At 55.2% G+C, this 57,671-nt stretch carries 47 protein-coding genes, 4 tRNA genes and 1 CRISPR repeat array (2 of these 52 cut by a window edge); of the genes, 24 read left to right on the top strand and 27 right to left on the bottom strand.

All coding sequences use genetic code 11. The features are described 5' to 3' along the window. The 5 genes from J7J49_RS21665 to trpC all read left to right on the top strand — a co-directional run. On the top strand, positions 1 to 1,347 hold the 3' portion of the coding sequence (locus J7J49_RS21665; RefSeq protein ID WP_215095610.1) for an NADH-ubiquinone oxidoreductase-F iron-sulfur binding region domain-containing protein. 393 nt of this gene lie to the left of the window's left edge; only the last 1,347 of its 1,740 coding nucleotides appear in the window; the start codon falls outside the window, past its left edge; it ends in the stop codon at positions 1,345 to 1,347. After that, positions 1,344 to 4,145: a formate dehydrogenase subunit alpha gene (gene fdhF, locus J7J49_RS21660; protein ID WP_215095608.1), complete on the top strand. Its 2,802-nt coding sequence runs from the start codon at positions 1,344 to 1,346 to the stop codon at positions 4,143 to 4,145. The genes J7J49_RS21665 and fdhF overlap by 4 nt, the downstream gene beginning before the upstream one ends. 89 nt (positions 4,146 to 4,234) lie before the next feature. After that, positions 4,235 to 4,855, top strand: a complete 621-nt coding sequence (locus tag J7J49_RS21655) for an anthranilate synthase component II (RefSeq protein WP_215095606.1) — start codon at positions 4,235 to 4,237, stop codon at positions 4,853 to 4,855. Positions 4,856 to 4,892: 37 nt separating this feature from the next. After that, the gene (trpD, locus tag J7J49_RS21650) at positions 4,893 to 5,912 is read left to right on the top strand and encodes an anthranilate phosphoribosyltransferase (protein WP_215095604.1); all 1,020 of its coding nucleotides are present in this window, start codon (positions 4,893 to 4,895) and stop codon (positions 5,910 to 5,912) included. Between the two features lie 41 nt (positions 5,913 to 5,953). Next, the gene (gene trpC / locus J7J49_RS21645; protein ID WP_215095602.1) at positions 5,954 to 6,757 is read left to right on the top strand and encodes an indole-3-glycerol phosphate synthase TrpC; all 804 of its coding nucleotides are present in this window, start codon (positions 5,954 to 5,956) and stop codon (positions 6,755 to 6,757) included. 11 nt (positions 6,758 to 6,768) lie between these two features. On the opposite strand, the gene J7J49_RS21640 is transcribed toward trpC, so the two are convergent. The 11 genes from J7J49_RS21640 to J7J49_RS21590 all read right to left on the bottom strand — a co-directional run bounded on the left by J7J49_RS21640 (position 6,769) and on the right by J7J49_RS21590 (position 22,874). Then, complete coding sequence (locus J7J49_RS21640; protein ID WP_215095600.1) at positions 6,769 to 9,909, bottom strand: efflux RND transporter permease subunit; 3,141 nt, start codon at positions 9,907 to 9,909, stop codon at positions 6,769 to 6,771. Between the two features lie 17 nt (positions 9,910 to 9,926). Continuing rightward, complete coding sequence (locus J7J49_RS21635) at positions 9,927 to 11,012, bottom strand: efflux RND transporter periplasmic adaptor subunit (RefSeq protein WP_251048448.1); 1,086 nt, start codon at positions 11,010 to 11,012, stop codon at positions 9,927 to 9,929. A 100-nt stretch (positions 11,013 to 11,112) separates the two neighbouring features. Then, positions 11,113 to 14,214 carry a D-2-hydroxyglutarate dehydrogenase YdiJ gene (gene ydiJ, locus J7J49_RS21630; RefSeq protein WP_215095599.1) on the bottom strand — a complete coding sequence of 1,034 codons (3,102 nt, stop codon included), beginning with the start codon at positions 14,212 to 14,214 and terminating at the stop codon, positions 11,113 to 11,115. Positions 14,215 to 14,315: 101 nt separating this feature from the next. After that, positions 14,316 to 14,906 carry a DUF4202 domain-containing protein gene (locus tag J7J49_RS21625; RefSeq protein ID WP_215095597.1) on the bottom strand — a complete coding sequence of 197 codons (591 nt, stop codon included), beginning with the start codon at positions 14,904 to 14,906 and terminating at the stop codon, positions 14,316 to 14,318. A 167-nt stretch (positions 14,907 to 15,073) separates the two neighbouring features. Then, positions 15,074 to 16,321, bottom strand: a complete 1,248-nt coding sequence (locus tag J7J49_RS21620) for a dicarboxylate/amino acid:cation symporter (protein ID WP_215095595.1) — start codon at positions 16,319 to 16,321, stop codon at positions 15,074 to 15,076. A gap of 303 nt (positions 16,322 to 16,624) precedes the next feature. Then, the gene (locus tag J7J49_RS21615; protein WP_215095593.1) at positions 16,625 to 16,903 is read right to left on the bottom strand and encodes a type II toxin-antitoxin system RelE/ParE family toxin; all 279 of its coding nucleotides are present in this window, start codon (positions 16,901 to 16,903) and stop codon (positions 16,625 to 16,627) included. Next, on the bottom strand, positions 16,900 to 17,184 hold the full coding sequence (locus tag J7J49_RS21610) for a type II toxin-antitoxin system RelB/DinJ family antitoxin (protein WP_215095590.1): 285 nt from the start codon (positions 17,182 to 17,184) through the stop codon (positions 16,900 to 16,902). Before J7J49_RS21610 ends, J7J49_RS21615 begins: the two co-directional genes overlap by 4 nt. A 128-nt stretch (positions 17,185 to 17,312) precedes the next feature. Then, positions 17,313 to 19,079: direct repeats of the CRISPR family, unit length 28 nt; unit sequence TTTCTAAGCCGCCTGCTCGGCGGTGAAC. Positions 19,080 to 19,218: 139 nt separating this feature from the next. After that, on the bottom strand, positions 19,219 to 19,776 hold the full coding sequence (locus tag J7J49_RS21605) for a type I-F CRISPR-associated endoribonuclease Cas6/Csy4 (protein WP_215095588.1): 558 nt from the start codon (positions 19,774 to 19,776) through the stop codon (positions 19,219 to 19,221). 4 nt (positions 19,777 to 19,780) lie between these two features. Further along, the gene (csy3, locus tag J7J49_RS21600) at positions 19,781 to 20,812 is read right to left on the bottom strand and encodes a type I-F CRISPR-associated protein Csy3 (RefSeq protein WP_215095586.1); all 1,032 of its coding nucleotides are present in this window, start codon (positions 20,810 to 20,812) and stop codon (positions 19,781 to 19,783) included. Positions 20,813 to 20,847: 35 nt separating this feature from the next. Then, a complete protein-coding gene (locus J7J49_RS21595) occupies positions 20,848 to 21,732 on the bottom strand; it encodes a type I-F CRISPR-associated protein Csy2 (RefSeq protein ID WP_215095584.1) in 885 nt (294 codons plus the stop codon). Then, entirely contained in the window at positions 21,729 to 22,874 is a 1,146-nt protein-coding gene (locus J7J49_RS21590; RefSeq protein ID WP_215095582.1) for a type I-F CRISPR-associated protein Csy1, read from the bottom strand. The genes J7J49_RS21595 and J7J49_RS21590 overlap by 4 nt, the downstream gene beginning before the upstream one ends. Positions 22,875 to 23,203: 329 nt before the next feature. Between J7J49_RS21590 and J7J49_RS21585 the strand changes: the two genes are divergently transcribed. Together J7J49_RS21585 and serS are read left to right on the top strand one after the other, a co-directional pair. Further along, on the top strand, positions 23,204 to 25,993 hold the full coding sequence (locus J7J49_RS21585; protein ID WP_215095581.1) for a P-loop NTPase family protein: 2,790 nt from the start codon (positions 23,204 to 23,206) through the stop codon (positions 25,991 to 25,993). 126 nt (positions 25,994 to 26,119) lie between these two features. Then, positions 26,120 to 27,397, top strand: coding sequence for a serine--tRNA ligase (gene serS, locus J7J49_RS21580; RefSeq protein WP_215095579.1), 1,278 nt, complete (start codon positions 26,120 to 26,122; stop codon positions 27,395 to 27,397). Here the strand turns inward: serS and J7J49_RS21575 are convergent. Further along, positions 27,342 to 28,190 (bottom strand): SIMPL domain-containing protein, encoded by an 849-nt coding sequence (locus tag J7J49_RS21575; RefSeq protein ID WP_215095577.1) that lies wholly within the window; start codon positions 28,188 to 28,190, stop codon positions 27,342 to 27,344. The two genes, serS and J7J49_RS21575, sit on opposite strands and share 56 nt — an antisense overlap. Positions 28,191 to 28,408: 218 nt before the next feature. Between J7J49_RS21575 and J7J49_RS21570 the strand changes: the two genes are divergently transcribed. Further along, complete coding sequence (locus J7J49_RS21570) at positions 28,409 to 29,506, top strand: AI-2E family transporter (protein ID WP_215095575.1); 1,098 nt, start codon at positions 28,409 to 28,411, stop codon at positions 29,504 to 29,506. A gap of 104 nt (positions 29,507 to 29,610) precedes the next feature. Here J7J49_RS21570 and trxA read toward each other — a convergent pair whose 3' ends face one another. After that, complete coding sequence (gene trxA / locus J7J49_RS21565) at positions 29,611 to 29,934, bottom strand: thioredoxin (protein ID WP_064233632.1); 324 nt, start codon at positions 29,932 to 29,934, stop codon at positions 29,611 to 29,613. Positions 29,935 to 30,434: 500 nt separating this feature from the next. Between trxA and cysB the strand changes: the two genes are divergently transcribed. After that, complete coding sequence (cysB, locus tag J7J49_RS21560; protein WP_215095573.1) at positions 30,435 to 31,409, top strand: HTH-type transcriptional regulator CysB; 975 nt, start codon at positions 30,435 to 30,437, stop codon at positions 31,407 to 31,409. 9 nt (positions 31,410 to 31,418) lie between these two features. On the opposite strand, the gene J7J49_RS21555 is transcribed toward cysB, so the two are convergent. Then, complete coding sequence (locus J7J49_RS21555) at positions 31,419 to 32,039, bottom strand: phosphoadenosine phosphosulfate reductase domain-containing protein (RefSeq protein WP_215095571.1); 621 nt, start codon at positions 32,037 to 32,039, stop codon at positions 31,419 to 31,421. Between the two features lie 145 nt (positions 32,040 to 32,184). After that, positions 32,185 to 33,540, bottom strand: coding sequence for an aminodeoxychorismate synthase component I (pabB, locus tag J7J49_RS21550; RefSeq protein WP_215095651.1), 1,356 nt, complete (start codon positions 33,538 to 33,540; stop codon positions 32,185 to 32,187). A gap of 307 nt (positions 33,541 to 33,847) precedes the next feature. On the opposite strand from pabB, the gene J7J49_RS21545 reads away from it, so the two are divergent. The 6 genes from J7J49_RS21545 to prpD all read left to right on the top strand — a co-directional run bounded on the left by J7J49_RS21545 (position 33,848) and on the right by prpD (position 42,228). Continuing rightward, positions 33,848 to 34,648, top strand: a complete 801-nt coding sequence (locus tag J7J49_RS21545) for a GntR family transcriptional regulator (protein WP_240488181.1) — start codon at positions 33,848 to 33,850, stop codon at positions 34,646 to 34,648. A gap of 35 nt (positions 34,649 to 34,683) precedes the next feature. Further along, complete coding sequence (prpB, locus tag J7J49_RS21540) at positions 34,684 to 35,574, top strand: methylisocitrate lyase (protein ID WP_215095569.1); 891 nt, start codon at positions 34,684 to 34,686, stop codon at positions 35,572 to 35,574. A gap of 75 nt (positions 35,575 to 35,649) precedes the next feature. After that, the gene (gene prpC, locus J7J49_RS21535) at positions 35,650 to 36,777 is read left to right on the top strand and encodes a bifunctional 2-methylcitrate synthase/citrate synthase (RefSeq protein ID WP_215095567.1); all 1,128 of its coding nucleotides are present in this window, start codon (positions 35,650 to 35,652) and stop codon (positions 36,775 to 36,777) included. A 66-nt stretch (positions 36,778 to 36,843) separates the two neighbouring features. Beyond that, a complete protein-coding gene (gene acnD / locus J7J49_RS21530; protein WP_215095565.1) occupies positions 36,844 to 39,456 on the top strand; it encodes a Fe/S-dependent 2-methylisocitrate dehydratase AcnD in 2,613 nt (870 codons plus the stop codon). 15 nt (positions 39,457 to 39,471) lie between these two features. Further along, on the top strand, positions 39,472 to 40,650 hold the full coding sequence (prpF, locus tag J7J49_RS21525) for a 2-methylaconitate cis-trans isomerase PrpF (protein ID WP_215095563.1): 1,179 nt from the start codon (positions 39,472 to 39,474) through the stop codon (positions 40,648 to 40,650). Between the two features lie 69 nt (positions 40,651 to 40,719). After that, positions 40,720 to 42,228 (top strand): 2-methylcitrate dehydratase, encoded by a 1,509-nt coding sequence (gene prpD / locus J7J49_RS21520; RefSeq protein ID WP_215095561.1) that lies wholly within the window; start codon positions 40,720 to 40,722, stop codon positions 42,226 to 42,228. 68 nt (positions 42,229 to 42,296) lie between these two features. Here the strand turns inward: prpD and J7J49_RS21515 are convergent, their stop codons facing one another. Beyond that, the gene (locus J7J49_RS21515) at positions 42,297 to 42,578 is read right to left on the bottom strand and encodes a ComEA family DNA-binding protein (protein WP_215095559.1); all 282 of its coding nucleotides are present in this window, start codon (positions 42,576 to 42,578) and stop codon (positions 42,297 to 42,299) included. 241 nt (positions 42,579 to 42,819) lie between these two features. On the opposite strand from J7J49_RS21515, the gene pyrF reads away from it, so the two are divergent. Beyond that, a complete protein-coding gene (gene pyrF / locus J7J49_RS21510; RefSeq protein WP_215095557.1) occupies positions 42,820 to 43,521 on the top strand; it encodes an orotidine-5'-phosphate decarboxylase in 702 nt (233 codons plus the stop codon). 17 nt (positions 43,522 to 43,538) lie between these two features. On the opposite strand, the gene lapB is transcribed toward pyrF, so the two are convergent. The 3 genes from lapB to J7J49_RS21495 form a co-directional block, all read right to left on the bottom strand. Next, positions 43,539 to 44,744: a lipopolysaccharide assembly protein LapB gene (gene lapB, locus J7J49_RS21505; RefSeq protein ID WP_215095555.1), complete on the bottom strand. Its 1,206-nt coding sequence runs from the start codon at positions 44,742 to 44,744 to the stop codon at positions 43,539 to 43,541. After that, a complete protein-coding gene (locus tag J7J49_RS21500; protein ID WP_064233644.1) occupies positions 44,745 to 45,050 on the bottom strand; it encodes a LapA family protein in 306 nt (101 codons plus the stop codon). A gap of 112 nt (positions 45,051 to 45,162) precedes the next feature. Next, positions 45,163 to 45,459: an integration host factor subunit beta gene (locus J7J49_RS21495; protein ID WP_007113226.1), complete on the bottom strand. Its 297-nt coding sequence runs from the start codon at positions 45,457 to 45,459 to the stop codon at positions 45,163 to 45,165. 204 nt (positions 45,460 to 45,663) lie between these two features. Here J7J49_RS21495 and J7J49_RS21490 point away from each other — a divergent pair, with 204 nt between their 5' ends. Then, on the top strand, positions 45,664 to 45,957 hold the full coding sequence (locus J7J49_RS21490) for an FAD assembly factor SdhE (RefSeq protein ID WP_064233645.1): 294 nt from the start codon (positions 45,664 to 45,666) through the stop codon (positions 45,955 to 45,957). Continuing rightward, positions 45,917 to 46,345: a hypothetical protein gene (locus tag J7J49_RS22630; protein WP_251048447.1), complete on the top strand. Its 429-nt coding sequence runs from the start codon at positions 45,917 to 45,919 to the stop codon at positions 46,343 to 46,345. The genes J7J49_RS21490 and J7J49_RS22630 overlap by 41 nt, the downstream gene beginning before the upstream one ends. A gap of 10 nt (positions 46,346 to 46,355) precedes the next feature. Here the strand turns inward: J7J49_RS22630 and nadB are convergent, their stop codons facing one another. The 7 genes from nadB to uvrY form a co-directional block, all read right to left on the bottom strand. Next, positions 46,356 to 47,951 carry an L-aspartate oxidase gene (nadB, locus tag J7J49_RS21480; protein WP_215095553.1) on the bottom strand — a complete coding sequence of 532 codons (1,596 nt, stop codon included), beginning with the start codon at positions 47,949 to 47,951 and terminating at the stop codon, positions 46,356 to 46,358. A 248-nt stretch (positions 47,952 to 48,199) separates the two neighbouring features. Then, positions 48,200 to 48,286: transfer RNA gene (locus J7J49_RS21475), tRNA-Leu, on the bottom strand. A gap of 68 nt (positions 48,287 to 48,354) precedes the next feature. Continuing rightward, positions 48,355 to 48,428, bottom strand: a tRNA-Cys gene (locus J7J49_RS21470). Between the two features lie 95 nt (positions 48,429 to 48,523). Then, positions 48,524 to 48,598 (bottom strand) — tRNA-Gly (locus tag J7J49_RS21465). An 80-nt stretch (positions 48,599 to 48,678) separates the two neighbouring features. Then, positions 48,679 to 49,227: a CDP-diacylglycerol--glycerol-3-phosphate 3-phosphatidyltransferase gene (gene pgsA, locus J7J49_RS21460; protein ID WP_064233647.1), complete on the bottom strand. Its 549-nt coding sequence runs from the start codon at positions 49,225 to 49,227 to the stop codon at positions 48,679 to 48,681. A gap of 96 nt (positions 49,228 to 49,323) precedes the next feature. Then, entirely contained in the window at positions 49,324 to 51,138 is a 1,815-nt protein-coding gene (gene uvrC / locus J7J49_RS21455) for an excinuclease ABC subunit UvrC (RefSeq protein WP_215095551.1), read from the bottom strand. 41 nt (positions 51,139 to 51,179) lie between these two features. Further along, on the bottom strand, positions 51,180 to 51,830 hold the full coding sequence (gene uvrY / locus J7J49_RS21450; protein WP_064233649.1) for a UvrY/SirA/GacA family response regulator transcription factor: 651 nt from the start codon (positions 51,828 to 51,830) through the stop codon (positions 51,180 to 51,182). Positions 51,831 to 52,003: 173 nt separating this feature from the next. On the opposite strand from uvrY, the gene J7J49_RS21445 reads away from it, so the two are divergent. Continuing rightward, a tRNA-Ala gene (locus tag J7J49_RS21445) sits at positions 52,004 to 52,079 on the top strand. An 87-nt stretch (positions 52,080 to 52,166) separates the two neighbouring features. On the opposite strand, the gene argF is transcribed toward J7J49_RS21445, so the two are convergent. Then, complete coding sequence (gene argF, locus J7J49_RS21440) at positions 52,167 to 53,087, bottom strand: ornithine carbamoyltransferase (RefSeq protein ID WP_064233650.1); 921 nt, start codon at positions 53,085 to 53,087, stop codon at positions 52,167 to 52,169. 269 nt (positions 53,088 to 53,356) lie between these two features. Here argF and grxD point away from each other — a divergent pair, with 269 nt between their 5' ends. The 5 genes from grxD to rnd all read left to right on the top strand — a co-directional run. Then, on the top strand, positions 53,357 to 53,707 hold the full coding sequence (gene grxD / locus J7J49_RS21435; RefSeq protein ID WP_064233651.1) for a Grx4 family monothiol glutaredoxin: 351 nt from the start codon (positions 53,357 to 53,359) through the stop codon (positions 53,705 to 53,707). Positions 53,708 to 53,867: 160 nt separating this feature from the next. Further along, positions 53,868 to 55,904 (top strand): DNA polymerase III subunit gamma/tau, encoded by a 2,037-nt coding sequence (gene dnaX, locus J7J49_RS21430; protein ID WP_215095549.1) that lies wholly within the window; start codon positions 53,868 to 53,870, stop codon positions 55,902 to 55,904. An 84-nt stretch (positions 55,905 to 55,988) separates the two neighbouring features. Then, positions 55,989 to 56,315 carry a YbaB/EbfC family nucleoid-associated protein gene (locus J7J49_RS21425; protein WP_064233653.1) on the top strand — a complete coding sequence of 109 codons (327 nt, stop codon included), beginning with the start codon at positions 55,989 to 55,991 and terminating at the stop codon, positions 56,313 to 56,315. 3 nt (positions 56,316 to 56,318) lie between these two features. After that, positions 56,319 to 56,924: a recombination mediator RecR gene (gene recR, locus J7J49_RS21420; RefSeq protein WP_064233654.1), complete on the top strand. Its 606-nt coding sequence runs from the start codon at positions 56,319 to 56,321 to the stop codon at positions 56,922 to 56,924. Between the two features lie 47 nt (positions 56,925 to 56,971). After that, positions 56,972 to 57,671 carry the 5' portion of a ribonuclease D gene (gene rnd, locus J7J49_RS21415; protein ID WP_215095547.1) on the top strand. 437 nt of this gene lie beyond the right edge of the window, so 700 of the gene's 1,137 nt are visible here — the first part of the coding sequence; the start codon lies at positions 56,972 to 56,974; its stop codon lies beyond the right edge, outside the window.

Here is a 57,671-nt window from a genome sequence, read left to right as displayed (position 1 = left end):
CCAGAGAGGGTGCGAGTGCTGCGCGCGCCCTGTATGGGGCGTTGCGATAGCGCGCCGGTGGTTGAAGTGGGCCACCACCATGTGAAGTTTGCTACCGCCGAAGGCGTTGCTGCGGTAGTGGATACGGGACATTTTCACCCCGAAGCGATTTTATGGCAGCGTCTGGAGGCATATCAGCAGGCGGGTGGCTATCAACTGCTGGCCGACTGTCATGCGGGCAACGTCAGCGTTGACGCACTAATGGCGACGTTGGAAGGAGCGGGCTTAAGAGGGCTCGGCGGCGCGGGGTTCCCCACCTTTAAAAAGTGGCACTTTGTTCGCCAAGAGCCTGGGCCGCGCTACTGCGTCATAAATGCTGATGAAGGAGAGCCCGGTACCTTTAAAGATCGTTACCACCTCGAAAAATCACCTCATCAGTTTTTAGAAGGTGCACTGATCAGCGCCTGGGCGGTAGAAGCCAAGGCGCTGTATATCTATCTGCGCGACGAGTACCCTGGGCTTCACCGTGTGCTGGGTGAAGCGATTGAAGAGCTTGAGTATGCAGGGTGGGTAGATGCTGGATTTATCGTGCTACGTCGAGGAGCAGGCGCCTACATTTGCGGTGAAGAGTCGGCGCTGATTGAGTCGCTGGAGGGCAAACCAGGCAAGCCTCGCCATCGTCCGCCCTACGTGGCGCAACAGGGGCTGTTTGGCTGCCCGACGTTGGTCAATAACGTTGAGACGGTATACTGGATCGCGCCGATTTGGCAGAAGGGCGCCGAATGGTTTGCCGGCCAAGGCCGCAATGGTCGCTCAGGGCTACGCAGCTTTTCGGTCTCTGGTCGGGTCAAACATCCAGGGGTTTACCTTGCCCCTGCGGGCATTACCCTGCGCGAATTAGTTGACGAGTATTGTGGCGGTATGGCGGAGGGGCATCAGTTGGCGGCCTATCTACCCGGCGGTGCCTCGGGGGGGATTTTGCCCGCCAGCAAAGCGGATATCCCGCTGGATTTTGATACGCTTCAGGCTCACGGTTGTTTTATCGGTTCTGCGGCGGTAATCGTGTTGTCTCAGCAGGATAATTTGCAAGCGGTGGCGACCAACTTGCTGGCGTTTTTTGCCGATGAATCCTGCGGCCAGTGCACACCTTGTCGAGTGGGCACTGAAAAAATGCTTACCCTGCTAGAGCGAAACGACTGGGACGTTGGCCAGTTAACCCGGCTGGCCCAGGTGATGCAGGACGCTTCTATCTGTGGTCTGGGCCAGGCGGCGCCTAATCCGGTGTTGGGGCTGCTAAAAGATTTTCGTACTGAGCTGAGTCAGCAACAGATTATTGTCAGTGATGCGGCAAAAGGAGATGCGCTGTGACCGCCCCGTTTACGCTTACCTTGGACGGTGCCGAAATAAGCGCCTACGCTGGCGAAACCCTGTGGCAGGTTGCCAAGCGTGCCGGGGAAACCATCCCCCACCTGTGCTTTAAAGACGCCCCTGGCTACCGCGCCGATGGCAACTGCCGCGTGTGTATGGTCGAGGTGGAGGGCGAGCGCGCCCTAACGGCCAGTTGCCTGCGTGAGGCCATGCCTAATATGGTGGTGCATAGTGCAAGCTCTGAGCGCGTTAAAGTGGCTAGGGAAGGGGTATTAGAGCTACTGATGGCGGATCAGCCCTCGCGTCAACAAAGCCCGGATCGCTCCAGCCATTTTTGGGCGATGGCCGACCAGCTAGGCGTTGAGGAGAATGCTGTGAAAGCCTGGCTACCGCCTCGGCGTGAAGAGGCGCTGAGTCCAGATCAAACGGTGGACACCAGCCATCCTGCCATGCAGGTTAATTTAGATGCCTGCATTGAGTGTACCCTCTGTGTGCGTGCCTGCCGTGAAGTACAAAGCAATGATGTGATTGGTGTTGCTCATCGCGGTGCAGCGTCCAAAATAATCTTCGACTTTGACGACCCCATGGGGGCAAGCACCTGCGTGGGCTGCGGCGAGTGTGTGCAGGCCTGTCCGACGGGGGCGTTAATGCCGGCGACGCTGATGAACGCTGTGGGGCAGGGCGACTCAAAGGCCGTTGATCGCCAAGTTGATTCAGTTTGCCCCTACTGTGGTGTGGGCTGTCAGCTTACCTACCATATTAAAGACGAGACTATCGCCTACGTAGAAGGGCGCGACGGCCCCTCTAATCACAACCGGTTGTGCGTGAAAGGTCGCTTTGGTTTTGATTACCCCAGTCATCCAGCGCGTTTAAAGACGCCGCTGATTCGTAAGCCCGGCGTTCCGAAAAGCTTGGATCCTAGTTTTGATCCTGCTCAGCCGCTCACGCATTTTCGTGCAGCGACTTGGGAAGAAGCGTTAAGCGCTGCGTCGGACGGCTTGGCTAAGTTAAAACACCAGTATAGCCCAAGCGCGCTAGCGGGGTTGGGCAGTGCCAAGTGCTCCAATGAAGAGGCCTGGCTATTTCAGAAACTGGTACGCACCGGCTTTGGCAACAACAACGTCGACCACTGTACGCGGCTTTGTCACGCCAGCTCCGTTGCCGCGCTGATGGAGTGTTTGGGTTCGGGGGCGGTGACCGCCTCGTTTATGCAGGCATTGGAAGCAGACGTGGTGATTCTCACTGGCTGCAACCCCGCCGTGAATCACCCTGTGGCGGCGACGTTTTTTAAGCAGGCCGCCAAGCGCGGCACCGAAATCATTATTCTCGACCCCCGCGGCCAGGCGCTGGACGCCTACGCCACCCTGAGCGTGCGTTTTAAACCAGGGGCGGACGTAGCGCTGTTCAACGCTATCCTTCACGTGATTATTGCTGAAGCGCTCTACGACGAGACGTATATTGCTGAGCATACCGAGGGATTCGAAGCGCTGAAGCAGAGCGTAGCGATGAGCACACCCGAATCGATGAGCGAGCTATGCGGCGTTGCGCCCAGCATGATTCGCGACATTGCCCGCCGCTACGCCAATGCAGAAAAGGCCATGATCTTCTGGGGCATGGGTATCTCCCAGCATACCCACGGCACCGACAACGCCCGCTGCTTAATCTCCTTGGCGCTGGCCTGTGGCCACACCGGGCGTCCTGGCACTGGCCTGCATCCACTGCGCGGCCAGAATAACGTACAGGGGGCGTCGGATGCGGGCCTGATACCCATGGTATTACCGGACTATCAGCCGGTAGGCGATGCTCAGCTGCGTGCCGCCTTTGAAGAACTATGGAGCACGTCGTTAGATGCCGAACCAGGCCTGACGGTGGTAGAAATCATGGATGCCATTCACGCGGGTCAGGTGCGCGGTATGTATATTTTGGGCGAAAATCCGGCGATGTCTGACCCCGATCTACACCACGCTCGGGCGGCGCTGGGCAAGTTGGAACATTTGGTGGTGCAGGATCTGTTTGTCACCGAAACCGCTCAGTTTGCCGACGTGATTTTGCCCGCATCCGCGTGGCCGGAAAAAGAGGGCACGGTGACCAACACCAATCGCCAGGTTCAATTGGGGCGCATTGCACTGCCGCTCCCCGGCGAGGCCAAACCCGACTGGTGGATTATTCAACAGATTGCCAACCGCTTTGATTTGGCATGGAATTATACCCACCCCCAAGAAGTGTTTGCTGAGATGCAGCAGGGTATGGCTTCCCTAAATCACATCAGTTGGGAGCGCTTGGCGCGAGAAGGCTCGGTCACTTATCCCTGCGCATCTGAAGATGCCCCCGGCCAAGACGTGGTATTTAGCGACGCTTTTCCCCGCGCCGGAGGGCGCGCCAAATTTGCCCCCACGCGTCCCTTGCCGCCCGACGAACCAGTGGATGACGATTATCCAACAGTACTCACCACCGGGCGACAGCTGGAGCATTGGCATACGGGTTCTATGACCCGGCGCAGCATGGTATTGGACGCCCTAGAGCCCGAGGCCGTGGCCAGTCTTTCAGCTGGGGAACTCAATCGTTTGGGCGTGGCGCCGGGAGATCCGCTGACCATCACCACTCGTCGCGGCACGATTACGCTGGCCGCACGGGTGGATCCGAAAATTCCCGATGGCATGGTGTTTGTGCCCTTCGCCTACGCGGAAGCCGCCGCCAATCTGCTCACCAACCCGGCGCTCGATCCATACGGCAAAATCCCCGAGTTCAAGTATGCCGCCTGTCGGCTAACGCGGGGTGGCGCGCGAGTCGGCACTTAACCCCTGCAAGGGAGTGCTCGGTTGCGGTATCATCACCGCATTAGTGGTTTTATCTGTGGTCGAAATGACGCAATGGAGTAAATGGGGTAATGGCGCAAGCTCAGTCGGTGCGAAAGCAGTCAGCGCGTAAAGTCCTCATGCTGGATAATTACGACAGCTTCACGTTTAACATCGTGCAGTACCTGGGTGAGCTGGGCGCGGAAGTGATCACTCACCTCAATGACGACATCACCATTGAGCAAATTGAAGCGCTGGCGCCAACGCACTTGGTGGTATCGCCAGGCCCCTGTACGCCCAACGAGGCGGGGATCTCCATGGCCGCCATCAAACACTTTGCTGGTAAGCTGCCTATTTTAGGCGTCTGCTTGGGCCATCAGGCGATTGGCCAAGTATATGGTGGCAAGGTCGTGCACGCTCCGCAGGTCATGCACGGAAAAACCTCTGCGGTGCTGCACGCTAATCAGGGTGTGTTTGAGGGACTGGATAATCCTGTTGAGGTTACCCGCTATCACTCTTTGGTCGTCGATAAAGCTAGCCTGCCCGATTGTTTAGAAGTCACTGCCTGGACAGGCGATGACGACATAACCCCAGGGTTAGTCATGGGGTTTCGTCACCGCGAGCTGGATATTGAAGGGGTGCAGTTTCACCCCGAGTCGATTCTTACCCGCCAAGGCCATGAACTGTTGGCCAACTTTTTAAAACGCGGCTGATGGCCGGTTTCACACGCTTTTAGGGGCCCCTCTGCTCATGCAAATGCGAGATGCGATTAATGCGGTGATGCGCCGCGAAGACCTCTCTTTCGATGCCATGCACACCTTGATGCGCCAGATCATGACTGGCGATGCTACGGATGCGCAAATTGGTGGCCTGCTGGTTGGTTTAGCCATGAAAGGCGAAAGTGCGGTAGAGATCAGCGCCGCCGCTCAGGTAATGCGAGAGCTGATGAAGCGCGTTGAGCTGGATGCAGAAAACATTGTGGACATCGTCGGCACCGGTGGCGATGGCGCCAACCTGTTTAATGTATCCACCGCCGCCAGTTTTGTCGCCGCTGCTGCTGGCGCCCATGTGGCCAAACACGGTAACCGCAGCGTTTCGTCGTCGTCGGGTAGTGCGGATCTGTTCGATGTGGCGGGTATCTACCTGGATCTCAAACCTGACCAGGTAGCGCGCTGTATTGAGCAGGTAGGCGTAGGCTTTATGTTCGCACCCAACCACCATCCGGCGATGCGCTATGCCATTGGCCCGCGCCGGGAAATGGGCGTACGCACGCTGTTTAATATTTTGGGCCCGCTGACCAACCCTGCTGGCGCACCCAACCAAGTACTGGGTGTTTACGCGCCGGAGTTAGTGCCATTAATGGCGGAAGTGCTGAAAGCCTTGGGCAGCCGCCACGTGATGGTCGTCCACTCTGAAGACGGCCTGGATGAGATCTCCCTGGCCAGCCCCACCTTGGTAGCTGAACTAAAAGAGGGTGAGATTAGCCAGTACACCATTACGCCTGAAGAGCTGGGCATTGAGCGCCAGAGCCTGGCAACGCTGAAAGCCAACAACGCCGAAGACAGCCTGCGCCTGGTCAAGGCAGCGCTTTCCGGTGAGGGCGCCGCTGCCGATATGGTCGCGCTAAACGCGGGGGCTGCGCTTTATTGTTCAGGCGTTGCAGATACCTTGAAAGAGGGCGTGATGGTGGCCCAGGACGCACAAGCCTCCAAACTGCCGCTCGAAAAACTCAAAGAGCTTTCGCACTTTACCAGCGTTTTTAAGCAGTAGGCTGTTAAAAAAGATAAGTATTTAAACAAGACGAGATCATCATGACTCAACAGGCAACGCCGACTATTTTAACGCGCATTCTGGCTCGCAAAGAGCAGGAAGTGGCCGAGCGCCGTCAGGCCGTTTCAGAGGCAGATCTGCTCGCCCTCGGGAAGCAGCAAAGCGCACCGCGTGGCTTTATCGATGCGCTCAACACGCGCATTGCGGAGGGGGATCCGGCCATCATCGCCGAGGTGAAAAAAGCCTCGCCCTCAAAGGGAGTGATTCGTGAAGAGTTTCATCCTTCGGATATTGCCAAAAGCTATGCCCAGGGCGGCGCGGCCTGTTTGTCGGTACTCACCGACGCGGACTTTTTTCAGGGACACGAAGACTATTTGATTGCTGCCCGTGATGTCTGCACGCTGCCGGTGATTCGCAAAGACTTTATTACCCACGGCTATCAGGTCTGTGAAGCGCGGGCGATCGGTGCGGACTGTATTTTGCTGATCGTGGCTGCACTGGACGACGCACAGCTACGCGACCTGAACCAGCAGGCTATTGCGTTGGGTATGGATGTACTGGTCGAAGTCCACGATGCGGACGAACTAGAGCGCGCCTTAGCGCTGGATCTAAAGCTAGTGGGTATCAACAACCGTAACCTGCACACCTTTGAAACCAGCCTGAACACCACCCTGGATCTGCTACCGCGAATTCCTGAAGGCATCACGGTGATTACCGAATCTGGCATTCACACTCGCGATGACGTTGAACTGATGCGCGATCATAACGTCAATGGTTTTCTGGTCGGCGAAGCCTTTATGCGTGAAAGTGACCCGGGCTTGGCACTTAAACGGTTGTTTTTCTAGCTCGCCAACTTTTAGTTCGCCCTTTTAGGTCTCCAGCTAAGCACCGCAACGGTGAGGGCTGGCAAAAAGGTAACGGTGACAATCGCCGTGCCGAGTAGTCCGAATAGCACAATGGCACCGACGCCGCGGTAAAGCTCGGTGCCTTCCCCCGGAAGAAATACCAGTGGTGATAGACCGCACAGGGTAGTGAGAGTGGTCATGGCGATAGGCCGTAGGCGGCTTTCCACTGCCTGCTGAACGGCTTCACGAACCCCCATGCTCGCCGTGCGTAGATTCTCCCTCGCCTGATGCACCACCAGTATCGGGTTGTTGACCACCGTGCCCATCAAAATCAAAAAGCCCAGCATAGTGATCATATCGAACGGCTGGCTGATGGCATTTAAGCCAATCTTGGGCAACTGAGCGCCTACGCTGTTCATTAGCCAGAGCCCGACAATCCCGCCCGCAGCGCCTAACGGAATCGTGGCCAGAATTAGTAGCGGGTAACCCCAATGGGCAAAAATGGCCACCAGCAATAGATACACAATCGCCAGCGCAATCAGCGCATTACCTGTTAGCGCTTGGCGGGTGGCGTCTAACTGATCCCCGGCACCACTCACGGTGACATTGATGTTGGCGGGCAGCTTGCCCTCATCGCTCAGGTAATCAATTACCTCGCGCTGCATCCGCTCGATGCCGGCTTCCAGCGCCACGCTGCGCGGTGGAATAACGTCCAGGGTGACACTGCGGCGACCATCTACTCGGCGTATCGTGGCGGTGCCGACCGTTTCGCGGATTTCAGCGAGGGTATTGAGAGGAATGTTAATGCCCGACGGGGTGTGAATTGGCAGAGTAGCCAGGGCATCCAGGTCAATATCGCCTGCTTCGGGGCCGTACCCGTAAAGATCGATTTTCTCGTCGTCGAGATAAAAATCATCCAGGTAGGCGCCGTTGGTAAGCACCGCCACGGTGGTGCCCAGCTCGCCGGTATCCATGCCAACTTCGGCGGCGCGCTCCCAGTTAGGGTAAATTTCAATCAGCGGCTGGCCAAGGTCTAACGCAGAGGGCCTCGACTGAATGCGCGGGTTGTCGAAAACCGTCTGGGCGCGCTGGTAAATCGCATTGGCGGTAGTATAAAGCTCGTCTAAATCATTGCCCGCGATATCCAGGGTAATACTGCGCGTACCACCATCGTTGCTGGAGATAATCGAGCCGCGGGCGGCGAAAGCGCGCATATCTGGGTACTGTTCATAGCGCTGGGTGAGGGCGTCCATCAAAGCGTCGATATGGGTGGGGTCGATGGTTTCCGCAATAATACGCAGGCTCTGGGCTTCGGCCTGAATGCCCATGGTGCGAATCGGTGGAACATCGGTATCGCCACGCTCAAATTTTTCAGGTTCGGCGCCTACATGGGGTTCAAGCTCACGCTGCAGGGTTTGGGCAATGGCATCCATGGTCGCCAGGTTATAGCTCGCCGGGGCGTTCATGCTGGCAAACGTCTTGGCCTCTTCACCTTCGGGCAGGTACTCCGCGGGAGGCGTTAGCCAGATAAAAATCGCAAAGCCCCCGGCAATCCCCAGCACGATAGCGAGAAAACGACGAGCAGGGGTACGCACCATGCTATCAACCACCCACAAACAGCCGCGTACCCAGCGTGGAGACGACGTCGAAGCGCTCTCCTTGCCGCGAAAATCGATATGCGCACCGAGGGTGGGAATCACGGTAATTGCCACTATCATGGAGACAATAATCGAGGTCGAGATGGCCACGGCGATATCGGAGTAGAGCTGACCGGCCTCCTGCTGGATAAAGAAGATAGGTACAAAGACCAAAATAGTCGTCAGAGTTGAGGCGAGCACTGCAGGCCATACTTGCTTAACGCCCTCTAGAGCCGCTTCAAAGCGGGTCAGCCCACGGCGGCGCTGAGTCTCAATGCTCTCAAGCACCACGATGGTGTTATCAATGGTCATGCCGATGGCAAAAGCAACGCCCGCCAGGGAGATAACGTTGAGCGTGCGGCCTGCCAGTAGAAGGCCTAGAAAGGCAGCGATGGTGCAAATGGGAATGCCGATTACACCAGCAAACGTGGCGCGCGCCGAGCGCAGGAAGGCGTACATCACCAGGGTGGCAAACAGCGCACCCAGGCCCAGGTTGACCCATACATTGGCAATTGACGACTCCACGTAGCGCACATCGTCGCTGGAGAGCGTCATGCGCATACCTTGCTCAGCCAGCAGGCCCTCGTTTAGCGCGTCGACTTCTTCCAGCATGGCGCGCTTGATATCGATGACATTGGCGCCTGGCTCCCGGCGCACCTGCACGCTAAGCACCGGGTCGCCCGCTGAGTTGTAAGCTCGCGAGGTGAGTTCGGCATAGGATTGGCGCACCTCGGCGACATCGCTCAGTCGGGTGACCGCGTCGCCTTCGCGGCTGAGGATCAGCGCTTCTAGGCTTTCGACATCTTCAAAACGGCCTACGGTACGCAGTAAGTAGCGGCGCTTGCCACTCTCTAAGTTGCCGCCAGAAACATCCTGGTTGCGCGCCTGCAGGGCCGCTTGAATATCGCTAATGCTCAACGCGCGAGCGGCGAGCGCCTCTGGGTCGATCAGTAGCTGCATCTGCCGTTCGGCGCCACCGGACACCGTGACCTCCGATACGCCCGCAACGCTCTCCATGCGTGGGCGCACGTTATCTTCCAGGTAGTCGCGCATGGCCGGCATATCGATCTGGCGCGGGTTGCCTTCGCGGGGGCCAACGTTAAAGTACATAAAGGCGTTGGCGGAAAAGGAGTTGGCGACAATGCGCGGCTGGTCGACGTTGTTGGGGTAGGAGGGCACCTGGCTAAGCGCATTGTTTACCCGAATCAAGGTTTCGGTGAGATCAACGCCGAAGGGGAACTCTAGCTCGATTTCGGCGCTGCCGCTGCTGGCGGTGGACTCCATGCGCTGTAGATTGGGCACATTGCGCAGGAACTCCTCCTGTTCGATCAGGATGTCCTTCTCGATATCCTGCGGCGTTGCGCCCGGCCACTGAGTCTCAATGCCCACTACGCGGGTTTCCAGATCGGGAATCATCTGCACCGGAATGCGCCAAATGGCAGCGATACCCAGAATCAACAGGATCAGCGTAATCACGCTGACCAAGATGCCGTGACGGATAATGGCGGCAAACATGGGTGAGGGCGGCTCCTTTAGTCGTCGCTCAGGGACACGCTTTGCCCCTCTTCAAGGCGTTCATTGCCGACGACAATGACGCGGTCACCCGCCGATAGGCCCTCGTTGATAGCGACTTCGCCCTGGTGGCTGCTACCGATCTCAACCCGCTGTTCAAACGCTCGCCAAGTGTCCTCTTCTTGACGGGCGTCTTGGCGGGCGAGCCAAACGCTGACACTGCCATCCGGACGTCGGATTAATGCATCCCGCGGCACGTTTGGGCCACGTTCGCCGTTGAGCTGCAAGCGGCCTTCTACGGCCATGCCCGGTAGCATTTCCAGTGGCTTTTCAGGCACAGCACGGAGCAGAAACTGCCGTGAACTGGCATCAAGCGGAATGCGTGCAACGGTTCGTGCCGAGAGCCATTCATCACTGCCTTCCAAACGCACCTCTAGCTGTGAGCCCTCAAAGCGCTGATAGGCGGAGAGCGGTACCGAGAAATCTAAGCGAAGAGACGCTAAATCGACCAGGGTGAGCAGGGTGTCGCCAGGGTTAACCCACTCCCCGACATTGCTCTCCCGCTGGGTGATCATGCCGTCAAAGGGCGCGCGGACTTGATGACGCTCAAGCTGTAACTGAGTAAGGGCGTAATCCGCTCGGCGGGCTTCAAGAGTGGCCTGCGCCGCTGCTAACTGGCTCTCACGCTGGCGGCGCTCGCTGGCGGCAAAGTTTTGCGCTGAAAGTTGATTGGCCTCGCTCACCAAACGTTGGGCTTCGTTGCGATCGACTTCTGCTTGAGCCAAATCGGCGCGGGCGCGCTGGCTTTCTAGCGTGATATCTCGGGTATCAAGTGAGAGCAACGGCTGGCCTTGAGTCACTCTGTCGCCCATTTCAACCGTTAATTCACTGACTTGGCCAGCTTCAGCGCTCGACAGCTGTGAGGTTTGCGGGGCGCTGACGCTGCCGGTGAGCGGCAATACGTCTACTCGGGGAGTATCCTCAACCACCTTGGTTTCAACGCGGCTTTGCTGAGCGGTAGCCGTGTCCACTAGGCTTAGCATTAGCGTTATTATTAGCACAACGCCAGCGCCTAGGCGGGCCAAAGTGATGGGTAGAGGTAACAAGAAAGCTCCTGATAACGTATCAATGCGTTGGGCGACAGTTTTAACACTGTCGCCCGTTAGTCATGTCAACGTTATACAAGGTTCAATGTGTGTACAAAATTTAGTGGCGCTTTAACGCTAACAACAGTGCTTGAAGCGGGTGCGGCAGCACCTGTTCCGAGTAACGTTTTACCTGACTACGGCAGGAGTAGCCGGTCGCCAACAGCTTGCCCGCGTTGTCATCGGCCTCGACTTGGGGCTGCCAGGATTGGGCGTAGATGGTTTTCGAGGTGGCAGCGTTGCGGGTTTCGTGACCGTAGGTGCCGGACATACCGCAGCAGCCAGTGGCCACCAGTTCAAGTTCTAACCCAAACGCCGCGAATACCTGCTGCCAGGCCTTGGGGCTGCCCGGCGCGTTGGTCTTCTCGGTGCAGTGGGAAAGCAGCTTAAAGCCCGGGTCGGTGAGCTTAAGCTGACTGGGCGTCAGGATATTGAGGCGCGTCGCCAGCCACTCCTGCAGCATGAACACTTCTGGTACGGCCTCATTGCCTAGCGCTTTAACGTACTCCTGGCGGTAGGTCAGCGTCATTGCTGGGTCGATGCCGACCATGGGAATATCAAAGCGGGCCAGGGTGCGCAGCCGCTCGGCCTGCTTGGTGGCGGTGCGTTCGAAAGCGCCTAAAAAGCCCTGCACCTGGAGTGGTTTGCCGTTCGCCGAAAAGGGCATCACAAACACGCGTAGATTGAGGCGTGACAGCAGTTCTACCACGTCCATCACCAGCTTGGCTTCAAAGTGAGTGGTGAAGGCATCTTGAACAATAATCACGCTATTGGCGCGCTGCTGTTCGGTTAATAGCGCCAGCGAGAGCGGCGTTGCCTCGGCAATGCCCCAGGCCTTCAGCTGTTTCTTAACGCTGGCACGAGAGAGGGCGGGGGAATCGCTCATGCCTAAGGTGCTGCGCATTAGTTTTTCCACCCAGCGCTGACCAATCACCGCGTTATATAGCGGCGCGGCCTTGGCCAGGGTGGGCAGCATAAACTCGGTGCCGCCGATCACGTAGTCGCGCAGCGGGCGCAGGTAGCGGCCGTGGTAGACCTCTAGAAACTGTGAGCGAAACTGGGGGACATTGACCTTGATGGGGCATTGCCCCGCGCAGGATTTACACGCCAAACAGCCTGCCATGGCGTCGTAAACCTCGTGGGAGTAGTCGTGATGCTGCTTGCGGCTTAGCGTGTTCGCCACCCGCAGTGGAAAGCTTTTAATAAAGCCCCAGCCGCCTTCGGCTTTCTTCTTGCGCGACTCTTCTACCACATCAATCCCCGCTTGGGACTGCAGGCGCAGCCATTCGCGAATCAGGCTGGCGCGGCCTTTGGGCGAGTGGCGGCGATCCCGGGTGGCCTTCCAAGAGGGACACATGGGGTCGTCAAGGTCGTAGTTATAGCAAGCGCCGTTGCCGTTGCAGTAGACCGCGGTGTCATAGGCCTGCCAGGCGCGCTCGTCGATGGTGCGGTCGAGCTGGCCGCGCATCGGCACGCCATCAACGGTCAGCAGATCGGGATCGCTGTCCTTGGCGATGAGTTCGCCGCTCACGGCAGGCGTTGCGATTTTGCCAGGGTTAAGCTGATTGAAGGGATCAAAGGCGGCTTTAACCCGCTGTAGGCTGGGGTAGAGTTCGCCAAAAAACTTGGGTGCGTACTCCGAGCGCACGCCCTTGCCATGCTCGCCCCACAGCAGGCCGCCATATTTTTGGGTAAGCGCGGCTACTTCGTCAGAAACTTCGCGAATCAGCGCTTCCTGGGCGGGGTCTTTCATATCCAGCGCCGGGCGCACGTGCAGCACCCCCGCATCCACATGGCCAAACATACCGTAAGAAAGCCCGCGGGCATCCAGGGCGGCGCGGAACTCGGCGATAAAGTCCGCCAAATGCTCCGGCGGCACAGCGGTATCTTCTACAAACGCAATCGGGCGCTTCTCGCCCTGGACGTTGCCGAGCAGGCCCACCGAGCGCTTGCGCATAGCATAGACTTTCTGAATCTGCCCGCGCCCTTCGGCCAGAGTATAGCCCAGTCGCTCTACGCTGGAGTCTTGGCTCAGTTGTTCGATAAATGACGTTACTCGTTCGGCGAGGGCGCTTTCATCGTCGTCGTTAAACTCGATCAGATTGATGCCGCGAATCGGTGCTTTTCCGATTGCCGGAAAGAATTCCGCCACGCTGTCCCAAACAAAGTCCTCCATCGCCAGTTGCAGCACGGTGTCGTCGATGGTTTCGATAGAGGTGGGTCGAGCGCTGGCGGTTTTCAGCGTCTTGGCATCGCGTAGCGCGTCCATAAAGCTGGTATAGCGCACATTGACCAGCGTCGAGTGCTTGGGGATCGGCAGCACATTCAGCACCGCTTCGTTCAAAAAGCCCAATGAGCCTTCCGAGCCGCACAGCAGGCTGTTGAGATTAAGCTGGCCGTCACCATCGCGCAGATGGGCCAGATCGTAGCCGGTTAAACAGCGGTTGAGCGGCGGAAATTTTGCTGCAATCAGCTCACGCTGCTGGTCGATAATCTCGGCGGCGGTGGTATGCACACGGCCAAGGATGCCATCCTGCTGGCGCTCGGCCAGTTCTTCATCTGCTGTTAACGCCCGGCTATGCAAGTGCTGTCCGCCGATCAGAATGGTATCGAGTTCCAGCACATGGTCGCGGGTTTTGCCGTATTCGCAGCTGCCCTGGCCGCTGGCATCGGTAGAAATCATGCCGCCAATGGTGGCGCGATTGGAGGTGGAGAGTTCTGGGGCGAAAAAAAGGCCATGGGGTTTGAGCGCAGCGTTGAGCTGGTCTTTGATTACCCCGGCCTGGACACGTACCCGACGGTTCTCAACGTCGATCTCAAGGATCTGGTGCATATGGCGGGAGATGTCCACCACAATGCCATCTGTCAGCGACTGACCGTTGGTGCCGGTGCCGCCGCCACGGGGCGTTAGCACAATCCCTCGGTGGGTGGTTTGCGCGGCCAAACGGGTGAGGCGTTCTAGATCTTCGGCATGCTTGGGGTAGACCGCCGCCTGCGGGAGGCGCTGATAGATTGAGTTGTCGGTGGACAGCACCGTGCGATTGGCATAATCCGGGGCGATTTCGCCCTCAAAGCCGCGGGTTTTGAGGGCTTGCAGAAATCGCAGGTAATCTTTGCCCAAACGTTCAAACGGGGCGGTACGGGTGTCCAAGGATGCAATCATAGTTGATCAGGCCGTCAGTGCCGGGGGGCAATAAAAGAAGACCGCTACTTTACCGCAGCGGCTGCCCAGGTGCATCACACGGTAGCGCTTTACTTCGCGCTTTATTCCGCACCCAGCGCTTCCTTTACCAGCGCTAATGAGGCGTCCGACATGGGGAGTTTCAAGGCGAGTTCGTGGGCGCGGGGCGACATTTTGCGCCAGGTCATCTGCACAATACGTACCATATGGTCGTGCTCAATCTTGCGCGAGAAGTCGGCAAAGTAGTTCTCTAGAAACACCAGACAGGCACAATCTTCCAGCGCCTGCACGTCGGGGTCGCGGCCCAAGCCTTTTTTGCCAATCATTGTTTTGGCTCGGTTGGCGTCTTCGTCACTGTAGCCAGCCTCCCGCATCAACTGGGCGGTGGTATCTCCAGCGCGCTTGCCCTGATCGCGCCGCCAGGTTAGATAACCCACACGCCCTTCTGGGTACTCCTCCCGCGGCACCAGCCAGCGCTGTAAGTGTTGGGCGCGAACGGCTAATCGAAGCACTTCATCTGGGGCGTCATGTACGCGGTCTAACCAGCCGCTCATGCGCTGGGCATAGGCCAGTTCCTGGGGCATGGATGTGCCATCGGCAAGCGTTGTGGAACGTGGATCCTCGCCATGCAGGGCATCGATGGCGGCAAGCGTTTGATCAAAAGCGGTAGGCATGGCAGCGTTGCTCGGCTAAAAGTGGTCGACAATAACGACTAGGTTGCCGAGAAACCGCGCGAATCACAACTGCTGTATTAGGAGAAGAGGTTATCAAGGAGGGTTGCAGCGCCTGCTGCTATTTACTGCTCACAGCAGGCGCCTATTCACACGCTTAAATTCTAGCGTTAGCGACGGTTGTAGATTTCTTCGTTAAGTTCGCCCTCGCTTTTACCCACCAGGGTCGTCACCATTAAATCGCCGGCGACGTTGACGCTGGTGCGTGCCATATCCAGGATACGATCAATCCCCGCGACCACCGCGATGGCTTCCAGCGGTAGACCGACTTGCGCCATGACAATCGAGAGCATAATCAAGCCTGCGCCCGGTACGCCCGCGGTGCCAATGGAAGCCAGCGTGCCGGTGGCGACAATCATGCCATAATCCATCATGCTTAAATCGGTGCCAGTCATTTGGGCAATAAACAGCACCACCACGCCCTGGTAAAGCGCGGTGCCATCCATGTTGATGGTGGCGCCTACAGGCAGCACAAACCCGGAAACCCCTTCAGAAACGCCCAGGTTCTTCTGCGCACAGCGGATAGAGACCGGCAGGGTGCCCGCAGAAGAGGCGGACGAGAACGCCACCACAATAGCGTCCAGGCTGCCTTGCAAATAACGCATGGGGTTAAGCCGCCCAAGTAGCGAGATAAAACCTGAGTAGATCACTAGCACGTGGAGAATACTGGCCAGGTACGCCACGCCAATCAGCTTGGCCAGTGGTAGCAGTATCTCTAAGCCGTACTGGCCGGAGACGTGGGCGATTAAGCCAAAGACGCCGAACGGGGCGAAGGCCATCACGATGCCAGTGAGCTTGTACATCGCCTCGGCAAAGCTATCGAAGACCTTCATCACCGGCTCGCCTTTATCGCCAATCAGCGTTAGCGAAATACCCAGGCCAATGGCAAACACAATGATCTGCATAATGTTGCCGTTGGCCAGGGCGTCCAGCGGGTTGCGCGGCACTAAGTTAACCAGGATAGAGACCAGTGATGGCGCTTCACTAGCGGCCACCTCAGAATCGAAGCTTAATTCAACGCCCACGCCCGGTTGCAACAGGGTGGAAAGTACCAGACCGATGGAAATAGCAAAGGCGGTAGTGATCAGGTAGAGCGTGATTGTGCGTGCGCCAATCCGGCCCATTTTTTGCGGGTCTCGCATGGAGGTAATGCCCACCACCAGGGTGGAAAACACCAGCGGCACAATCAGCATCATAATGGCGTTAATAAAAATATCGCCAAGTGGCTTAAACACGCTGGCGGTATCACCCAGCAGCGCGCCTGTCAAAATACCCAACGCCAAACCCGCGAGAATCTTCTTCCAAAGGGCGATTCGTCGCCACCAAGCAAACGTTCCTTGCTGTGCTGTTTCCTGCACTGCCTTTCTCCTGTCAAAAAGTGGGAAAATCTATTATTAAGCGATTCGCTAGTGGAATCGGCGGGCACTCTATCACTTTTGACTAATGGGCGGGGGTGGTTATGCAGAGCAGTCATAGCGCATGCGGCAGATCCGTACATTCTGCTTAGTTAGCGGTTGGCCATGGGTCTTAAAGCGTAGCTATTAAAATGGGGAGTTGAGGCGCAGCGTGGTGAAGGGCACGCTTCTCGCCATAGTGATCAATAGAGGATAGCGCCTACTTATACGCTAGAAATATACCTATCTGCAGTCTCGTTGAGTCGATCACTCACTTGGAAATTTCTGTTTCTGATGAAGCACTCGCATGATGCGAATAGTGGGGCCATCGACCCAGTAGGAAATAAGTATCGAGATATCAGGGATGATAAGCAGTCTACCTGGAATACCATCTCTTTGAACGCCCATCAGCGGTTGCTCAAGTAGGTTTTCCGCTTTAATTTCAATAAGGCTATCAGTTTTTTCAGCCACTAATGGGTTAAAGTCGTGAAGAAACTCGAAGATTACCTCCCGATCATTAAGCGATTTTTCTTCCCAAAAAATCATGGTTTAGCTCGGTGACGGATTTTAGCTTTGCGTTCAGTCATCTGTGCTTTCGCGCTTTCATGATCAATAAAGGAAGCTTTTCCCTCATTAAGTTTTTCAAACGCCTGGTTAACTTGCTGTGTCAACCATGCATCGTGAGATAACACCTTGCGCTGTTGCTCAGCCAACTGCTCAGTGAATTCCCGGCAGGCATCGCTCAATGTGCGCCCTTGGCTCTCAGCCATTTGTTGGCTTAAGCGTTTTGTTTCTTCATCAACACGAAACTGTATTCTGGTGTCCATAGTGATTTCCTATTCAAATCTACGCGTGTGTACAAATGTTAGCACAGGTTTGGCTGTATGAGCGCAGGGCGATGATTGACATGCACGGCAGTGAACTTGCCGCACAACGCATCGCCTGCACGATTATCTTTCTAAGCCGCCTGCTCGGCGGTGAACTGCCCCTATGGCCAACCCGGCGATCGGCTTTGTTTCTAAGCCGCCTGCTCGGCGGTGAACGAAGACATAACCAAGTTAATCGGCTACTTCAATTTCTAAGCCGCCTGCTCGGCGGTGAACCCGCCGGTAATCCTCCAGGCCCACTTCCGGGTTTTCTAAGCCGCCTGCTCGGCGGTGAACCTCGTCAGCAGCGAGGCGTTTAAACTGACATTTTTCTAAGCCGCCTGCTCGGCGGTGAACGAATAGCCTTGGCGGCTGATGCCTAGCATTTTTTTCTAAGCCGCCTGCTCGGCGGTGAACAGCGCCCGAAGCAACGCAGGATATATCGGCATTTTCTAAGCCGCCTGCTCGGCGGTGAACCAGGGCAGATGGGCCAGCTGGTCGACCGTGTCTTTCTAAGCCGCCTGCTCGGCGGTGAACAAAATATTCTCGCTGGCCATAAATATCCTGCTTTTCTAAGCCGCCTGCTCGGCGGTGAACTGAAACGCTTGGCTGGCACCGTCCTTCTGTATTTCTAAGCCGCCTGCTCGGCGGTGAACTGGCAGCCTGCTTTAGTGAAGCACGTTCCTGATTTCTAAGCCGCCTGCTCGGCGGTGAACTTGCATGCGCTGGCGTTCATCGAAGCGAAGGATTTCTAAGCCGCCTGCTCGGCGGTGAACGAAAGCGGCTAGCGGAGGTGGAGCATGGGTAATTTCTAAGCCGCCTGCTCGGCGGTGAACTCGCTCTTGTTCTAACGGTTGCTGAGGGATCATTTCTAAGCCGCCTGCTCGGCGGTGAACGCAGTAGCGGGCATAAACTGAATCAAGCCAGTTTTCTAAGCCGCCTGCTCGGCGGTGAACGTACTAACGCTAAACCGGCTGTACTGGGGGCATTTCTAAGCCGCCTGCTCGGCGGTGAACCTATCACTGCTCATGTCGGAGGCCTGAGTTCATTTCTAAGCCGCCTGCTCGGCGGTGAACCATCCGCTGGAACCCAGAAGCCGCGATGTAATTTTCTAAGCCGCCTGCTCGGCGGTGAACGCATCGCTCGGCAGGAACAGGACTGGCGGAAATTTCTAAGCCGCCTGCTCGGCGGTGAACTTACAAAGATGGGAATCGAAGCACAACTAGAGTTTCTAAGCCGCCTGCTCGGCGGTGAACGTTACATTGGCACGCAAATAGCGAGCGGCTGATTTCTAAGCCGCCTGCTCGGCGGTGAACGGTGCGGCATGAGTGAAGAGCGCGCCTTCCGTTTTCTAAGCCGCCTGCTCGGCGGTGAACCTTGAGAGTGGCGTGTAGGGCAGCGTTACATTTTTCTAAGCCGCCTGCTCGGCGGTGAACCCAGGCCACGGCCCCCACGGACAGCGCTATACTTTCTAAGCCGCCTGCTCGGCGGTGAACGAAGATCGAGGCGTGGTGGCGGATGATAAGCATTTCTAAGCCGCCTGCTCGGCGGTGAACTTGTGCGAGAGAACAATCAGACCTACCGGCTATTTCTAAGCCGCCTGCTCGGCGGTGAACCCCAGGTCGGCACCGGCGCGGGGAACGTAATCTTTCTAAGCCGCCTGCTCGGCGGTGAACCCAGCGCAGCGCGCACCTGCTCGGGAGTAGATTTTCTAAGCCGCCTGCTCGGCGGTGAACGTCATAGCCTGCCAGTGTCAGACCCAACACTTTTTCTAAGCCGCCTGCTCGGCGGTGAACTCTTCCGGGTCTTCTTCCTCGGCTGCCGGTACTTTCTAAGCCGCCTGCTCGGCGGTGAACTAGAGATTTAACCCTGTCTTTCTTAATAATATCAGATGTTTGCAGTTTTAAAGAGCAAAAGACCCTTTTTTCTGTACATGCTCTAAGTAATTGTTTTGTATAGATGAGTAGAGGTCTGTGAAAAAAAGGGTCAAATTGACTAGCTGATGTCTGGTAAGGGTATTGGGCTTGTCGTTGTTGAAAGTCCCCAGGAGTCTGGGTGTGCCTCATTATTTTCAGACATGCCGTCCGAATGGGGTTTTACTTCCCAGTAAAGCCGAAACCGACCTCCATTGCTGTTGCTCTGCATTTGAAAGAAGGAGAGCTCATTTGCGTTGGCCTCTTGAACGCGCTTGAGCCGAACCGACCGGCCTGGTATGCGCTCTGAACGGCGTGCCGGAATACGGAATCGCTGATAGATGCTCCACGACCCATCGTAATCTTCCGGCACTGCCCGGGGGTAATGAATAACAGCCTGCTCTGTCAGTGCTTTTGCATCACGGATAGCGTCAATCAGTGTGTCGAGTTCATCACGGGTAGAGGCAAAGACGCGCAATACGGAATGTGGCGGGCGTTTTTGGCTGGGCATCGCCAGGGCATAGCGCCCTGGATGCTGGCGAAAGGCCCCATGCATAACACGGGCGATTGCTGAGGCGGCCATGGGGCGTGGGAGGGGTGTTGAGCCCACCTCGATATCACAGAACCAGTTAGGCTGCATGGGCTTACTCCTTGGATCCTGAATACACGCCGCCACGCATCAGTGCAGAGACCATAAACATGCCATCGTCACTGTTGGGGTCGAGCTCATCTAATCGAAGGGCAATTTTGAACGCAGAGGCTGCGCCTTCACGAAAGAAGCGCTGGGCGCCGAGATTAGCGCCGTTGGGTTCAACGGCGATGGGTTGGCCGTGATCGGCAAAAGAGGGATACCACGTATCAAAAGTACGCAGTGCATTACTGACTTTCTGGTCACGTAAAGCGGCTTGGCCCATCACACGGATATCCAGATCATCGGCGTTGCTAGAGCGCTTACGGCTTTCGCCGCTGCGTACATAGTAGAGGGGGCGGGCAAAGCCTGCCGGCTTGCGCTCAACGTAGTTTTGGGAAGGAAATACTTCTAGGGCACCGCTAATACCGAAGTCAATCCGTGCTTCGACGGTTAATCGTGAGGAGGATTCACCCGTTATACTCTGTGCAATCAGCCTGCCGAGCATCGTCTCGTCGTCGGTATAGTCATTGAAATGGATGATGGGGACGTTGAGTGCCTGAAACGAGGCGCAGCTTTCACCATCTTTCATTACAGTCACTTCAATGCTTTCGGCCAGTTGGCGGTTGCGCCATAACCAACGGCCATTGGCGATATTGCGAGCAAAACGGCGGCCTATCTCCTGCAGGCCATCAGAGGTTTTGGCACGTTCGATAAAGTCCTGTAATGCTAAGCGGTAGGCAGCAACATCATCCTTTCCGCCTTTGCTGCTGGCACAGGCAAAGAGTACATCCTTGAGATCAAGGAAGCTGATACCAAAGCTCACCACCATGCCTTGCGCTTCGGGGTCAAGTTTGGCCGTTTCGGTTTGTTGGATATTGGAGACTTCGGTAAATTTTTCGGCAATGTTCTGAGTGCCCCGAATACCATGGCGAGTCACTTCGACAGGCGAGCGCTGGCTTCCCTTTAATTGATTTTCAAAGACGGCATCGGTAATCATCAGGCCGCGCGTGAGTGAGAGCACCCCAGGGAGTTTTTTAAAAGGCATCATTATTTCCTTCTGTTAATCACAGTTGAGACAGATTAATCGGTAGTGGTGGCGTGGCACTGCACGACAAACGTTTGTGAGTCGAGCCAGTGTTGCTGCCAGAAAGGCAGGTCGTCTCCCCATTCGCGTGCGGACACGTACTGAATAATGCCGATCAGTGGTTCTGCGTAAGCATGCAGGGAGTTCTCCAGCGTCCCGTCGAGTTGCTCTTTGAGTCGAACGCCTTCCCGCTCAACAAAGTCAGTGAGTGCCTGGTATCCCAGAACGGTGGGTACTACCCATGTATTGCTAATTTCGTGCAGGGGCTTGTTAGCGAGTGGAGGTGATTTTTGCCTAAGCTCCTTGGCTTGTTTTTCAGGAATGGCGCTGTGTTCTAGGGCGGTAAACATAGAACCGAGCGGGTCTTTTTCATCAATCAGCTCGGGGCGCTCAATCAACCAGAAACCGCTTTTACCTAGCTGTTGAAGCGCGTGATCTAGATCGTCGGTAAAAATAGGTTCCCGATAAGAAGTGATCTGACCACCAGCAAGTCGTCCTTTACGTAAGAAGGGCTCCAGGCTTTCTTGATCCGCAAGCCCCTCGAATTCAATAAGCAATGACAGCTCAAGGTTACAGCTAGCGGTGGGTTGAGCGGAAAGCGTTGGCCCTTGGCTGCCTTTGCCGACGTAGTCTTGTTCGTTGATCAGTAGGGCGCTGCGGCGCTGGTGCGGGAGGGCGTCGTAGGCAACATCTTCGAGTGCCTGATGTTCGCCATGGTGGTGGCGTATCGCGACGCCAAGCACTTCGCATTGCAGGTGACGAACAACGAGGTTGTGCACAAACTGAGTGATCGCCATGACCGGGCTGGCATTAACGATAAACCCGCAGGACAGTGCGTTAGCCGATTGTACTTTCAGGTGGGGGAGTAGCAGGAAGCTCATAGCAGTTGCTCCTCGACGCGCTTACTAATGCGATCTAGCCAGGTAGCATTAAAACTAAGGCGGCCTCGCTTAATTTCGTCCGAGTAGGTGTAGTCATCAATAGCTTGGGTGAGCTGGTTGGTCAGTTCCTGCCGCCAGTGACGATTTCTTGCATCAGGAGAGAGCAGACCTTGCTGAATAATCGGCAAGTGTGACCAGTCAATATCGCTGGGTTGGCCTGTCTCGCTACCTGCTTCGGGAGAGAGTATCTCCAAGGCTTCTTGGCTTGCCAACTCGGCACGTTGCAACAAGCTGTTGATGAGGCGTTTGACAAACTGGTCAATTAGTTCGCGGGTTTTTAAGTTGGATGGCAATTCACCGCCTTCGCGAAGCTTTATAGGCATGAGCGTGTCGCGCATCTCACGCATGATTATTGGGTTAAGCAGTGGCCAAACGCCACGATGGGCGGCTAGATATTGCTCCCGAACGCCTTTTCCAATACGTGGGGCGGAGAAAAAAAGTGGGTATTGGACAAAACCACGGTTGGGCAGTCGACCAATGTTTTGCGCATTATCGCCACCGAAGCCCAGATAGGCAGTACGCAATCGTCGGATGCCTGTCGGGTTGGGTTGTTGTTCCTGTCTCTCTTTGTGTTCACGCCAACGTTCGAGATTGGCGCGCGTTTGCTCACGTACAATGGCTGTCAGGCCGCTACTGGTGATGGGCGTAATCGTTACATAGTCGCCGTCATCGCAAGGTAGAAATAGTTGCCGTACTCGGGGTGAAACTTTTCCCATGCCGGTTTCAAACGCCACCTGGCTGGCTTCTTGGTGCATTTGTTTGACCGCCGTTACTTCTTCGGGATCAATAGCAGCAGGTAGGTCATTGGCTAAAATCTGTTCTACCTGCTTGGTGATAGTGGCCGCAGGCCCAGAGTTGGTGAGGTAATCCAAGGGTAGTGAGTGACCCGATGCGAGTACAGACGAGGCGCATACGTAGGGCTGCGAGCGAGCGTTGGCTTTGCTTAACCGGATGCCCACCGCTTTGGCATTGGAGTTGATGGTTTTGGTAGAAAAATGCACAAGGCGGAAGATAGCATCGCGGTACTGATCCTCGGTAAAGGGTTTCCACTCAGGTGCTTTGGAGGTTGTGGGCTTGGCCATAGGCTGGTCTCATTAGGAAATATGTTTTAAATTAGGATAAAACTAACAAGGAAGCAAAATATTAATCTCAATGCCGTCTTTACGGCTGCTGATATCTTCTTGGCGAGGGTGCTGGAAGCACCCGCGATGGAGCAAATCCGCCTGCTCGGCGGTGAAGGACGCTTTTTAGGATAAGACCAACAATTTCTAAACCAGCGTCGATTAAGCCTGCTGGTGAAGGGCGTCTTTGAAACAATACCAAAACGAACTATAGCAAAACGAATAAATTAGCGGGAGTTCCAGTGCCATTACCAAAGCGCAAAAGCACGCAAGCTAACAGTACGAGTAGGATGCAAGGCGATGTTTTTACTCTGGAATTGGCGCGCCTGATCGCCGGGGCAAGCGGTCAGGCGCATGATGTTGGCAAAGCGGGTAGTTACTTTGCTGAGAAACTGCAGCGGGCTGCAAACGGCTGCCGAGTTGAAGCGGATCCCGTGCGCCATGAATGGGTATCGATGAAGGTGCTGGAACGGATGCTTAAAGGTGCTTCTATGGAGGAGGCCCTGAGAGCCCTTACGGCCAGTAAGCTTGCCGAGAAGCCGCCTCTTCAACATGGCTTAGTCAGTGTCGCTGATGTTTTGCTCTATGTCTGCGTCACCCATCATCGGCTGCTTGGCCCTTCATTTAGCCGCACAACACGTTCTTTGGCTAGGCTGGATGCGACTCGCCACGTAACCGCTAACCTGGTCAACTTTACTTATCCTATTAGTCCCGATAAGACACTCAGCGATGAATTTGCGCAGGCGTTGACGCAGGCGCTTAAGGCGTTGTGTGCCAACGCTGACGCAGAGGAGCGTGCTGAGCCCTATTGGTATGGTCTTGCATGGCTGTCGCGCGTTGCACTGATTCTTGCCGATCAAGGCGTTTCGTCAATATTGATGGGTATTAGTGGCGATGAGGGGAAACGTCGTGCTATTCCTCCTGGCTCTTCCGGGCTTTATGCTAATACTTGGCCAAAAAATGCCGAAGCTCCAGCTCATGGTTTCAATCAACCTTTAGAACGTCATTTGACTGCCGTTGCGGAGAAGGCTGGCGAGATTGCCCGCAACATGCTGCAGATGTCATTGGCGGGGCTTAACCTTGAGCAGGTTCGTAGCATTCTTTTACCCGGGCGGGGGTTGTCTGCTGAGCGCTTTGCGTGGCAAGACGAAGCCGTTGAGGCAATACGACAGCGACGGCAAGCGACCAGTGCGCCGCTATTGCTTTTTAATGTCGCCAGCACGGGGGCGGGCAAGACGGTGATGAACGTGAAGGCAGCTTGTGCTGCCGCGCTAGGCAAGCCACGAATATCCTATGCGCTCAACCTGCGAACCTTGACCCTACAAACGGGGGATGCCTTGAAGAGAGACCTCGCGCTGGGGTGCGAGAGTGTTGCGACCGTGATCGGTGACCAAGTTACCGCGAGGTTGCATGAGTCGGAGCAAACCGCAGACGACTCTCAGCACTTTGCGGGCAACGAGGAAGATATTTTTGACGATATTGAGTTCAAAGTAGACGGCGGTTCGGAGCAGTTGCCTGACTGGCTGGCACCTATTACCGATAAGCGCCCCGAGTGGCGGCGTATCCTGGCGAGCCCTGTGCTGGTATCAACCGTCGATTTCCTGGTTCAGGCCGGAGAGCCGGGGCGACAGGGGCATCATGCGGCCGCCTTCCTACGTTTGATGCATAGTGACCTGATTCTTGATGAAGTCGATAGCTACGATACTGAGAGCTTGGTAGCTATTTTGCGGCTCATTCAGGTAGCGGCTCAACTGGGTCGCAACGTTATTTGTTCATCGGCAACACTGCCCTGGCCCATTGCACACGCCATTGCTGAGGCCTATCAAGCCGGGCATCGGGTGTGGGCAGAGTGCAACGATCCAAAGTCAGAACATGGCGTTGGGGTGCTTACCGATGCACTATCGACACACTGGCTTTCGCCTGGTGCGAACTTCCAAGATTTTTATCGGCGTACTCTAGATGAGCTGAGTGCCCAACCTGCCCCAACAACCAAGATTCCTGAACTCCAGCCAGTAAACCGACAACAAGGGTTTCCTGGTTTTATTGCTGCAATAGAAACGAGTGTTGAACGACTCCATTCCGCTCATCAGTGGGCGTTCAAGCAGAGCGATAAGAAGGTCTCTTTTGGCTTGGTTCGGGTGGCCAATATACAGACGGCTAACGAGGTGGCGGAAGCATTGCAACGTATGCCGGACACGTACGTGTGCTTGTATCATGCTCGGGACTTTGTGATGCAGCGGCATTTAAAAGAGAAAGCGTTGGATAACTTGCTGTGTCGGAAAGCAGGCAATCAGGCGATCGAACAAGACGCTGTTATCCAAGCTATCTGTAAACAAACGGAGGCTTGCTCATTACGTTTCGTGGTGGTCGCTACCCCAGTTGAGGAGGTAGGTCGAGACCATGATTTTGATTGGGCGATCATAGAGCCGTCGGGGTCACATTCGATTGTCCAGACCGCTGGGCGCGTCAATCGTCATCGTCGAACGTTAGTCAGCCAGCCCAATATAGCGGTACTGCAATACAACATGCGGGCGATTAGCCATCAAGAGGGAGTGGTATTTACTCGCCCAGGCCCGGAAGGCGCTAAAAGCTTTCGGAAACGGCCTGATATAAAAGACGCCTATCCCGATTTGGGCTTGCTTTTAAATTGGCAAAAGCTTGGGCAGCTCACTGCGGGGATGGCCTTTGATACAGAGCATCCGCTGGTGGAGGGTGAACAATATCTCCAGCAAGAGGTGCTTAGGGAACCTTTGAAGGTTCTTAGGCGTGATAAAGGCTATGAAAGTGTTTGGATGACCAGCCTTTTTTATGGCAAGTATCCTCTGCGTGGTGGCCAAGATGATCAGTTGGAAGACTGGCGCGTATTGCCTCGGGAGGGCGGTGGAATGCAATGGGAGCAGCTTGTAAGGGATGGCTTTACTATTCGCTATATGCCAAAAAATCCGCGGCGTTCCGATATGCGAGAATCCAGCTGGCTTTCCTGGCGCATTGAGCAGTTATGGGAGGCGTGTGAAGAAGCCGGTATTGTCGTTGAAGATGGAATGACTATCAAAATTCGAGCGGCGGTTAAGCAGCGTTAAAATGCAGTAGTACTATTAAGAAATACCGCCCATGGCTCCCCGCCGCGCTTTTGCCTACAATAGCTGCCTTTACGCACGCGCATTGGCGCGTTGCTTTTATTGTTTTCAGGCCAAGGGACAGGATTCATGCTCGATCCGAAACTGCTACGCGGTGATCTTGACACGGTTGCTCATCAACTGGCCCGCCGGGGCTTTGTGCTTGATAAAGCGGGACTGCAGGCGCTGGAGTCGCGTCGCCGTGAGCTGCAAACGCAAACCGAGCAGCTGCAAAATGAGCGCAATATGCGCTCCAAAGCGATTGGTAAGGCCAAGGCGAACGGTGAAGATATTCAGCCGCTGCTGGACGAAGTCAGCGATTTAGGCGACCGCCTGGATAAAGCCAAGAAAGAACTGGCCGAGGTTCAGGAAGAGTGGGACGACGCCATCAGCGGTATTCCCAACCTGCCCCACGAGAGCGTGCCGGAAGGCAAAAGTGAAGACGATAACGTTGAACTGCACCGCTGGGGCACGCCGCGGGCGTTTGATTTCACGGTGTTGGATCACGTTGATTTGGGCAAGAAGTCGGGTTATCTCGATTTTGAGCTGGCGGCTAAAATCACCGGCGCGCGCTTTGCGGTCATGCGCGGGCCGATTGCGCGCCTGCACCGGGCGTTGGCGCAGTTTATGCTGGATACCCAAACCGAGCAGCACGGCTACGAAGAGTGCTATGTACCGTATATGGTCAACCGTGAGTCGCTAATGGGCACCGGTCAGCTACCGAAGTTTGGTGAAGATCTGTTCAAGTTGGACGATGAGCGCGAATACCACCTGATTCCCACTTCCGAAGTGCCGCTGACCAACTTTGTGCGCGATGAAATCGTCGACCAGGCAGCGCTGCCGATGAAGCTTACCGCCCATACGCCGTGCTTCCGCTCTGAAGCGGGTTCACACGGGCGCGATACCCGCGGCATGATCCGTCAGCACCAGTTCGATAAAGTCGAAATGGTTCAGATCGTCGAACCGGAGAAGAGCTATTCAGCGTTGGAAGAGATGCGCGGTCATGCGGAGGCGATCCTGCAGGCGCTGGATCTGCCGTATCGAGTGGTAACGCTCTGCACTGGAGATATGGGTTTTGGGGCGACGAAAACTTACGATTTGGAAGTGTGGCTGCCCAGCCAGGAAACCTATCGTGAGATCTCTTCAGTCTCTAACTGCGAAGATTTTCAGGCCCGGCGCATGCAGGCACGCTATCGCCATCCGGATGCTAAAAAGCCGCAGTTGCTGCATACCTTGAACGGTTCAGGGCTGGCGGTCGGTCGTTGCCTGCTGGCGGTGCTTGAGAACCACCAGCAGGCGGATGGCTCGGTAACTATTCCTGAGCCGCTACGTCGCTACCTGGGTGGCGTGGAGCGTCTGGCCCTTTAAGCGCCCATTCAACGCTAACCCCGGCATCTATGCGAATGGTGCCGGGGCTGTAATCACTGGCGGCACCCGATTGATTGGCAGCAGAATCGCTTTCTGCCCGCATCGCCATCATGCGTGGTTGGAAAATAGGTGATTGGGTCTCTTCAATGCGCTGCACATGGCCCAGCTCGGCATCTAAACTGTCGGCCATTAAGTTGGCTTTGTGCTGTGCTTTCTCAAGTGCTTTAACCAGTGCCTCGTCGGTGGCGGCGTCACGGTCTTGCAGGTCAAATTGAACACCGTCCAGTGAGTTAACACCGGCGGCTATTAGCGCGTCTAATACTTCGCTTAGCTGATCAAGGTCGGTGAGTTCGACGGTGATTGGGCGCTCAAGGCGAGTGCGTTGAAGGGTTTCATGCTCTCCGTCGTCGTTGCGTGGTCCTTGAACATGTTCAGGATAGACATTCAGCGAGCCCGCATTAATCGCGCTGCGTTTAAGGCCGGTGGCTTCCATCTGTGCGATTAATTCGCTGGCGCGGGTCTCTAAACGCTCGCGGGCATCGCTAAGTGCGCTACTATCGCTCTCTTCCAAGGTGGAAAGGGCGGGAGTGTTCTCCCATAGTCGCGCATTTAAAGTGGCTTTGTCAGGCTCTACCTCCACCCATGACTGCGCTTGAACATGTAGGCTGGGCTGTGGTGGCGGTGAAGCGTGTGCTAAGGGCGCGCTAAGGAGTGCCAACAGGGCACTGCCAAGCAGACCGTAGCCTAAAAATTGAGAGCGCAGCCGCTGAGAGATAGGTGATATTGCTTTCATAGATGGCTTCCTTAATGAGCGGACAATCGTGCCGCTAGGTTAATACCCGATTTTAAAAAGCGGTTTCAAGAAGTTAGGGCAGACGAAGTTTGGAAGCCTAGAGGAAGAGAAAGTTCAGCACGGAAGAGTGGACGTAAAACAGTTGCTTATTATTTGCACGGTTTGTGCAATATGCCGAATACAGCCATTATATATGGACAACAAACTAGGGATAGGTTATGTCGAAATTGTCGGATGAAAATTACCGCAGCGTTCCGCTCCATGCCACCTTGGCCCTCGCCGCGCTGGTAGTGATTATTGCGGGCATGAAGGTAGGCGCGGACTTATTGGTGCCACTGTTACTGGCGATTTTTATCGCAGTAGTGTGCACCTCACCTGTGCAGTGGCTAAATCGGTGTGGCCTGAGCATGAGGGTATCGGCATTCCTGACCTTAATGGTGTTGCTAGGTTTTATATCGCTGATTGGCCTGTTGGTGGTCAATAGTTTCAGTACCTTTGTAACTGCCTTGCCCGATATTGAGTCGCGGCTTTACGAACAGTATTGGAATTTGCTTAATGCACTGTCTTCGCGGGGGCTGGCGATTAATCCTGATCAGATCAACTCGCTTTTCGAAGGGGAGGACGAAGGCTCCTGGATGCCCGCGCTATTGAGCCAGCTTGGCAACCTCTTCATGCAGAGCATTATTGTTGGGCTGCTGGTCATCTTCATGTTGTTTGAAACACTCAATGTGCGTGACAAGGTCTCTCGAGCATTGGAAAACCCTGCACCCAGCTTGAAACGCTTTAGCGAATTTAGTTTAACGTTGAAGCGTTATTTGGCCGTGAAAACAGCTATTAGCCTTGTTACGGGAATATTGGTTTGGCTCTCTTGCCTGATTATTGGCGTAGAGTTTGCGTTGCTGTGGGGGGTGTTAGCGTTTGCGCTAAATTTTATTCCCAATATTGGCTCAGCGCTGGCAGCGATACCGCCGGTACTGTTGTTACTGATTGCGCCGGATGGTGGCGCATTTCAGGCGATGCTGTTGGCTTCCGCCTATCTGGTGATCAACTTTTTGCTTGGAAATTTGATTGAGCCACGGGTAATGGGGCAGGCGCTTGGGCTATCTACCTTTGTGGCGTTTTTATCACTAGTGGTATGGGGGTGGATCTTTGGGGCGGCGGGGATGCTGCTTTCAGTGATGCTGACAATGACGCTGAAAATAGCCTTGGATAGTCACCCAGAAACGCGTTGGATCGCGCGGCTGTTAGGGCCGGGAAAGCGTCGCGTTAAAGATGGTCACGCAAGTGATGCTAGTCTGCCGCCGTGGAAGCGCTAAAGTGAAGGTGGCTGAAGTTCAGATAGCTGAAAGTTAAGGTAAAGAGTTGTGAAAAGACTACCGCCGACAGTGTCGGCGGTAGTTGTATTTGCTAGCTGCATTCATCAAGCATTTTGTTCGATGAACTGCGTCAGTTGTGATTTAGACTGCGCGCCAACCAGTGAAGCGACTTTGGTACCGGACTTAAACAGCATGACGGTAGGTACACCGCGCACGCCCTGTTCGGCAGCAATTTCAGGTGCGTCGTCGACATTGACGCTAACGACTTTCAGGCTATCTTGACGCTCGGAAGCCACTTCATCAACGACAGGGGCCATCACTTTGCACGGGCCACACCACGGCGCCCAGAATTTCATTAGCACAGGCTGGTCAGCGTTGAGGACTTCTTGCTCAAAATTGGCGTTGGTGACATCAACATTATTAGCCATTTGCTTCTCCGTTTGCGTTGCTCTTACTGTTTCGTTGCCTCAAATGGAGCAACGGTCATTACGCGATCAATTGGCGCTCGTTCACCACGCCTCATGTCTATCGCGATAAGCGTGGGCAGATGTTAGCGGGCGCGGAGGTTGCTGGCAAATTTCCTGCATAGTGAGTTAACTAAATAGCAGAAATTAATGAGTGCTGGTAGGGCATTTTTTTTATAATATAAAGATATTATTATGATGTTTTTTATTCTATATGGTGCTGTAGAGTGTCGAATCGACAGCGCAACCTCCCAGACGCGATGAATAGCAGCGCTTGGGGTGTTGATTGAATGGGCTGACAAGGTTTTTTGAAAGGGTTTGTTGATAGGGTGTGTTGATAAGGTTTGTTGATAAAGTTTATCGAATGAGCTTGTTGATAGAGCTAGTTGATAGAGCTTGTGGAAAGAGTTTGTCGATAGGTACGGCCTACATAGATCTGTTTAGAGAATAAATAAGGTGAGGATATGAAGCTACAGCAGCTACGCTATATCTGGGAAGTCAATCGACATAACCTAAACGTCTCAGCCACAGCGCAAAGTCTATTTACCTCACAGCCAGGGATTTCCAAGCAGATACGTTTGTTGGAAGATGAACTTGGCGTCGAGATTTTTGCCCGCAGCGGTAAGCACCTGACTCGGGTTACGCCGGCCGGGCAGTCGATTATCGACCTGGCCGGGCAGGTGTTGCGTCTGACAGAAAACATCAAGCAGGTGTCTCAGGAGCATAGCGATGAGCGCCGCGGTAGCCTGGCCATTGCCACAACTCATACCCAGGCTCGCTACGCGCTGCCACCCATTATCAGCGAATTTACTCTGAAATATCCGGATGTGGCCCTGCATATGCAGCAGGGTACGCCCAAGCAGATCGCGCAGATGGTCAGCGAAGGGCAAGCCGATTTCGCCATCGCGACCGAGTCGTTAGAACTGTTTACCGATTTAGTGCTGCTGCCGTGCTATCGCTGGAACCGCTGTGTACTGGTGCCTAAGGGGCATCCTTTGGCGACGCATAACGGCCCGCTAACCTTAGAAGCGCTCGCTGAACACCCGTTGGTGACCTATGTGTTTGGATTTACTGGCCGCTCGCAGTTAGACGACGCTTTTAAGGCCAAAGGCCTAACGCCCAATGTGGTGCTGACTGCCGCTGATGCTGACGTGATCAAAACCTACGTACGGTTGGGCATGGGAGTTGGCATTGTGGCGCATATGGCCGTGGATGAGGCGCTTGATAATGATTTGGTAGCGCTCGATGCTAGCCATTTATTTGCGAGTTCCACCACCAAGATTGGTATTCGTCGTGGCACTTTTATGCGCGGCTATATGTATGATTTCTTGGAGCGTTTTGCGCCTCACTTAACCCGTGACCGGGTAGAGGAAGCGCTAATGGCAGGCCCGCGTCACGAACAGACGCTGTTCGATGGCTTAGACCTGCCCGAATATTAAGTGGCGGGGTTAATGCTGTAAATGCAATCCGCACTCGCGCTTCTCTTCCACTTTGGTGGGGTCGAAGTAGTCGAAGTTGTTGGGCAGATTATGAGCCTGTAGGTACTGGTACATATCTTTAGCACTCCACTGCAGCAGCGGAGCCACTTTCAATAGGCCATCGCTGTTGCGGCTAACCGGCTGCATTTTGGCCCGCTCAGGGGTGTCTTCAGCGCGCAGCGCGGTAAACCATACGTCGGGCTGCATTTCACGCAGCGCGCGTTCAAAAGGCTCAATTTTGACTTCCTGAGTAAAGGCCGCGTGGCGTGGGTCGTCGATACCGGGCATAGGGCCTTCCAACGCTTCACGGTGGGCGCGGGTGCGCTGGGGAATAAAGCTCACCAGATTGAGATTGAGCTGTTTAATGACCTCGTCAGCAAACTGATAGGTCGCCTCAGTATTGTAGCCGCTGTCCATCCAGACAATGGGAATATCCGGGCGCACCTGGGTGACCATATGCAAAATCACTGCCTCAAAGGGTCGAAAGTTGGTGGTGCAAATAGGCCGCGCGCCCTGGGCCAGCGCCCACTCGACTAATCCTTGGGGGTTATTTGCGAAATCTCTGTTAATCGCTGCAAGCTCTGAGGACATGCTGCCTCCTAATCGGGAATTAAATATCGAGAATTAAATATCGAAAGTTAAATAATGCTGACTAGGCTACCAAACAGGAGGCAGCGAACCCCAATACCGTTTAGTTTGGCTTTTATATTCCTTTTTGATATAGAGCTCGCGCTGCTTATTCCAAAGCGCCAATTAGGTGACGGATTTTATCCAGCGTCTCGGTGTACTCTTCCTCCGCCTGGGAGTCTGCTACTAAGCCTCCGCCGCCCCATACATGCACTCTTCCTGCCTCGGCCACCATAGTACGAATAGCGATGGAGGTGTCCATGCTGCCGCGTACATCCACATAGCCTAAGCTGCCGCAGTAAACGCTGCGCTGGCAGGGCTCCAGCTCCTCAATGATCTGCATCGCGCGAATTTTGGGTGCGCCGGTAATTGAGCCGCCGGGAAAGGCCGCCTTAAGCAGTGCCAGTGGTGTGTAGTGGCTGGCCAGCGTTCCCTGCACCACGCTAACCAAGTGGTGCACGTTAGGGTAGCTCTCCAAGCGACATAGTTGCGGAACGCGAATGGAGCCTGGCTGACAGACACGGCCCAGGTCATTGCGCAGTAGGTCGACAATCATCACATTCTCAGCGCGATCTTTAGTGCTGCTCATTAACTGTTCAGCCAGCGCCTGATCTTCTTCAAGCGTCGTGCCTCGCGGGCGGGTACCTTTTATCGGCCGTGTTTCGACCTCGCCGTTGCGGCACTGAATAAACCGCTCGGGCGAAAGTGACAGTACGGCCTTATCGCCCCAGGCCATAAAACCTGAATAGGGCGTGGGGGTTGCTTTGCGTAACTGTAGGTATGCCTGCCACTCATCCCCTTGGTAATCGGCATAAAAGCGCTGAGCCAAATTGATTTGGTAGCAGTCACCCGCCCGAATATAGCGCTGCACGGCGTTAAAGCGCTCGACGTACTCGGCATGGCTAAGTTCTGCTTTGAAGGCATCAGTTACTGCGAATGGGCTGGGCGGCACTGGCGTCTGGGTAAGCCAGCTCTCCACTTGCTCACGACGCTGCGAGGTGGCGATTAACCACGCCTGCTGAGCCATGTGATCCAGTGTGATGCACCAGTCGTAAAGCCCTAAACGGGCTTGGGGTAGTGTGACTGGGCTCGTCTGACCGCTTGGGATGGATAAGGTTTTACGACCAAGATCGTAGCCCCAGTAACCTATTAGGCCGCCTAGGAAAGGGAGTTCGCTGATTTTATCAGGGATATCCAGTTGATCCAGTAGCCACTGCTGAAGGGCAAAGGCATCGTTGACCAAATGCGCCGGCGGGCTAAGCTGATCCGACGCGATACTCGCTTCGCCATAATGACCAACTTCCAGCGTAGCAAGCGGGTCGCTACTGATGATATCAAATCGACCGGTGGCGACAGGGCGACCACTATCGAGTAGCACCGCGCCGGGCCTGGCACGCAGGCAGGCGAATATCCCCAATGGGTCGGGTGAATAGGGCAGGGCAGTTATCGTCAACGCCTTGATCATTAAGCAAACGCCTGGCCAGTTAGGGCGGGCCATTTTAGAGTGGCGTAGACGATGACACCAGCACAGGGCTTCGACGCCTTTCTCACGTTCGACCTTATGCACTCCCATCTCGCAGAGCGCTAACGCTATTTGCCAGTAGCGCAATTCATATAACGAATGACCAATAATAGTTTGATTGTTGACAGGCCGTGTTTTGTTGTCACTGTCCGTACAACGAAAGGCGTATAAAATCGGCTAACATGGCTAGTTGACGGTTTAATTATCACGCGCTAGAGTCTGTTTACTTTTCAATTGTCGACAATTTCCCATGGATACACTCGCTACAAGCTCACTATCTCGCTCACTGAAAGCCGCTGAAGTGGCATCCGACAGCGATGAGTCTGAAGACGCAATTTCTGCAATCTCGGCTTCTGAAGCAACCGTGCCTGAGGTTCGCACGCTCGCCGAGCGGGTATTTCATCAGCTACAGGATGCCATTGTGCGCGGCGAGCTTGCGCCCGGCAGTAAAATCACCGAGCCAGGGCTATCTAAAACCTACGGTATCTCTCGTGGGCCGTTGCGCGAGGCGATGCGGCGTTTGGAAGCCCACCGCCTGATTGAGCGCGTTCCTCATGTGGGCGCACGGGTGGTTAAGCTTTCGATGAAAGAGCTTCTAGAGCTGTTTGACCTGCGTGAAGCCCTTGAAAGCATGGCGGCGCGTCTGGCCGCTGAGCATATGTCACCGGAAGAGGTTCAGGGCTTGCGAGATGTGCTGGCGCTGCACGAAGGCCAGGCGGATTTAAAGCGTGGTGAAGCTTACTACCAACGCGAAGGTGATCTCGATTTTCACTACTGCATCGTCCAGGGCAGCCATAACAAAATGCTCATGAACCTACTCTGCGACGATCTTTACTACCTTGTGCGCCTTTACCGCACTCAGTTTAGTGCCAGTGGTACGCGGCCCCAGCGCGCTTTTGTGGAGCACCACCGCATTGTGGATGCCATAGAAGCGGGCGATGCGGAGCTGGCCGAGCTGCTAATGCGCCGCCATGTCAGCGCCTCCCGCACCAATGTGGCAGATCGTTACGCCGCGGCCCTGGAACAGTCAGCCGCTAAATCGCAAAGCTAAAGCATAATTAAAATCAGCAACAGGAGAAACGCCCCATGTCCCAGATGACTCCCGGCGCCCGCTTTCGGGCCGCGCTTGAGGCTAACCGCCCGCTGCCAATCCTAGGCACCATTAATGCCTATACAGCGCTGATGGCCGACAAGGTTGGTCACCAAGCCATTTACCTGTCAGGTGGCGGTGTCGCCAACGCCTCGTTCGGCTTGCCGGATCTGGGCATGACGACCATGAATGACGTGGTGGAGGACGCCCACCGTATCTGTGGCGCTACCGAGTTACCGCTGCTGGTGGATATCGATACCGGCTGGGGCGGCGCCTTCAATATTGCCCGCACTGTGAAAGAGATGCAGCGCGCTGGTGTGGCGGCGATTCATATGGAAGACCAGGTGGCTCAAAAGCGCTGTGGTCACCGCCCGAATAAAGCGATTGTTTCCCAGCAAGAAATGGTCGACCGCATTAAAGCTGCCGCAGACGCCAAGATCGACCCCGACTTCTATCTGATTGCCCGCACCGATGCGTTTCAAAAAGAGGGTCTTGACGCCGCCATTGAGCGCGCCAACGCCTGTGTGGAAGCGGGTGCAGATGCCATCTTCGCTGAAGCGGTGCACACCCTGGATGATTACAAGGCTTTCTGCCAGCGGGTCAACGCACCGATTCTAGCCAATATCACCGAATTTGGCGCAACACCGCTGTTTACTCAAACGGAGCTTGGCGACGTTGGCTGCCGTATGGTGCTTTACCCGCTATCTGCGTTCCGCGCCATGAACGCTGCAGCCCTGCAGGTCTATCAAAGCATCCTCGACAACGGCCACCAAAAGGAGGTTGTGCCGTTAATGCAAACCCGCGACGAGCTCTACGACTTTCTCAATTACCACGACTTTGAGCAGAAGCTGGATGCACTGTTTGCTGAAAAAGGTGACGAGCAATAAGCCAAGCGCCAGCTTAACGAACAATCATATTTGAACAACACAATTTAAAATAAAAGTAGTAATAGGAGACACACCATGGCTGATAAACCCGTGACAGGTGCAGGACTACGTGGCCAGAGCGCCGGTTCCACCGCGCTGTGTACGGTAGGTAAAACAGGTTCAGGCCTGACCTACCGTGGCTTTGATATCAAAGAGCTCGCTGAAAAAGCCAAATTTGAAGAGGTCGCTTACCTGCTATTGAAGGGCAAGCTTCCCAACCAGGCTGAACTGGATCACTACATCGCCAAGCTGAAAAGCCTACGTGGGCTGCCCGAGGCGCTGAAAACAGTGCTTGAGCAGATTCCCAAAGACGCTCACCCGATGGATGTGATGCGCACCGGCACCTCAATGCTGGGTAATCTGGAAACTGAGGAGAACTTCGACCAGCAGCAGGACGTTGCCGACCGCCTTCTGGCGGTGCTGCCCTCGATTATCTGTTACTGGTACCGCTTCTCTCACGACGGCGTTCGCATTGACACCGAAACGGATGATGACTCGGTCGGCGGCCATTTCCTTAATATGCTACGCGGTGAGCCCGCCTCCGAGCTGCATGCGCGGGTCATGAACGTATCGCTGATTCTTTACGCCGAGCACGAGTTTAACGCCTCTACCTTTACCGCCAGGGTCTGTGCCTCAACGCTTTCCGATATGCACTCCTGTGTCACCGGGGCGATTGGTTCGCTGCGTGGGCCACTGCACGGCGGCGCTAACGAGGCAGCCATGGCGATGATCGAGGACTGGCAGTCGCCGGAAGAAGCGGAAAGTAAGATCATGGGCATGTTGGAGCGCAAAGATAAAATCATGGGCTTCGGGCATGCGATCTATCGCGAGTCCGATCCGCGCAACGCGATTATCAAAGAGTGGTCTAAAAAGTTGGCTGACGATGTCGGCGACAAAGTGCTCTACCCGGTTTCCGAGCGGGTTGAAGACGTCATGTGGCGCGAGAAAAAGCTGTTCTGTAACGCCGACTTCTTCCACGCTAGCGCTTATCACTTTATGGACATTCCCACCAAACTGTTCACGCCGATTTTTGTGATGTCGCGGCTCACCGGCTGGGCGGCTCACGTGTTTGAGCAGCGTGCCAATAACCGCATTATTCGCCCCAGCGCCGACTACACCGGCCCCGAGAAGAGCGAGTGGGTGCCGATAGAAGCGCGAGACTGATTCGCGTGCTGTCCGGTGGCTTGGCCGCCGGGCTTTTTTCAGTCCCTTCTTGTGAGTCTTCCTGCTATGAATACCCAATACCGTAAACCGCTGCCTGGCACTGAGCTTGAGTTTTTTGATGCTCGTGAGGCAGTGGAAGATATCCAGCCCGGTGCCTATGCAAAGTTGCCCTATACCTCCCGCGTGCTGGCGGAACAGCTGGTGCGCCGCTGCGACCCTGAACTGCTTACCGATGCGCTAAAACAACTGATCGAGCGTAAGAGTGACCTGGATTTCCCCTGGTATCCTGCGCGCGTCGTTTGCCACGACATCCTGGGTCAAACTGCGCTGGTGGATCTGGCCGGGCTGCGTGACGCCATTGCCGAAAAGGGTGGCGACCCTGCCAAGGTTAATCCCGTCGTGCCGACCCAACTGATTGTCGACCACTCGCTGGCGGTGGAGCACGCTGGATCGGAAGAGGGCGCCTTTGAGAAAAACCGCGCCATTGAAGATCGCCGCAACGATGATCGCTTCCACTTTATCAACTGGACGAAGACGGCATTTGAGAACGTCGATGTGATTCCCCCCGGCAATGGCATCATGCACCAGATCAATCTAGAGAAGATGTCGCCAGTGGTGCAAAACCGCGACGGCATTGCCTACCCGGATACCTGTGTGGGAACCGATAGCCACACGCCGATGGTCGATGCTCTCGGGGTGATTTCGGTGGGCGTAGGCGGGCTTGAAGCCGAAAGCGTGATGCTGGGTCGCGCTTCCATGATGCGCTTGCCGGATATTGTCGGTGTGGAGCTGACCGGCAAATTGCAGCCCGGTATTACCGGCACCGACATGGTGCTGGCAATTACCGAGTTTTTGCGTAAAGAGCGGGTAGTCGGTGCCTATCTTGAGTTTTACGGCGAAGGCGCCGATGCGCTGACGGTGGGTGACCGCGCCACGATCTCCAATATGACCCCGGAGTACGGCGCCACGGCGGCGATGTTCTACATCGACGGCCAAACTATCGACTATCTGAAGCTCACCGGTCGCGAAGATGAACAGGTAGCGCTGGTGGAAACTTATGCCAAGCAGACGGGCCTATGGGCTGACAGCTTGACCGAAGTGACCTACGAACGAGTGCTGGCCTTTGATCTTTCATCGGTAACGCGCACCCTGGCAGGGCCTTCTAATCCCCACGCCCACCTGCCCACCTCAGAGCTTGCCCAGCGTGGCATTGCCGTGGGTCTGGAGGCGGCGCAGGCGGAAGAGAAAGCGGGTAAAATGCCCGATGGTGCGGTGATCATCGCCGCTATCACCAGCTGCACCAATACTTCTAACCCCCGCAATATGGTGGCCGCCGGGCTGATCGCCCGTAACGCCAACCGCCTTGGCTTGCTGCGTAAGCCGTGGGTAAAGTCGTCGCTGGCGCCGGGCTCGAAAACCGTCAAGATGTACCTGGAAGAAGCCGGTTTGATGAGCGAACTGGAGAATCTCGGCTTCGGGGTAGTGGCCTACGCCTGCACCACCTGTAACGGGATGTCCGGGGCGCTGGATCCTAAAATCCAGCAGGAGATTATCGAGCGTGATCTCTACGCTACGGCGGTGCTTTCCGGCAACCGCAATTTTGACGGTCGTATCCATCCCCATGCCCAGCAGGCTTTTTTAGCGTCACCGCCGCTGGTGGTCGCTTACGCTATTGCTGGAACGATTCGCTTCGATATCGAAAAAGACGTCCTGGGTGTGGATCAGGCGGGGAGCCCCGTCACTTTGAAAGATATCTGGCCAGCGGATGAAGAGATCGATGCGATTGTCAAAGCGTCGGTGAAGCCGGAGCAGTTCCGCCAGACTTATATTCCCATGTTCGATCTGGACAAAAGCGCCCGCGCCCAGGTCAGCCCGCTTTATGACTGGCGGCCGCAAAGCACCTATATCCGCCGTCCGCCCTACTGGGAGGGCAATATGGCGAAAGTACGCACCCTTAAAGGCATGCGGCCGCTAGCGATTCTGCCGGACAATATCACTACCGATCACCTATCGCCCTCTAACGCGATTCAGTTGAACAGCGCGGCGGGTGAGTACCTGGATAAAATGGGCGTGCCGGAGGAGGACTTCAACTCCTACGCCACCCACCGGGGCGACCATCTCACTGCTCAGCGCGCGACCTTCGCCAATCCGAAGCTATTTAACGAGATGGTGCGCGACGCCGACGGCAACGTAAAACAGGGTTCGCTGGCGCGGGTAGAGCCGGAAGGCGAGGTCAAGCGCATGTGGGAAGCTATCGAAACCTACATGGCCCGCAAGCAGCCGCTGATTATTATTGCCGGAGCGGATTATGGTCAGGGTTCCTCACGTGATTGGGCGGCCAAAGGCGTGGCGCTGGCGGGCGTGGAGGCAATTGCCGCGGAAGGCTTTGAGCGTATTCACCGCACCAACCTGATTGGGATGGGAGTGATGCCGCTGGAGTTTGAGCCAGGTACCACGCGTATCACGCTAGGCTTAGACGGCACCGAAACCTTTGATGTGGAAGGCGCCGTTTCGCCCGGGGCAATGCTGACGCTGGTCATTTATCGCCAAAACGGTGAAGGCGAGCGCGTACCGGTGAAGTGCCGTTTGGATACCGCCGAGGAGGTGTCGATTTACACCGCTGGCGGCGTGCTGCAGCGCTTTGCCCAAGACTTTCTCGAATCCACCAGCGCTGCATAGTCGGAGATAACGCTTATGCATTATGCCCCTCAGATTAAAATCCCCGCCACCTATATGCGTGGCGGCACCAGTAAGGGCGTGTTTTTTAAACTTAGCGATCTACCCGAAGCCGCCCAGCAGCCCGGCGTTGCGCGGGATCAACTGTTGCTGCGGGTGATAGGCAGCCCCGACCCTTATGAGAAGCAGATTGATGGCATGGGTGCTGCCACCTCAAGCACTAGTAAGACGGTGATCCTGTCCAAAAGCGAGTCTGCCGAGCACGATGTGGATTACCTGTTTGGTCAGGTCTCCATCGACAAGCCCTTTGTGGATTGGAGCGGCAATTGCGGCAATCTTTCTGCGGCGGTCGGTCCCTTTGCGATTGCCAATCGGCTGGTTGATTCGGCGCGTATTCCTGAAAATGGTGTGGCCGAGATACGCATTTGGCAGGTGAATATTCAAAAAACCATCGTCTCACGGGTGCCCATCGTTAATGGCGAAGTGCAGGAAACCGGTGATTTTGAACTGGATGGAGTGACCTTTCCCGCCGCTGAGATTCCGGTGGCCTTTATGGATCCTGCGGACGGCGAAGGGGCCATTTTCCCCACCGGTAATCTCATTGACCAGCTTGACGTTCCCGGCGTGGGGATACTGGAAGCGACGCTGATTAATGCCGGTATTCCCACCGTATTTATTAACGCCGCAGATATTGGTTATACCGGAGCCGAGCTGCAGGATGTTATCAATGGCGACAACAAAGCGCTGGCGATGTTTGAAACCATTCGTGCTTATGGCGCAGTGCGGATGGGGCTAATCAGTGACATAAGTGAAGCCGCCAACCGTCAACACACACCCAAAGTAGCCTTTGTTGGGCCCCCGGTGGATTACGTTTCATCGAGCGGAAAAAACGTGCAGGCGGTCGATATCGATCTGTTGGTGCGAGCGCTCTCCATGGGCAAATTGCACCACGCCATGATGGGGACTGCGGCGGTTGCTATTGCTGCTGCCGCGGCCATTGAAGGCACGCTGGTAAACTTGGCGGCAGGTGGCGGCAAACTTAATGCCGTAACCTTTGGGCATCCTTCGGGTAGCCTACGCGTCGGTGCAGAAGCAAACCTGATAGAGGGGCGTTGGCAGATTGAACAGGCGGTTATGAGTCGCAGTGCGCGGGTATTGATGGAAGGGTTTGTAAGAGTTCCTGGTGACAGCTTTTAGGATGCGTTCCTTGGGCCATACTGACTTGAGCCATACTGAGTAGGTGATTCAACAGCAGGAGAGCGCGCTATGATTTCCAGACCGTCTGCAAAATCTTCAGCCACATCAGAAGCCAATGAGCGGCCTGATTACGACCCCGAGTTACAGGCTATTGCCGACTATGTGCTCAATTATCAGGTGGAATCTCAAGAGGCATTGGAAACCGCCCATTACTGTCTGATGGATACGCTGGGCTGTGGGCTACTGGCGCTGCGTTTTCCTGAATGCACCAAGCATCTGGGGCCGATCGTGGAAGGCACTGTGGTGCCCTTTGGGGCACGGGTGCCGGGTACGTCTCTACGCCTTGACCCGGTGAAGGCGGCGTGGGACATCGGCTGTATCATCCGCTGGTTGGATTATAACGATACTTGGCTTGCCGCCGAGTGGGGCCATCCCTCCGATAACCTAGGTGGGATACTTGCCGTGGCTGATCATCTTTCCCAGCAGCGGGCAGCGCAAGGCGAAGCGCCGCTGGTGATGCGTGATGTGCTTAACGCCATGGTAATGGCCCATGAGATTCAGGGCGTATTGGCGCTGGAGAACAGCTTCAACCGTGTTGGCCTTGATCACGTAGTGTTGGTAAAAGTCGCTTCTACCGCGGTGGCGGCCAAACTTTTTGGCGCCAACCGCGAGCAACTACTATCGGCGCTCTCCCACGCCTGGGTAGATGGTCAGAGTCTGCGCACCTATCGCCATGCGCCCAACGCCGGTTCCCGCAAAAGCTGGGCCGCGGGGGACGCCACCTCACGGGGCGTGCGCTTAGCGGATATCGCCCTGCGCGGTGAAATGGGTATTCCCAGTGCGCTCTCGGCGCCCCAGTGGGGCTTCTACGATGTGCTGTTCAGCCATGCCAACAAAGGCTTAAGCCTCAAGCCTGAGGCTGACCGTCGCCTGCGCTTTCAACGTGAGTTTGGCAGCTACGTGATGGAGAACATTTTGTTTAAGATCTCCTTCCCGGCGGAATTTCACGCCCAAACAGCCTGTGAAGCTGCCGTGACGCTGCACCCGCAGGTGAAAGACCGCTTAGCTGAGATTGATAAGATTGTACTCACCACCCACGATTCGGCTATTCGAATTATTTCCAAAACCGGCGCGCTCGCCAATCCAGCGGATCGCGACCACTGCCTGCAATATATGACCGCGGTGCCACTTATTTTTGGCTCGCTGACCGCGGATCACTATGAAGATAGCTTCCATGCGACTCATCCGCTGATAGATGAGCTGCGCAACAAGATGGTGGTGGAGGAAAATGTCGAGTATTCGGCGGCTTACCACGACCCTGATAAACGCTCCATCGCAAATGCAGTACAGGTGTTTTTCCGCGATGGCACGTCAACTGAGAACATCGCGGTAGAGTATCCGCTAGGCCATCGGCGTCGCCGAGAAGAGGGGATGCCGCTGTTAGTTGAAAAGTTTGAGCGCCATTTAGCGACTCGCTTTCCGGCAAGTCGTTGCCAAACCATTGCACAGCTATGCAGTCAGCGGACAGCGCTTGAGGCGTTGCCAGTACACAAATTTATGGATTTGTGGATGATTTAAAGCGAGCTATAACAATGCCCGGCGGCTTATGCACACCGGGCTATTACGGTGGTTAACGAAGACTCACTCTACTCAAACGTGACTTGATCACGCATGCGGTCGACGGTGGCAGGACCAATGCCGCTGACGCGCTCAAGATCTGCAGCACTTTCAAAAGCGCCATTGGTTTCGCGCTCTTCAATGATCGCGTCCGCTCGGCTTGGGCCAATGCCCGGTAGTTCGGCCAGCAGTTCGGCGTCGGCAGTATTGACGTTAATCGGTGCTATTTCTTGGGCCAGTACGCTACTGGAAAGTCCTAAGCTAACGCTAAGCAGTAGTGCGGCCAACATTGCTTTAAATGTCATGTTCATCCTCAATGATCCTTTTAATAACGTTGGAGTACGTGGGTTGCATAGGCGACGTTGATAAGCGTCGCTGCATCACTAACTTAGCTTTATTGAAAGCGCGTTTCTGTAAGAGATCTATGACGGCGTTTGTAAGTTTTTTGCTATCGGCATATGGCAAATGGCTTACATATAGCTTTTATACTGAGGACGCGAGGAGTTGAAGAGAGGCTGATATAATGGTCTAAACCGTATTTGGAGTAACGTTGTGGTCACTGATTCCCCGATTATTATTGCCCTTGATTACCCTTCGCTAGACGCTGCGCTGTGTATGGCTGATCAGTTGGATCCCGCCCGCTGCCGAGTGAAAGTAGGTAAAGAGCTATTCACCCGCAGCGGGCCGGCAGTGCTTGAGGCGCTCCACGGACGCGGGTTTGAAGTGTTTCTAGATCTTAAATTTCACGATATTCCCAATACCGTTGCCAGCGCAGTGCAGGCGGCGGCGGAGCAGGGCGTGTGGATGGTCAACGTGCATGCAAGCGGCGGGCGGCGGATGATGGAGGCAGCCGTGCAACGCCTGGATCAACACGCCTTAACGACCCATTTAATCGCTGTTACCGTATTGACCAGTATGCAGGCCGATGATTTGACAGAGCTGGGTATTAACACCCCGCTCGCCGAGCACGTGGAGCACTTAGCGCTGCTTGCAAAGCAGAGTGGTTTGCAAGGAGTGGTCTGCTCGGCTCAGGAGTCCGCGCGGATTAAAACGCTATGCGGTGAGTCGTTTTTGAAAGTAACCCCCGGTATTCGGCCAAGCTTTGCAGCCGCTAATGATCAGCAGCGGACGATGAGCCCCAGCGAAGCCATTGAGGCGGGAAGCAGTCATCTGGTCATAGGACGACCCGTTACTCAGGCCGTCGACCCTATGGCCGCGCTGGAGGCGATTGAGGCCGAGTTGGCGCACCGCTAAACGATTAGCGGGGCTGACTATTCACCCTCTACGCCAATGACTGGCTTGATCGTGCCCCAGTAGCGGCAACTGGGGCACTGCCACTGTAACGCGTCGCTGGCAAAGCCACAGCGTTGGCAGCGGTGACGCGTTCGGTTAAGCAGCAGCGCATCGGTATGATGCTTTAATAGCAACAGGCGCGTATCAGGGGAAGGTTTTCCGCTAAGCCGCTGGCTTTCAATATACAGATCGATCAAATAATCCAGCCCGCCTAAGCTCGGCACAGCGCGCAATCGCTCACCGATTAACTCAATCGCTTTGTCGACACCGTCACGCTGATGTACGAGCTGCCCTAGCGCAATAATAGTACTGGTGTATGGCGCTTGCTCAAGTAGCCGATAAAGGTGAGCCTCAAACCCCACCTCATCATTATTGCGCAAATAGGCGTGCTTAAGGGCGGGCAGCATGGTTGGAATATGCGCTATCTCTTGGCCCGGTATGTTGTCTAATCGTTCAATTGCGCGGGCATAATGACCGTTGTCCATCTCTAATTCGGCCAGCAGCAGCGTGGCGCGAACGCAGTTTGCATCTAGTTGTAGGGCTCTTTTGAGATGTTTTTTAGCCAGTGGTCGGCTGGCTTCGCTAATGTCTTCCAGCGCCAGCTCACATAGCCAGTGAGCCGCGGGGCGTCGCATCTTAGGGTACTGTTTAAGCAGCGGCTGGATCACGTCGAAGGCTTGCTGCCAAGCTTTTTCGCGCTCTAATAAATCGACGAGCAATTGTTTGGCAGCATAGCGGTGGTCGTCATCACCGCTGTTTTCCAGCAGCGTATTGAGTAGTCGCTGCGCGCGGTCATGCACTCCAAGCGCCATAAAATCCCGGGCAAGCTCGAGCTGTATCTGTTCGTTGGTATGTTGCGAAAGGGCGGGCCGCGCCAATAGGTTTTGGTGAATGCTAACCGCTTTATCGGCTTCGCCTCGGGCGCGAAACAGTTTGCCGAGGGCGATATGAGTGTGAACGGTGTCGCTGTTGACCGAAAGCACGTTGATAAAGGTATTGATCGCTTCGTCGGGCTGCTCGTTAAGCAGGTAGTTAAGCCCGACGAAGTAATCACGGGAGAGCGCCTGCGAGGAGGACGCGGACGGTTGGGAGCGATGTCGGCGGCGTCCGACTTGGCGATAACCTAACCCGTAACCGATGGCAATGGCGACCAACAGTACGCTTAGCAGCGCGACATCCAGCATTTATGCCAGTTCCTTGAACTCCTGGGTGCGTAGGCTATCAAGCTCTTTACGCTGCTGCTTATTCTGTCGCTGACTGCGGGCCAGGGTGGCTTTTAATCGCACGTAGACGCCCAGCATGGCGAGCATGCCCAGAACAACGCCAAACACCAGTGTTGCTAGCAGCCAAACCGATAGCGATACCGCTGGCAGCTCCAGCCAAATAAGGTTCAAGGCAATGGTTTGCTGATTGTTAACGGCGAACAGAATACCTACCAGCACTACTATCAGTAAAATAACGGCTAGAAACAGCCCTTTGATCCAACGCATTTGAGTTTCCTAGTCTGTGACGTTCACGGTAGCGCTATTGTGTACGACTCGAGCCGCGCCGTCATCCCGCAGAAGGTCTAGGCTTCTATAAATCCTACTTAATAGTCGCGTTTTAGTAGCCAAGTGCTCGGCTAGCATCTACCTGCTCGCGTAGTTCCTTGCCTGGCTTGAAGTGCGGTACATACTTGCCTTCCAGATCAACGGCGTCGCCTGTTTTTGGATTGCGTCCTACCCGCGGCTCCCGGTAGTGCAGTGAAAAACTGCCGAAACCACGGATCTCAACGCGACCACCGCTAGAAAGAGAATCCGTCATATCGTCCAGGATAATACGCACCGCCGTTTCAACATCTTTGGCGGACAACTCCGGCTGACGCATCGCAATTTGTTCGATTAATTCAGATTTAGTCATCGGTTGGCTCCCTGCGAACATTGAAGGCCGTGGCGCTTGCGACCTCGCTAATTTCAAATTCAGCATACTGCGCAAATCAGTATAAAACAATTCAGATAAAACAAGGTTCTACACTAATTAACAGCATAGGTGATGGTGGGCGCTGGCGCGACCCTACAGCTTAGGTATACTGATTTTTCATTTCTTAGATCGGAGCGGCTGACGTTGAACGACGACAATTCCCCAGCAGCCATTTTGCGCAAACGGCTTTACTGGCACTCCCGGCGCGGTATGTGGGAGCTTGATCTGCTGCTTATACCCTTTCTTGAACAGCGTTTTGACCATCTCAGCGAAGCGGATCAACTTGCCTATCAACAGCTCATTGAAGGTGAGGATCAGGATCTATTTGTTTGGCTGATGCACCGGGAGTGGCCTGAGGAGCCTAGCCAGCGGCGTATCGTACAGATGATTATTGAGCATGCTGAAACCACCGATAATTCTGCCTATCGTACCCTCTAAGTATTGGCTACTTGCCCAATGTGGGCTGTTGTTCGGCATAGTGGCGCTGAGCTATTGGGTCGGGGGTAAGCCAGCAGCAATAGCAATGGTTATGCTAGGCGGTGTCCTTGGATGGCGCGGCTATATTCGTCAACCCAAAGGGGTGCTTTCGCTGGCGTCTGCAGCGCCACAGGTTCAAGGCCGCTGGCTGTGTGAGTCGCAGTCAGCGGAGGGTTCACTGACGCAAGGCGAGGGCCTGGGGGATGCGGATCAAGTACGCTGTGACTATTTAGGGCCCTGGTTAATAGGCCTGTATGTGGGTAAGCAGCGGGTTTGGCTCTGGCCGGATAGCGCAACTAAAAAAAGCCTGCGTGAGGTACGGCAGTTATTCCACCGCCCTGGCCGCTAGCGTTTTTTTCTCACGCTTGTGTTAAATCGGTTATCGAAAGCGAAGAGGCAACGGCTTTGGGTTGTTGGTGGGGCCAGTCGGTGGAGTAATGCAGCCCGCGGGACTCATGGCGTTGCAGTGCGGCGAGTACCGTCAATATGGCCAGTTGTAGTGTCTGGTGTAAGCGTTTGCCTTCCGGGGAGGTTAGGGCCCCTTCTAGTTCTTCCAGGCGGTTTAGTAGTGCCTTTAGGTTCGCTAGGGCGGCGGTTAGCCCGGTTGCGCTACGTACAATCGAAACATGCTGGCTCATGGTGGCGCGCATCTGTTGGCGTATATCACTGAGCACTGTCTCGGGCACGGCGGTGGCTGCGGCCCGCCCCGGGGGCTGAAACTCGCTACAACGGGTCGTTTGGTCGTGTTGTTCCGGCGCTTGTGTGAGCAACGCTTGAGCACAGCTGCGGGCAAATACTAAACACTCTAACAGTGAGTTGCTGGCCATACGGTTGGCGCCGTGGAGGCCCGTGCACGCGGTTTCTCCGATGGCATAGAGGTTGGCAACATCGCTGGCGCCTTGCAGGTTGGTGGCGACACCGCCGCAGCTGTAGTGGGCGGCAGGCACCACGGGAATGGCCTGCTGGGTGATGTCGATGCCTCGGGTGGCACAGTGCGCCAGAATAGTAGGGAAGTGGTGGCGAATCGCTTGTTCACCTAAATGGCGAATGTCCAGCCACACATGTCCCAGTGAGCTGTGCTGTATTTCAGCATCAATGGCGCGGGCGACTACATCGCGAGGGGCTAACTCGGCGCGCTTATCCAGCACCATCATAAACCGCTCTCCCGCCTCGTTAAGCAAATGACCGCCTTCTCCGCGAACTGCCTCGCTAATCAAAAACGCCGGGCCTTCAGGGTCAAACAGGCAGGTAGGGTGAAATTGCTGGAACTCCAGATTCATTAACCGAGCGCCCAGCTCTGCGGCCATCATCATGCCTTCGCCACTGCTCGGAGCGGGGGTAGTCGTGTGACGGTAAAGGCCGCTTGCGCCGCCGGTTGCCAGCACGGTATGGCGTGCGGTGATTGAGTGCCATTGGTGGTTAGTATCGTTGCCGTAGGCGCCGCGGCAAGCGCCTTGGTCATCTTGTAACAGGCCAACCACGGTTAGGTCGTTGCGCTGGGTTATGTTGGGATGTCTTGCAACGCTGTCTAATAGGGTGTCCACCACGGCGCGGCCTGTGGCGTCGTCAGCGTGGATTATACGCCGGGCATTGTGACCACCTTCACGGGTCAGGTGATAAGGGTAGCGCGCGGTGGGGTCGGGCTCGGGTGTAAAAGGAACGCCCTTATCAATCAACCACTGAATGGCAGCGGGCCCGTGGGTAACAGTAAAGCGAACGGCCTCGATATCACACAGCCCATCGCCAGCAATAAGGGTATCGTTGATATGCGCGTCGAGATCGTCATCCGGCGAGAGCACGGCAGCAATGCCGCCTTGGGCCCAGCGGCTAGCGCCTTGGTCATCTTGAGCGGGGCGCACCAGCGTTACTGACCTGTGATCAGCCACTTCCAAGGCAAGGGTTAACCCAGCGACGCCGCCGCCAATGATAAGTACATCGGATGTTGGCGTACTCATAGTGCCCGCTCCCTCTTGATACTGACCGAATTATTGCAAACCCTGAATGTTGCTAGCGTTGCCGATAGCAACTGGTTAGGAGGCAGGCATCATAGCGTGGCAATTCGCGTTTAGCGATGTTTTCGGATAAGAAATACGGGATGTTTGAACGCAAGAATAAGCGCAGCTTAGAGCAGCGTATAAAAATGAGTAAAATGAAAATAAACGAATATGGGGGAAACTGGAAGGGAGTAATCTAGTTTGTAAAATGGTGCCCGGAGCCGGACTTGAACCGGCACGGGGTTGCCCCCGAGAGATTTTAAGTCTCTTGCGTCTACCGATTTCGCCATCCGGGCTAGACATTACAAACAATCATACTGCAATGCTGTTTCGTGCTACTTAAAACATCACTGCTACACAAATATGGAGGCTGGAGTCGGAATCGAACCGGCGTACACGGAGTTGCAGTCCGCTGCATAACCACTCTGCCATCCAGCCTCAAAAGTCGTTGGAGCGGGAAATGAGATTTGACCGGGCTGGCGCACCAGATCACGACACTCGCCTTGTCAATATCTTTTACCACACATCCAAAATGGAGCGGGAAAGGAGATTCGAACTCCCGACCCTCGCCTTGGCAAGGCGATGCTCTACCACTGAGCTATTCCCGCTTGACTCGAGGGCGAATTATACGGATCACCGCCAAGTTGTCAATCAATTAATGCGCGCTCCTTATTGTCTTATCAGCAGCTTACATAGAGCGGCTAAGGTGCGGCCAGGCGGCTTTCAGGTACTGGATCATCGACCACAACGTCAGGATAGCGGCGCTATACAGCACTACAACGCCCAGCAGTGCAAATTCATGGGTCGGCGGAAGTGCCAGCAAGATTAGCAGCGACACCATTTGCAGTGTCGTTTTCAACTTGCCTACCCAGGAAACCGCCACCATGCCACGTTTGCCCATTTCAGCCATCCATTCGCGCAGCGCCGAAATGACAATTTCACGGCCAATAATGACCAGCGCTGGAAGTGTTAGCACCAGGGTGTCATAAAGCTCGATTAATAACGCCAGGGCCACGACCACCATGAGTTTATCGGCTACTGGGTCTAAAAAGGCGCCAAAAGGCGTTGACTGGTTCCAGCGACGCGCCAAATAGCCGTCCAGCCAGTCAGTGATGGAGGCCAATCCAAACAGGCCCGCCGCCACGGGCATGCTCCAGCTGAAGGGTAGATAAAACAGCACCACCAGCAGTGGAATAAAGGCGATTCTCGCCAGTGTCAATATATTGGGTATGTTCATCGCAGGGTGCGATCCTTGCCGGAAAATCAGAGGATTCGAAGTGTCTGGGGCTCATTCTATCCCCCTTGGTCGATAGCATCCATGCCAAACGGGCGTTTATCCGTTGAGTGCCCGATAAATACTTTCTGCTAACGACGCATTAATGCCCGGTACCCGGGCTAACTCATCGCGGCTGGCCTTTTGCACCCCTTGAAGGCCGCCAAAAAAACGCAGTAACTCGCGCCGACGTTTAGGGCCAATGCCGGGGATGTCCTGCAAGGTGGAGGTGCGTCGCGCTTTATCGCGCTGAGCGCGGTGGCCAGCAATGGCAAAACGGTGTGATTCATCGCGAATATGCTGTATCAGGTGTAAAGCGGGGGAGGCCGGATCCAGGTCGAGCGGGTTGTCAGCGGTTTCCACAAACAGGCTTTCAAGCCCCGCCTTGCGCGTAATGCCTTTGGCGACGCCCAATAACATTATGTTGGTGATGTCGAGTTGTTTAAACACCTCGCGGGCCATATTGAGCTGCCCCTTGCCGCCGTCGACGATCAAAATGTCGGGGGCAATCGCTTCGCCACTTTTTACTCGCTTAAGACGCCGTGTCAGGGCTTGTTGCATAGCGGCGTAGTCGTCGCCGGCGGCTACCCCCTCAATGCGGAAGTGGCGGTAGTCGCTTTTACGGGGGCCTTGATGATCAAATACGACACAGGAGGCAACGGTTGCCTCTCCGTGACTATGGCTAATGTCGAAACACTCCAAGCGTTGCGGCGTTTCTGCTAAGCCCAACGCTTTCTGCAGGGCGGTAAAGCGCTGGGTAAGCTGGGTTTGATTAGCCAGTTGCGAGGCCAACTGTTGCTCGGCGTTGGTAATGGCGAGCTGTTGCCACTGGGCGCGGTGACCGCGTACTTGGCTGGTAACGCGAATGCGCTTGCCTGCCTGCTGGGTTAGTGCCTCGGCAATCAGGTCGCTATCGTCGAGTGGATGGCTAGTAATTACTTCGCTGGGCACGTTGTGCGGTTGACCAAAATAGTATTGGCTAACTACTTCGGTGAGCAGTGTCTCTAGCGGCAGATCCAGGTCGTTTTTGGGCGTGTGATGGCGCGCCCCCAGCAGCCGGCCGTCGCGGACGCTTAGCACTGAAACGCCAAGCGCTCCGGGGCGCTGGGCGAGGGCGAAAATATCGGCATCTCCGCCGCCGGTGTCGACAAACTGACGCTGCTGAAGCTGTCGCAACTGTTGAACCTGATCACGCAGGCGAGCGGCCTCTTCAAAGTTAAGCGCCTGGCTAGCGGTTTCCATTGCTTCCATTAATTCTTGTGTAACACGCTCACTTTTACCTTCAAGGCACATTACCGCGTGTTCGAGATCCCGGCGGTAGTCTTCGGCGGAAATATAGTCGACGCAGGGGGCGCTACAGCGCTGTATCTGATATTGCAAGCAGGGGCGCGAGCGGTGGGCAAACACGCTGTCTTCGCAGTTGCGAATATGAAATATCTTTTGCATCAGTGCCAGGCTTTCGCGCACAGCGCCGCTGCTGGGGTAGGGGCCTAAGTAGCGTCCATCGTCGCTGCGTTGCCGGGCGCGTTTGTACTCAAGGGCCGGGTAGGGATGGCGGTCAGTGACAAATACAAACGGATAGGACTTATCGTCGCGCAGCAAAATATTGTAGGGCGGACGCAGTTGTTTAATCAGCGTTTGTTCGAGCAGCAGCGCTTCGGTTTCGGTACGCGTGACGGTGACTTGAACGTCAGCGATACGCCCCACCATGGCCTGGGTTTTGGTGTTCAACTGACCACGAAAATAGCTGGTAAGGCGCGTTTTTAAGCGCTTGGCTTTGCCCACATAGAGGGTGTTGCTTTGCTCATCAAGCATCCGATAAACCCCCGGTGAGGAGCTTACCGAGCTTAAGAACTGTTTTGAATCAAAGGTCATAGCAGCGTGTCGATACCCGATAACAGCAGGGGAGGGTGGGGTTATATTTGAGTCGCGTCAAACCCCTCTACCAGCCCGTGGCGGAGCGCTAGATGAGTCAGCTCGACGTCGGTGGCTACCGGTAGTTTATCAAACAGTCGATAACGGTAGGTATTGACCGTTTTAGGGCTTAGATGCAGACGATCGGAGATATCTTGTACGCGCTGGCAGTTCACAATCATAAGGGCGATCTGTAGCTCACGGTGGGAGAGATGGCTAAACGGATTATCCTCATCGGTAAAATGTGACATGGCCAGCCGTTGGGCAATTTGTTGACTTACATAGCGTCGGCCGTGGAAGACTTGGCGGATGGCATCGGTCATTTCTGTTGCATCTGCGCCTTTGCTCAAAAAGCCTGAGGCGCCGGCTTCCAGCATGCGACGCAGTACGCTGTCTTCCATATGTGCAGTTAAGATCAAAACCTTGACGTCTTTCATATTTCGGTGAATACGCCGAGTGGCCTCAAGCCCGCCAATGCCTGGCATGCGAATGTCCATCAGCACGATGTCGGGTTTTAAATGACGGCACTGGGTCACGGCACTTTCACCGTCGTCGACCTCGCCCACAATTTTAATGTCACGCTCTTCGTTTAGCAGGTGAGCGATGCTAGTTCTAACTAGGTGATGATCATCGGCGATAAGTACAGTGATCAATGGACAGGCTCCTGCATGGAAACATCATGGGCTCAGGCGTTGGCCTTGTACTCTAATGCATAGAGTGCCACAGCTAACGACAAAGGAGAATTAGTTAGCCGCGGATGATGTGAATACTTGACCAGGACAAAGGTACAACGTAGTATTCGCCTCGCTGTTGAAGGATAGCATGTGGGGCCTTAGCTCAGCTGGGAGAGCGCAACACTGGCAGTGTTGAGGTCAGCGGTTCGATCCCGCTAGGCTCCACCAAGTTAATCCCTGCCAAAACAATCTTTACCGAAATTCTAGAAAAAAGCCTCGTTATTCAGACGAGGCTTTTTTTATTGAAAAAAACGATTAGTCAGCGACTTTTCCTAGTAGTAAAAATTCAATCAGTGCTTTTTGGGCATGCAGGCGATTCCCTGCTTCCTGCCAAACTACTGCGCGGGGGTCGTCAAGCAGGGTGTGACTGATTTCTTCGCCGCGATGTGCGGGTAGGCAGTGCAGGAAGAGTACGTCTTGATTAGCCTGATCGAGCATGGCTTCTGTCACTTGGAACCCGGCGAAGTCGGCCTCACGTTTTGCCTGCTCCTCTTCCTGGCCCATAGAAGCCCAAACGTCGGTAGTGATCAGGTCGACCTGCTTTACCGCTTCCTGGGGGTCGTGTAGTAGCGTTACTTGATCGCCAGCGGCTGCCATAATATCGGCACGAGGCTCGTAGCCTTTCGGGCAGCAAATGCGCAGATGAAAACCGAACTGTCGAGCGGCATTTATCCATGAATGGCACATGTTGTTGCCATCGCCAATCCACACCGCTGTGCGTCCTTTTACACTGCCGCGTAGTTCAGTCCAAGTCATTACGTCGGCAAGTAGTTGGCAGGGGTGATAGTCATCGCTCAAGGCGTTAATCACCGGTACGCTGCTGGCGCTGGCGTAAGTTTCTAGCCCCGCGTGAGAGAAGGTACGAATCATTACCGCATCGACCATTTCAGACAGTACGCGAGCGGTGTCTTCAATTGGCTCGCCCCGGCCTAGCTGAGTATCGCGGGGGGAGAGGAAGAGTGCGTGGCCGCCAAACTGTGCCATTCCCGTTTCAAACGAAACCCGCGTACGTGTCGATGATTTTTCAAAGATCATCGCCAGGGTGCGGTTAGGTAATGGTGTATAAACAGGACCTTGGGCTTTGAGATTGGTTTTGATCGTAATGGCGCGCTGGATCAAATAGTCCAGTTCATCCGGGGTCAAATCTAGCAAGGTCAGGAAATGGCGTGTCGCCATAAGAGCTTCTCTCCGCGCAAAAACACTATCCTAGCGATGCTGCAGGGGATGCGCAACGCGGACGGCATGCGTAGAATGCCCTTTACACGTTAAAACCGAGCGCTCTACTCAGGTACTGGTCTTAAGAACCATATTAAGTACTAGTCTCAAGTCCTCATTACAAGGGCTAGGTTCACGAGCTAGGTTCAAGGGCTAGGGCCGAGCCAAGTAAATGAGTGAGAGAGCATCGGTCATTGATAAGCAAGGAGAATAGTATGGAGGAGAATAGTATGAGCACGACTGCCGAAAACATTCAGCGTCAAATTAGCGAAAACCCGATTCTGATTTACATGAAAGGTTCGCCCCAACTGCCCCAGTGTGGATTTTCTGCCCAGACCGTTCAGGCGTTGATGAGCTGCGGCGAGCGCTTTGCGTTCGTTAACGTCCTGGATAACCCTGATATTCGCGCTGAACTGCCTAAGATTGCTAACTGGCCCACCTTCCCGCAGCTGTGGGTAGAAGGTGAACTGGTGGGTGGCTGCGATATCGTGGTTGAAATGCACCAAAACGGGGAGTTGGAAAAGCTGGTAAAAGCTGCTGCTGAGCGTGCCGGTGCGGCGGAAAGTGGTGGTAACGCCTAAGCGTTGTCGAATATTCCGCCTGTTTCTGGCGGTTGGCGGGCTGCGGTGCAACCGCTAGAATGGCGTTTGTTATCGCATCGTCTTTGTTATGCATCGTGGCACTTGTCTCGCGCTGGCTCCAGCGCGAGACAAGTCTGCCCGCCGAAGGAAGTACAGCTTCATGAGTTATCAGGTTCTGGCCCGCAAGTGGCGGCCTCGCACATTCCACGAACTCGTGGGCCAGGCCCATGTTCAGCGCGCCTTGGTCAATGCCCTTGATCAGGGCCGTCTGCACCACGCCTACCTATTTACGGGTACCCGCGGCGTGGGTAAAACCACATTAGCGCGTATTCTTGCCAAGTGTTTGAATTGCACGGCCAATGGTCGTGGTGATGAAGGCGTTACCTCTACCCCGTGTGGACAGTGCGATAGCTGTCAAGCAATCGATGAAGGGCGTTTTGTTGATCTTATTGAGGTAGATGCGGCGTCAAGAACCAAAGTAGAAGATACCCGGGAACTGCTGGATAACGTTCAGTACGCGCCTACCCAAGGGCGTTATAAGGTGTACCTGATTGATGAGGTGCACATGCTCTCCACTAGCAGTTTCAATGCGCTGCTGAAAACGCTGGAAGAGCCGCCTCCCCACGTTAAATTTTTGCTGGCGACCACCGACCCGCAAAAACTGCCGCCGACGGTGCTCTCGCGCTGCCTCCAATTTACCCTCAAACATATGCCGCCAGAGCGTGTGGTTGAGCACCTTACCTATGTGCTGGGTGAAGAGGGCGTCGCCTTTGATGAGAGTGCCTTGTGGCTGCTGGGTAAAGCAGCGGAAGGCTCAATGCGCGATGCCATGAGCCTAACCGACCAAGCCATTGCATTTGGTCAGGGAGCCGTCCGTCATGCGGATGTGGCTGCCATGCTAGGCACCTTGGATCATCGCCATATTCTCGGTTTGGCAGAGGCCCTGGCCGATGTAGATGTGCAGCGGCTGTTAGCCGAAGTCGCTCAGTTAGCTGAGCAAGGCCCGGATTTTGCCGCGGTGCTGGATGAGCTATCAAGCATGTTGCACCGTTTGGCGGTGGCACAAATGGTGCCTGACGCCGTAGATAACAGCCACGGTGATCGTGACGTTATCCTGCAGTTGGCAAGCCGTTTCACCGCTGAAGATGTTCAGCTCTATTACCAGATTGGTATTCAGGGTCGCGGGGACATGGTGCATGCCCCTGATCTGCGTAGCGCGTTAGAGATGACGCTGCTACGCATGCTGGCGTTTCGCCCTCAAGGCGTGCCGAAGCCTCCACGTACTCCTCTACCTCTCCGCCGGGAGCCTTCAGAGGCAACTGCGACTGATGTGAGTGCTCAAGCGTCAGTGGTAGAGACAGCATCACGCGAGTCGCAGCCTGCGGCAGAAGCTGAAGCCCGTTCAGGCGCTCAACCAGAGTCTCAGTCAAAGCCGCTGGCGGAGACTCAGCTTCAAACGTCCGTGCCTTCCGCTGAAGAGGAGCCGCCGCTGCAAGAGCCACCCCCATGGACAGTCGAAGCTGATGCAGCAGTGATAGAGAATGAAGCTGCCCAGCAAACCGCAGAGCCAGCGGCGATGGCTGAGCCGGAACATGCTGCTGAACCAGAGCCAACCTTAACGCCCGGCCCCGCCTCTGAGCCCGAGGCCTTGGAGCCCACCACGGCTGAGCCACCCACAGCTCAACCAGAGGCACTTTCTGAAGCCATTCCAGAAACCCGGCCAGAAGCCATTCCAGAAACCATTCCAGAGACTGTTCCTAAAGTCGTTTCTGAAACCGTTTCTCAAACCCTGCCAGGCAAGTTGGATAATACTAAGTGGTTGGAGTGCTTTGACTCCCTGGGCTTGGGTGGCTTAACTCGTAACCTGGCGGGCAATTGTTTGGTCGAGGGTGACGACGGCACGCTGCTGACGCTTCGCCTAGACCCCAGTCAAGAGGCCATGCAGGCGGAGGTGCACCAAACGCGCATCGAACGGGCGCTGAAAGAGCAGGGCATGCCCCGGCGCATAGCGTTTTACGTGGCCGAGTTGTCTACTAGCATGGAAACACCCCGGCAGCGCGAAGAGCGCCTTAATAAAGAGCGTCACGCCCAGGCGGTTGATCTACTCAATCACGACCCCCATGTACAGAAGTTACAGCAGGCATTTGGTGCAAAGCTGATAGAATCCAGCGTAAAGCCTGCCGACGCGGCACGCTAAACGCTTTTAATTCAGCCGAGACAGCAACTTTTTTAACTAGAACGTTTTATTAACAGTTTAACTACTTACGTTGGAGATAAGGCCATGTTTAAAGGTGGAATGGGCAATTTGATGCAACAAGCCCAAGAGATGCAGGAAAAAATGCAGCGCGCCCAAGAAGAAGTCGCTAATACCGAAGTGCAGGGCGAGGCGGGTGCCGGAATGGTTAAGGTTACCATGAACGGTCGCCACGACGTTTCCAACGTGTCCATTGACCCCAGCGTCATGGAAGAGGACAAAGAGTTGCTGGAAGATTTGTTAGCAGCGGCGGTCAACGACGCAGTACGCAAGTTGGAAGTTAGCTCTAAGCAGAAGATGGAAGAAGCAACGGCGGGCTTGAACCTTCCCCCCGGCTTTAAGATGCCGTTCTAAGCAATGCGCTTTTCTCCTCTCGTTGAGCAGTTAATGGATGCTTTTCGCATACTGCCAGGCGTTGGGCCTAAAACGGCCCAGCGTATGGCAATGCATCTACTTGAGCGCGAACGGCCAGGTGGGCAGCGACTTGCTGCGATTATTCAACAGGCGATCGAAGAAGTCGGTTATTGCCAACGTTGCCGCACGCTCACCGAGGCTGATATTTGCATGCTGTGCGAAAGCCCGCGTCGTGATGACGCGCTGCTTTGCGTGGTAGAGTCGCCTGCCGATCAACTGGCGATTGAAGAAGCCGGTGGCTTTAAAGGCCGCTACTTTGTGCTTCACGGCCACCTTTCGCCGTTAGACGGCGTGGGGCCAGAGTCGATTGGTTTAGACTTGCTGGAAGCGCGTGTTGCAGAAGGGCTCATTGAAGAGGTGGTGTTGGCGACTAACCCTACCATCGAGGGTGAAGCCACTGCCCACTATATTGCTGCGCTGCTATCCGAACATGGCGTCAAACTTTCTCGGCTTGCCTATGGCGTGCCCATGGGTGGTGAGCTGGAATACGTTGATGGCGGTACCTTGAGTCGTGCCTTTAATGGGCGTCTGCCGTTTGCCAGCGAATAAGCCTACCTAAAACGCAAGCGCTAAAGCGTTTGCGCCAACTTGGAAGAATGCTTTTGTCCTCTCTTACTCCCTCTTTTCAATGGCTTGATACCCCAGATGCGCTTGATACAGCGTGCGAGCAAGTTGCCGATGCCTCTGTAATTGCACTGGATACCGAGTTTTTCCGAGAGAACACCTTTTTTCCAGTCCCTGCGTTGATTCAATTTACCGCCGGTGAAGAGGCTTATCTGATTGATCCAGTGGCCGTCCCGTGTACCGATAAATTCCGCGCCCTGCTGCAAAATAGTGCCATCAAGTTACTGCATTCCTGTAGCGAAGACCTGGAAGTCTTTCAGCACTGGGCGGGGGTACTGCCTGAGCCGTTAATCGACACCCAGGTGGTACAGGGGTTCTTGGGCGAAAACCCAGGCATGGGGTATCAAAAGCTGGTCGAATTTTGGGTGGGTGAAACCCTGCCTAAAGAGGAAACTCGTTCAAACTGGCTAGTGCGCCCGCTGTCGCCAGCGCAGTGCCATTACGCCGCGCTGGACGTTATCTATTTACTCAAAGTCTGGACGCTACAGGCTGAAAAGCTTGCCATGCTTGGGCGCCGCGAGTGGGTAGACGATGAGTGCGCTAACCTAATCGAACAGGCCGGGCGCAGTGTTGATAACGATCAACAGTGGTATACCCGCCAACGTCAACTATGGCGCCTCACTCCCCGTCAAATGGAAGCGTATCGGCTGATGACTACGTGGCGTGAAGGCG

Origin of the sequence: Halomonas sp. ISL-56 (assembly GCF_018612805.1) — a bacterium.
Lineage (GTDB): Bacteria > Pseudomonadota > Gammaproteobacteria > Pseudomonadales > Halomonadaceae > Vreelandella.
This window is presented reverse-complemented; position numbering and strand designations above follow the sequence as displayed.

Bases quoted from the DNA above. Each gene is read 5' to 3' on its own strand.
- prpB (WP_215095569.1), top strand. From the start codon at position 34,684: ATGTCCCAGATGACTCCCGGCGCCCGCTTTCGGGCCGCGCTTGAGGCT.
- cysB (WP_215095573.1), top strand. From the start codon at position 30,435: ATGAAGCTACAGCAGCTACGCTATATCTGGGAAGTCAATCGACATAAC.
- J7J49_RS21495 (WP_007113226.1), bottom strand. From the start codon at position 45,459: ATGACTAAATCTGAATTAATCGAACAAATTGCGATGCGTCAGCCGGAG.
- grxD (WP_064233651.1), top strand. From the start codon at position 53,357: ATGAGCACGACTGCCGAAAACATTCAGCGTCAAATTAGCGAAAACCCG.
- pabB (WP_215095651.1), bottom strand. From the start codon at position 33,540: ATGATCAAGGCGTTGACGATAACTGCCCTGCCCTATTCACCCGACCCA.
- J7J49_RS21590 (WP_215095582.1), bottom strand. From the start codon at position 22,874: ATGGCCAAGCCCACAACCTCCAAAGCACCTGAGTGGAAACCCTTTACC.
- trpC (WP_215095602.1), top strand. From the start codon at position 5,954: ATGACTCAACAGGCAACGCCGACTATTTTAACGCGCATTCTGGCTCGC.
- csy3 (WP_215095586.1), bottom strand. From the start codon at position 20,812: ATGCCTTTTAAAAAACTCCCTGGGGTGCTCTCACTCACGCGCGGCCTG.
- J7J49_RS21625 (WP_215095597.1), bottom strand. From the start codon at position 14,906: ATGCCTACCGCTTTTGATCAAACGCTTGCCGCCATCGATGCCCTGCAT.
- argF (WP_064233650.1), bottom strand. From the start codon at position 53,087: ATGGCGACACGCCATTTCCTGACCTTGCTAGATTTGACCCCGGATGAA.
- J7J49_RS21500 (WP_064233644.1), bottom strand. From the start codon at position 45,050: ATGCGTTGGATCAAAGGGCTGTTTCTAGCCGTTATTTTACTGATAGTA.
- J7J49_RS21585 (WP_215095581.1), top strand. From the start codon at position 23,204: ATGCAAGGCGATGTTTTTACTCTGGAATTGGCGCGCCTGATCGCCGGG.
- serS (WP_215095579.1), top strand. From the start codon at position 26,120: ATGCTCGATCCGAAACTGCTACGCGGTGATCTTGACACGGTTGCTCAT.
- acnD (WP_215095565.1), top strand. From the start codon at position 36,844: ATGAATACCCAATACCGTAAACCGCTGCCTGGCACTGAGCTTGAGTTT.
- recR (WP_064233654.1), top strand. From the start codon at position 56,319: ATGCGCTTTTCTCCTCTCGTTGAGCAGTTAATGGATGCTTTTCGCATA.
- trpD (WP_215095604.1), top strand. From the start codon at position 4,893: ATGCAAATGCGAGATGCGATTAATGCGGTGATGCGCCGCGAAGACCTC.
- J7J49_RS22630 (WP_251048447.1), top strand. From the start codon at position 45,917: ATGCTGAAACCACCGATAATTCTGCCTATCGTACCCTCTAAGTATTGG.
- J7J49_RS21555 (WP_215095571.1), bottom strand. From the start codon at position 32,039: ATGTCCTCAGAGCTTGCAGCGATTAACAGAGATTTCGCAAATAACCCC.
- prpC (WP_215095567.1), top strand. From the start codon at position 35,650: ATGGCTGATAAACCCGTGACAGGTGCAGGACTACGTGGCCAGAGCGCC.
- prpF (WP_215095563.1), top strand. From the start codon at position 39,472: ATGCATTATGCCCCTCAGATTAAAATCCCCGCCACCTATATGCGTGGC.
- prpD (WP_215095561.1), top strand. From the start codon at position 40,720: ATGATTTCCAGACCGTCTGCAAAATCTTCAGCCACATCAGAAGCCAAT.
- uvrC (WP_215095551.1), bottom strand. From the start codon at position 51,138: ATGACCTTTGATTCAAAACAGTTCTTAAGCTCGGTAAGCTCCTCACCG.
- trxA (WP_064233632.1), bottom strand. From the start codon at position 29,934: ATGGCTAATAATGTTGATGTCACCAACGCCAATTTTGAGCAAGAAGTC.
- J7J49_RS21515 (WP_215095559.1), bottom strand. From the start codon at position 42,578: ATGAACATGACATTTAAAGCAATGTTGGCCGCACTACTGCTTAGCGTT.
- J7J49_RS21570 (WP_215095575.1), top strand. From the start codon at position 28,409: ATGTCGAAATTGTCGGATGAAAATTACCGCAGCGTTCCGCTCCATGCC.
- J7J49_RS21575 (WP_215095577.1), bottom strand. From the start codon at position 28,190: ATGAAAGCAATATCACCTATCTCTCAGCGGCTGCGCTCTCAATTTTTA.
- J7J49_RS21655 (WP_215095606.1), top strand. From the start codon at position 4,235: ATGGCGCAAGCTCAGTCGGTGCGAAAGCAGTCAGCGCGTAAAGTCCTC.
- J7J49_RS21545 (WP_240488181.1), top strand. From the start codon at position 33,848: ATGGATACACTCGCTACAAGCTCACTATCTCGCTCACTGAAAGCCGCT.
- nadB (WP_215095553.1), bottom strand. From the start codon at position 47,951: ATGAGTACGCCAACATCCGATGTACTTATCATTGGCGGCGGCGTCGCT.
- J7J49_RS21610 (WP_215095590.1), bottom strand. From the start codon at position 17,184: ATGGACACCAGAATACAGTTTCGTGTTGATGAAGAAACAAAACGCTTA.
- pgsA (WP_064233647.1), bottom strand. From the start codon at position 49,227: ATGAACATACCCAATATATTGACACTGGCGAGAATCGCCTTTATTCCA.
- J7J49_RS21595 (WP_215095584.1), bottom strand. From the start codon at position 21,732: ATGAGCTTCCTGCTACTCCCCCACCTGAAAGTACAATCGGCTAACGCA.
- J7J49_RS21605 (WP_215095588.1), bottom strand. From the start codon at position 19,776: ATGCAGCCTAACTGGTTCTGTGATATCGAGGTGGGCTCAACACCCCTC.
- J7J49_RS21615 (WP_215095593.1), bottom strand. From the start codon at position 16,903: ATGATTTTTTGGGAAGAAAAATCGCTTAATGATCGGGAGGTAATCTTC.
- ydiJ (WP_215095599.1), bottom strand. From the start codon at position 14,214: ATGATTGCATCCTTGGACACCCGTACCGCCCCGTTTGAACGTTTGGGC.
- lapB (WP_215095555.1), bottom strand. From the start codon at position 44,744: ATGCTGGATGTCGCGCTGCTAAGCGTACTGTTGGTCGCCATTGCCATC.
- J7J49_RS21425 (WP_064233653.1), top strand. From the start codon at position 55,989: ATGTTTAAAGGTGGAATGGGCAATTTGATGCAACAAGCCCAAGAGATG.
- J7J49_RS21640 (WP_215095600.1), bottom strand. From the start codon at position 9,909: ATGTTTGCCGCCATTATCCGTCACGGCATCTTGGTCAGCGTGATTACG.
- dnaX (WP_215095549.1), top strand. From the start codon at position 53,868: ATGAGTTATCAGGTTCTGGCCCGCAAGTGGCGGCCTCGCACATTCCAC.